Genomic DNA, 57,671 nt, shown 5'->3' with positions numbered 1-57,671 from the left:
GGGCGTTCCACGAGGATTGCACGGTTTCGATCGCGCGCCGCCTGCAAGAGTTCCTGGAGCCCCGGTGGTTGCGCATCGGCGGATACTGGTATCCGCGCGGCGGCATTCCGATCGACGTGTTCTGGCAAACCGGTCCAATGCCCGAAGGCGTCTGGATTCCCGATCAAGGCGTGCCCCCATACCGCGGGCGCGGTTAAGACGGTAAGAGTTGGGCGGTGGGCGAAACCCACAAGCCGGGAGTTTAGACTCTGGCTTTTTCGAACGCTGCCCAAGCCGCCTGAAACGTTTCGAAGTCAAAGCCCGGCTGACTGGCCGCGTCCAGAACAATGCGCTCGGTCGTCAGCAGTTTCTGGATTGCCCCTTCCAGCTGGGTGACCACATCCTCGGGCACAACCAGCGCGCCGTGACGGTCAGCGTGTATCAGATCACCCGGATTGACCGTCAGGCCAAAGATCGAAACGGGCGTGTCGATCTCGCGCACATGAACAAAACCATGGCTTGGCCCCACCGACCCGGCGACCACGGGGAATCCTTCGGGCACGTCGCCGAGATCGCGCATAACGCCATTTGTCAGGGCTCCGGACATACCGAACCCCTTGTGGACCGTCGTGTTGATCTCGCCCCAATAGGCACCAATACAATCCGGATAATCCACGTCCTCGATCACGGCGACTGAGGGGCCGGGCGCTTCGGCCATGTATTTGTAATAGGCCATGCGGCGGGTCTTAATGACGTCCGCCGCCTCGGTTGGTGGATTGACCGCCGCGATTTTTGCTGTCCGGGCATACCCGACTATAGCGGGTTCATCAGGTGCCGAGCACAGCATGGTGCCTCGGGTGAAGCTGTCGAACCCACGCTTGCCCTGCGCCACTTCGATGGCGTTGCAAACGGTGGGGGTGTCGACCTCGCGGAGCAAAGTCAAAAGGGACGGCGTCATGTGTCCTCCAACCAGCGGATCAGAGCCGCTGTCGTTTCATTTGGTTTTTCCAATGTGGGCAGGTGACCTGCCCCGTCGATGACTTCGAGACTGCTGTTTGGCAGCAGGTCATGCATCAATTCATGGCGTTCAACCGGGCAAAGTCCATCTTCCCGCCCACACAGAACCAACGTTTTACCGGGATAGGCCGACAACGTCATTCGCTGGTCCGGGCGATCCATCAGCGCCTGCGACTGACGCAGAAAAACATCCGGCCCCAGATCAGTGGCCATCGCCATGCACAAATCCAGAATGGCCCCTTGGCGCGGGCCGTCGGCCAAGTAATTCGGCTTCATCTCGTCGCGCATGACGTGCCACAACCGACCTTCGCCCACCGCCGCCATCTGGGAGCCGCGGCGGGATTTGACCTCGGGCTTTTCGGCTAGTGGATTGGTATCCAGCAGCGCCAGCCTTTCCACACGTTCAGGAGCCTGCCGCAGCACTTCCATCGCTACGATACCGCCCATCGAAAGGCCAGCCAGCGCAAAGACTGATGGCGCGCGTCGCAACAGATCAGCCGCCATGTCCTGAACGCTATCGTGACCGCACAACGGAAAAGTCATTACGGGCATCCGGCTGGACAATGCCTCGATCTGCGGGCCAAAGAGGCGGGCATCACACATCATGCCCGGCAAAAGGATCAAGGGTGTCATGCCGAAGTCAGCTTTGCCCCCTCGGACAGCGCGGCCAGCTTGGCATAGGCGATCTGAGGGTCGACCGCGCCAAACCCCGCAAAAGTTCCGAAACCGCAATCACTGCCAGCGATCACCCGATCCACACCGACGATGGCGGTGAACCGTTCGATCCGTTGGGCTACAAGTTCAGGGTGTTCCACAAAGTTGGTAGTTGTGTCGACAACACCGGGAACGAGAACTTTGTCATCAGGTATCTCGGTTTTGCGATCACGGAACACCGTCCATTCATGCGCGTGACGCGGGTTTGAGGTTTCGAACAGCACATAGCGCGACTTGGTCGCCATCAGCGTACTGAACACCTTGTCCATCGCGATGTCGCAGCAATGCGGCCCCTCGTAATTGCCCCAGCAGATGTGAACGCGAACGCGATCCTGCGGAACGTTCTCAAGCGCGTGGTTCAGCGCCTCGACATGCATGTCGGCTATCTTGACGAATTCGTCGTCCGAGAGGTCTGTGAACAACATATGGCGCGAAAGGGCCAGGTCAGGGCAATCCAGTTGCAAATCCAGACCGGCTGCCACGATAGTTTCGTATTCCTCTTTCATGGCGTCGGCAAGCGCTGCCAGATAGGCCTCACGCGTGGGGTAGAAATCGTTCTGCAGGAAAAGGGAAACAACGCCTGGCGATGCGGCGTTCATGAACCCATGCTCGGCACCATGCTGCGCCATCGCCGCCTTCAGATTGGCGATGTCCTTTTCAAGCTCGCCCTGCCCTTTCGAGCGCACATCTCCGGTACACATCGGACGCGCGTATTGCGGCGTACCGCCATCATTGGCCAACCGTTGCAAAAAGCTGGGAAACATTTTCAGATCGGCCGGCGCGTTACGCGGGCTGTCACCCGAGAAGCCTGTATAGCGATCCTTCACATACGTCGCATACGAGATCTTCGAGGTCTCGCCGTCACTGACGATGTCGACCCCGGCCTCGACCTGTTTGCGCACGGTTTCCGAGACCGCGTCGGTCATGCAGGCATCAAAGGCGTCAGTGCCGTAAGGTTTTTCATTTTCGCGGGCGAAGATGAAGTCCACCACTTCCTGCGTACGTGGCAGAGACCCAACATGTGTGGTTTTGACGGTCATCAGAGCCTCCTCAGATTTTTCGCGCCATCAGAACAGTATGGCTTTGGGTTTCGGGATCCTCGGCCAGAAACCCGGTCATCAGCAGCCCGTTTTCTTCCAGACACACGGCATAGTCAGCGGGCGACAAAGAGGCGTGATAGACAAGCTCTTCGCCTACCGTGCCGCTAACTTCGCCCGCACGCGGACCGACGGTCAGCATCAGCATGCCACCAGATCGCAAGTGGTCGGACATACGGGCAATACAGGCTTTTTGTTCTTCCGCTGTCAGGTGGAAGAAGCTGTTCCATGCGATGATACCGTCGAATTTCTGACCCAATTCGAACTCCCGCATATCGGCCAACCGCCAATCGCCATCGGGCCAACGGTCGCGGGCAATGGCAAGCATCGCTTCGGAAAAATCGACACCCGTGACATCAAAGCCTTCGGCCTTGAACCAGCGCGCAATCGGATCGCCGGCCCCACAGCCCAGATCCAGCACGTGATCTCCAGGCTTGAGGCTGGCTGTGAAGCGCGCCAACCAGCGCGCTTCGAACAAGGCCTTTGAACGGCGCTTATCGTATTCCGTTGCTTGCCGTTCATAGACGGCATGGGTGTCTTGCGGGTCTGCATTCATCCTGTCCAGGTCGCTCCTGCCGGGTCATCGGTTGCGGTGATCCGGTACAGGCCTGCCTGCCCGGTCATTGAGGGTTGAACGCTATAGGATTCGCCGGGAAGAACCAAAGCTGTATCACCAGCGGACAAGGTAACCTCATATCCGTCGATCGAAAGACGCCAATGGCCGCTGGCCGGCATCAGAACAACTGGTTTATCTGCAGCCACTGGCTCGGTCATACAGGACCCACGCCCAAGGAAGTCGACCTCGAAACCGGGCTTGTCCTTGATCAGGCTATTCTCACCGATCACCGGCGCGGGCTTGTTGGCCGACAACGCCATCAAATCCCAATAGCGCGCGACGTACTTTCCGACGACCTCTTCGACCGGAACCTCGGGGTAGTTTTTCAACTCCTCCTCGGACAGCAGCGGCATTGGGCGGACATTGTGAGGCAGTTCCTGACCCTTTTTGCTGTCATAAAGAACGCCGTTGTCGCCCAGCATCAGACCATGCGCCTGCGCGTCTTCGATCACTTGCGGAGCCCAGGTTACACCGCCGCCCGCATCGTCACCCCCAAGGATTGACATGATCATGCCATAGTCCTGACCAACGTTTTCGAAACCACGGAAGATACCGGTCGGGATGTCGAAGATATCGCCCTCCTCGGCAATGAACTCACCCGCCGTTCCATAACGCCCCCAGAAAAACCGCCAACGACCTTTGGCCACAAAGAACACCTCGGCCGTCGTGTGGCTATGCAGAGAGTTTCGGCACTTCGGCGGCTGGCCCGCAGCGCCTATATTGAAGCCGATCTTGTCGGTGATGTGCACGTGCTGATCCGGGGATTCCGAGACACCGCCGCCAATGATCGTGAAGTTCTCCTTCTGATCGCTGCCCGGCGTGTGGGCGTCGATGAATGCGGTTTTGCACGGTTGGAGTTCACCATAGCGAACAATGCGGGAAGAGATGGTTGATTTCGACATTTTGTAAGTTCCGATGCTACGTTTTCAGGAAAGATGGTTCGCGTGCTTGTGCAGCGCGCACGCTCACTCTCCCGGCGGACGCAGGTTCAAACGCCGGGCACGTAGGCTTTGGCGGTGCATATGGTAGCGCCGAAGGGTCCCGGTCTCACGCAGGCCATCCACAAGTATGCGATATGCGACCGGGCGGGCCACTCAGGCTTCCTCACTCTGCACCAGGATCTGTTTCCAGACCGAAGTTTCGTCGAACAAAGTGTATTCGCGGCGCAATTGCGGTTGGCCGCCAATCAGGGCGCCGAATTCCGCATGGCTGATACCGAGGACATAGACCTGCGCGCCGGTTGGCGCACCAAAAACGCCCCAACCGTCGTGCTTGCCCCAAAGGCTCCAGCGTATCGCGGCGCGGGGTGGCATATCCGGGTCGTCGCGGCCGATCTGGTGCTCGATCTTGAATTTGGCATTCGGGAAGCTCGCCCGCAAACCCATCCAGAAACGGTCGACTGCATCCCAGCCATGTCCGGTCACGCCGCCCACATATTCTGACTGAACGGCCCGGTCATACTCGGACTCGATCGCGCCCATGTCGGCATTCATGATCCGGGTCAGAATGTCGGCGTAGCGATGGCCCCACTCGTTGTCATTTCCGCGGCCCTTGTACGGACCCGGCTGATCGATTTCGGGGGTCAGGGGTTTGACGCAGTTGTCCGGGCCGCCCTCGCGGACGATCAGATCGGCGGCATATTCCTTGGGGTCCCAGCCCATTTGGCGCACGATGGCGCCTTGGTCACGGATCAGCCACTCGTCATTGATCTGATTGTCGATGGCGTGGCAGTCGGCCAAAATCCGATAACGCAGCTTTGTTCCGGTTGGCTTGCCATAAACGCCCTCGGCCAGATGCGTGGCCGTTGAGATGATACGATGAGAACTCAGCATCCCTTCTTCGGGGGTGCCGGACCAGATCACGTCCTCGCCCAGCAATTGCCGGTCCGGAAACTCGGCCAGTGTCGCCATGGTCGCACCGATTACGTTCTGATTGCCCAGCACCACTGAACCGGGCGATCGCACGACAATGTCTTCGCTGTAATAGTCGTGCAGGGTCGCAATACCCCGGTCTTCCCAAATCTCTTTGGTGATGCCGATGATATAGTCGGGAAAATCCCGGAATTTGGGATCAAAGCCTTTCATGATTTCATCCTTTGCGGAGTCCAGCCTTTGGGCAACCGTGCTGATGTGCGCACGATCAGTGGCCCATCAATCGCGACTTTTCGTGCTGTGGCGGCTGTCGGGTTTCCAATATGATCCATCAAAGCGTCGACAGTCTCGGCAACCATCAGATTGGCCCGTTGACGAATGGTGGTGAGGTTATAGGCAAGCCAAGCTGCCTGTGGGACGTCGTCGTATCCAACTACGGACACATCCTCGGGTACCCGCATTCCCAATTCGAAACGGATGACGTCCATGACGGCGAGCGCCATATGGTCATTGGCGACGAACACTGCATCCGGTCGTTTTTGCGGCTCGACATCGAACATCCGACGCGCAGCCAAACGCGCCTTCTCGGTGTGAAAATCTCCGATTTCATGGGCGTACAGGTCTTGATCCGCATCGCTGAGCGCTGCGCGGAAGCCGGCCTCGCGGTCTCGCTGGGTTGAGGCACCCTGCCAACCGGCGATATAGGCGATACGACTGTGCCCGGCCGCGATCATAAATTCCGCGACTTTGCGACCACCGGCATAGTTGTCAGACGTGACCGACGTGATCCCGTCAAGGTCCTGGCTGCGGTTGAACAAAACCACGGGCACGCCTGCCTGCTGGCACCGGGTGGCAATATCGGAAGACATCGCAACAGATGCCAGAACGACGCCATCGACCTGATAGTCGAGGATTTCCTCCATCACGTCATCAATGTTTCCGGCGGTTCTGGAGGCCATGAAGATCAGAACGTGATAGCCCTGTTCCTGCAAGGCATTGGACAGCTTCTCAAGCGCTTCGGGATAGAAATAGTTGTCCAGATAGGCGACCACCAACCCGATGATGCGACTTTTGCCCGACACCATCGCACGCGCCAAAACGTTGGGACGATAGCCAAGTTCAGATGCAGCCTTACGAACTTTCTCTTCGGTCTTCTTGCTGACCGACGCCCCGGGCGTAAAAACCCGGCTGACTGCGGATTGGCTGACACCGGCAAGCTGGGCGACCTGAAGGGATGTTACTTTTTCAGCCATCAGTCTGCCGTCCAACCTCCGTCAATCAACATCGAGGTGCCTGTGACCAAGGCTGAGGCGTCTGAGGCGAGGTAGCGGACAGCGCCCATGATGTCTTCGACCTCCCCCACGCGATCCAGCTTGATCTTTTCCATGATCCATGCGGCGCGTTCAGGGTTGTCGAACGTTGATTGGGTCAACGGTGTTCGGATGAAGGTCGGGCAGACCGTGTTAATCCGGATACCCTGCTTTCCCCATTCGATGGCCATAGATTTGACCATGCCTTCGAGCCCGTGCTTGGTCGCGCAGTAGAGTGCGCGGTCGACCCCCCCGACATGCCCCATCTGGCTGGAAATGTGGATGATGGACCCCCGCTTCCCGGCATCTATCAAAGCGCGCGCGGCGTAGGCCGAAAGGAAGTAGGCCGAACGCAGGTTTACTCCTGTGACAATATCGAAATCCTCTGGCGTTGTTTCAACAGCAGGGCCGTGGCGCGCAACACCTGCCGAATTGACCACGACGTCGAAGGAGCGCGTTTCGAATTGTCGCTTTACCGCCGCAAGGTCACCTTGATCCAACACACACGCTTCGGCGGACCAACCCTGTTCTTGCAGGGCGGCCACGGTATCGTTCAACCGACCCTCGCCTCGGGCTGCGCAAACCACATGTGCCCCTGCCTCGGCCAAAGCCACCGCGCAGCCCTGCCCGATGCCCGAGGAGGCTCCGGTCACAAGGGCAGATTTTCCGCTCAGGGAAAACGACGGGGTGCGCGGTAGTTCAGTCATCAGTTCATTCCATCCGGTATTTCAATCCGCCCGATATTTCGGGCCTTATTGAATTCTCGCAGACGGGCAAAGACGTCAACGCCAAGCTGTCGGTACGCGTCCAACAGATCGACCAGAACCCAGTTTTCCCGGATCTTACCGTCTTCAAGACGCCAGAAATCGAGGCTGCGCATGGTGATCTTCTTGCCCGACGGCGCAATGCCCAGCCAACCGTCGTCGGTGACGGTCTGGATCATGTTGGGCCAGCCGGTTACCGCCGCGTATTCGCCATCCCCGAAAAAGTGATACGTGATGTCTTCCACGTATTTCCCGCGATCCGGCATCCCGTTCAGAAACGGAATTTGATGCCAATTGCGGAAGCCCGCGATCCCGCGCCCGGTTCCGATCCCGGAAGGCCCATACCAGTTCATGCGGGGGTGCCAGAAACGCTGCATCTCCATCACTTCAGGTCCGCCTTCCGACGGATGCTTTTTCAGATGATTGAGCATGTCGATGATGTGCTGGCAGGTTTGCTTGCCCTTCGCCGCGTCATAGGGCCCGGGAACAAACCCATCCTGGGTGGCCGGTCCGGGTACGTGCCATTCACGCCCCAGACTTGGTGCCAGAGGCCAGGCATTTGCCTGCATCATCACTTCGGGAATGTCCCACAGCGCCTGCATCTCGACAATTTTGTCGTTTTCGAAGCGGTAGAATTCATGGAACCGCATCGTGACCTGATGACCGGTCGGTGGGATATCGAGCCAGGGGCCCGTGAAAACGCCGGTGTAGTAACCACCGCATCCGACCCAGTCTGCCCCGAATTCATCCGGCCCGGCCATGACGATGTAATCCCGCCGTTCAAGATCGGGCCAAGCGTCCAGCAACGCCTTGTAAGCGGAGTCGTAGAACACGTCGCTACCGATGCTGTCGCCAAAGGGATGGCACAAACGGAACACAGCGCCCGGCGATGTGATGCTAGCTAAGGCCGAATGAACGCCTGCCTCGCTAAAATCGTACATCGCAGCCCTGAGCGGTTCGATCAGGGCTTTGTGGTGCGTGTGTTTGTCGCTCATTCGGCGGCATCCCGGTAGGGCGCGGGTTCGCCGTAGGGGACATTGATACCGCCATAACGACGTACCCGAATGTTGCATTGTTCGGCGTGGCCAACGAATCCTTCAAGCATGCACAAGCGCGAACCGTATTCGCCGATCAGCGTTGCCGCCTCATCGGTCAGGATTTTCTGATAGCTGTGGGTCTTGAGAAATTTTCCGACCCACAGACCACCGGTATAGCGCCCGGCCTTCTTCGTCGGCAAAGTGTGGTTTGTCCCGATCACCTTGTCCCCGTTCGAGACATTGGTGCGCGGACCCAGAAACAGCGCGCCATAACAGCTCATATTTTCGAGGAACCAGTCGTCCCGGTCGGTCATCACCTGCACATGTTCCGAAGCGATATCGTCGGCGACGGCCAGCATCTCATCATAGGTATCGCAGACGATGACCTCGCCATAATCTTCCCATGACACTTGCGCGGTCCCTGCGGTCGGCAGGATGCCCAGCAGGCGATCAACCTCGGCCAGGGTGCCTTCGGCCAGTTTGCGCGAGTTGGTGAGCAGAACACAGGGGCTGTTGTAACCGTGCTCGGCCTGACCCAGCAGATCTGTCGCGCAGATTTCAGCATCCACAGTGTCATCGGCGATGACCATGGTTTCCGTTGGTCCCGCGAAAAGGTCGATTCCCACGCGGCCGAACAATTGGCGCTTGGCCTCGGCGACAAAGGCGTTGCCGGGACCGACAAGCATATGCACTGGATCGATGGTCTCGGTACCTAGCGCCATTGCACCAATAGCCTGAATGCCGCCCATAACGTAAATCTCATGCGCGCCGCCCAAATGCATCGCGGCAATCACAGCCGGATTGGGCTTGCCATTGAATGGAGGCGTACAGGCGATAATTCGGGGAACACCAGCAACCGAAGCTGTGGCCACCGACATATGCGCCGACGCAACCATCGGAAACTTGCCCCCGGGGACGTAGCAGCCGACCGACTGAACCGGGATATTCTTGTGGCCAAGGATGACACCCGGCAGCGTTTCAACCTCGATATCCGTCATCGAAGCGCGTTGCGCGCGGGCAAAATTCATCACCTGCTGCTGCGCGAACTTGATGTCGGCCAATTCACGATCCGTCAGTTGACCGATCAGGTCATCAATCTCTTGCTGCGACAGGCGGAAAGACGGCGGAGAATAATTGTCGAACTTTTCGCTCAGTTCGCGCACGGCGGCATCGCCGCGAGTTTCGATGTCTTTCAACGTTGTCTCGACCACAGCACGGGTTTTGGCGTCGTCTTCGGCCCGGTCAGCATCAGACTTGCCGCGTTTGAGATATTCGATAGGCATTTTCATCAATCCTCAGTTTTCGGGCCGGGGCGGAGTCTTCTCTCCCCGGTCAAATGCTTCCCAGCCTTCGCCTTTGAACAGGTCAACGCCCAGTTGTGCCGCGACATGCGCAAAATCGACGTTCACCCAGTTGTCGACGATCTTGCCATCGACCACTTTCCAGAAATCCATGTAGCGGATCTCGACCCGCTTGCCGGTTGGTGCGATGCCCAGAAACTCACCCGAATGGGTCGCTTCCTGTCGGCCGAAGGCAGCCGCCCATTCACCCATGTAAAGGCGCGCCTCATCAATGCAGGTCTTGTCCGAGAACGCGGCCTGAAACGGGCGCTGCCAGTTATCCTGAAACTCTTTCAGGCCGGTTTTGGTGCCGCAGCCCTGATTGCCCATCCAGCGGAATCCCTGGGAAAAGAACTCTCCGATGTCGTCAATGCGGTGGTCGTTGAGGCCATCCACCATGGTTTCGATCACGCGGCGCGTGTCTTCGGTTTTGCTGAGGTCCGTGTCGCGGCTCAGGACTGCTTGTTCGGGGCGGGAACCTTTCATTTTACTATCCTTTCAGGTTGCCAAGGGGGAGAGATTGGGGAGTGAGGCCCCAATGCTCAGAAAATCCCTGGGCATCCTGTTCAGCGCCGGGTGGCGCGAGATGGCGTTATGTCGGGCGTTTTTACTCATTAGCCTTTGACCGCTCCGGCGGTCAGACCACTTACGATCTGGCGCTGGAAGATCAGAACAAGGAAGATCAGTGGTGCCGTGATCGACACTGCGGCAGCCACGGCGACAACCTGATCGGTCGTGGTGGTTTCGCGGTTGAACATCCCCACGATGGCCGGAACCATCGTCTGGTTCTGCGCATCCAGCAACAGTGAGGTTACCAAAAAGTCATTATACGCCAGCAGGAAGCTGAACAGCCCGGTGGTGATCACACCCGGCCACATCACCGGCATAATGACACGGCGGAACGCCTGGAAGTGGCTGCAGCCGTCCACCCGGGCGGCCTCGTCCAGTTCGGCCGGGATGTTCTGGAAGAACGACCGCAGCATCCAGATGGTAAAGGGCTGGTTGATCGCGACCAGCACGGCAATCACCGCGAAAGGTTTACCGTAAAGTGTCGGGGCATTGTCCCCAAGTATAGGGGCCAGCCATTCAGCCGAAGAGATAAACACTGGCAGATAGCCCGAAACCAAGACCGAAGGCGGCAATGCGCGGAAGATCAGCGCGATGAGCAGGATCCAGAAGGCCAGCGTCGACCCTGAGCGCGCAAGCCCGTATCCGGCCAGCGTCCCAACCGTAAGGGACAAAGTGACCACCCCGGTGGTCACGATCAGCGAGTTTTTGAAGTTGTTGGAGAACCCGCGATCAACCCAAACTGTTTTGTAATGCTCGGTCGTCAGGCCCATCACGTCGCGCCCGAGCGGACCGAAAACCGGATTAAGAATGCTCAGAACAGCTGGCATGATGACAAAGAACACCAGCAGAAAGCCGACGATAACAACCAGCACACCGATGATCCATCCGAACCATGCCTGTCCGGGTTTGGTGTAAGACTTTACAATCGTCGGCAGGGTTTTTGTCGACACGAGGATTGTGCCCCAAAACACAGCGATGCCCACAATGATGTCGAGTATCGATATCCCGTTTCCTTTGGCCAAAGTCGCAGGGCCAAAGATCACGTTCAGCGCGTTGCTGTCGAAGGCATCGACCGGTGACTTGAAGCTCATGACCGTGATCCAAAGGATCGGAAAGACCGCCACGATGCACCAGAAGGCGAGGAAGATATTCGAGGTCAGTCGCAGGCTGAACGGTTGGCGAAGCGCGCGTGAAGACATCTTAGTGACCTCCTTTATGATCACGCCATGTCCGGCGCAGCGGGAAGATAAGCAGGATGACGACCCCGATCATGGTCAGCATGGCGCTTGCCGAGGCTCTGCTGATAGACCGATTGCCGGCCTGATCGGGCACAAGGAAATCATAGGTCAGCCACTGCAGCGAGATGACGTAGCCCTGGCTCGAGAAACCGACGATTTCTTCGAACACCCGGTAGCTGTCCATCAGGTGGATCATCGACACGAAAATGATCAGGGGCATCAGGTGTGGAATGACGATGTATTTCATCCGCTGCCAGCGCGTCGCTCCGTCGATCACAGCGCTTTCCAGGCTGTCTTGGTTGACCGTCTGCAGACCGGCGTAGAACACGATGGCGGCGAAGGGCGCAACGTGCCAGACACGATAGAGCATCATGAGCACCTCGATCGTCCAGGCCTGGGCAAACAAGGCAATGTCCCGGTTCAACCACGTCTCAAGCAAGGCGGTCAGGATACCGTCTCCGCGAAACAGCCAGTTGATTGACAACACACCGATGACGGGCGTGATGATGAAGGGCAGCAGCGAGACGAAAATCACTGGCCCGCGTATGGCCCTGGCGGCGTTGTTGATCAGAACTGCAATGCCCAATCCGCACCCGATAACCAACGGTAAGGTGATCAGAGTGAATGTCAGGGTAAAGCGCAGCGCCTTCCAGAAGTTGATGGTTGACAGCACGTTCCAATTGCCGTCGCTGATCGCGCGCCATGCCCGTTCCGGTTCCAGCACGTTTCGATAGCTTTGCAGCCCGACATATTGCGTCTGAGTGATGACTTGCCCATGCTCGTCCAGTTTGGGCTGTGAGACCGTCTCTGTCACACAGGTCTGCGTCAGGAAACCCGGCGTGCAGGTCTCGATCTCGACCGTCTCGTAAATCGGCTGAGTGATGTAAAAGCTTTGCATGAACACGCTGATCAGCGGGTACGCAATAAAGAGAAGCATCATAAAGACAGACGGGCCGACAAAGGCGGCAAATGTCCGGAAGTTCATGGCTCTGCCTTTCTCATGTTTCTCGAGGGATCAGGCGAGGATGGGAGGGCCGGAGCCCTCCCCCGGGAGGATCAGTTGTTGACCAGACCCGCTTCTTTGGCAGCGGTCAGGTACGAAGCCTCGATATCGGCCAGTGTTGTTTGTGCGTCCTTGGCACCGGTCATATAGTCGGCCAGCCCGTTGCCAAGCGCACTGTGCAGAACGCCCATCGGGGCCGACGCGGGATACGCCTTGGCGCCATTTTCCGCCGAGGCTGCTGCACCGGCTGCCAGATCACCCGGCTTGTAAGCTGGGCTCAACCAAACGGCGACATCGTTGTTGGCACTGACCATGTCGCTATCAATGCCTTCCATAACAAGCTGGAATGCGGCTTCCGCTTCTTCGTCACTCATGTTCGCGGCCAGGACCACACCATCCCACCAAATGGTGGTCGACGGGGCGGCTGCGCCCATCGGTGCAGATGCCATGGTAACCTTGCCAACGACCTGGCTTTCAGCTTCGTCATTCATGGCCGCGGCACGGCTGGCCCACAGGTTCGCCATGGCGATTTTGCCCTGCTGGAACTGCTGCTGAACATAGGTCGAGTCAGAAACCAGGAATTCCGGATCCATGTACTCGGTCATCGCTTTCATGGTCTCAAGCGCTTTGACACCCTTTTCATTGTTGATCGCGGGCATGTTGCCATCGCCAAAGAACTCACCACCTTCGCCGATGTACATGTTGACGAATTCCTGAGCCAGGTTCCAACCAGTCTTGAAGGTGCCACCGATCGGGTATTCCATGACGCCTGCTTCCTTGATCTTGGCAGCAGCGGCCAGAACGTCGTCATAGGTCCTGGGCTCTTCGATCCCCAGATCAGCCAGAACGTCATTGCGGTACATCAGGTGCTGTGCGTTCACCATCATGGCAATCGCCATAACCTTGCCGTCCACCTTGATCAGCTGGTTCGGCAGCAAGTCCTGACCGTATTTTGCGACCAGATCATCCAGTGGACGCAGCGAACCTGCGTTCAGCAACGGGATCATCGTCTCGTTGGCAACGCCACCGATCTGATACAGCGAGGGGTTTGCCGCAAAGGCTTCGGGCTGCTTCTCGCGGAATTCCTGGTCCAGCGAGGCGCTGAAGTTGCCACATTCAGCCATTGCGTCAGTGACGGCTTTCCAGGCTTCAAAACCGGCGGAAAGCGATTTTAGCGGTACGGTGTTTTCGTATTCGCAAGCCGCCCATGCGCCGCTTGCTGCCAGCGACATGGCGCCTGCCATAAGAATCGTCTTGAGTTTCATGCGTTTCTCCCTGTCAGGATCGGTCCGTCGTCGACGTCCGGACCGCTGTTATGCCCGTGCGGGCTGCTTTTGGGGTTGCTCCCCAATCCGCGCACCACTTTCAGCTTCAAAGAGGTGACAGATATCTGTTGGCACCGAGAACGAGACCGTCTCGCCAATCTCGGCGCGGAATGACTTGTCCGCCTTAACGGAAACCAGAGCACCGCCCACGCGAACCGAAATCATGGTGGCGTCACCAAGCAGTTCCAGCGTGTAGATTGGTGCAGTAATCTGACCTTGGCCTTCGGCAATGCTGGCGTCTTCAGCACGGAACCCCAATGTCATGGGGCCGTCAGACGCGTCGACCGGGATGGCGACGTTCTCGGCACGGAACACCCCGCCCAAAACCTCACCCTCCATCAGGTTCATCGCGGGTGAGCCGATAAAGCTGGCTACAAACGTATTCGCCGGCCGGTCGTAAATCTCGGTCGGGCTGCCAACCTGCTGAACCACGCCCTGCTTCATGACGACGACACGGTCGGCCAATGTCATGGCTTCGATCTGGTCATGGGTTACGTAGATTGTGGTGACGGCCAGTTCGTGGCTCAGGTTCTTGATCTGCGCACGGGTCGACACGCGCAGTTTCGCATCAAGGTTTGAAAGCGGTTCGTCCATCAGGAACACATTCGGTTCACGTACGATGGCGCGGGCCAAAGCCACACGTTGCCGCTGCCCTCCCGACAACTCAGCAGGTTTGCGATGCAAAAAGTCGTCCAGCTCGACCATCGCACTGGCACGGCGCACTTTCTCGTCATGCGTCGACGGGTCGATGCCGCGCACCTTCAGCGGAAATCGGATGTTCTCGTAGACGTTCATGTTCGGATAGAGGGCGTAGCTTTGGAATACCATCGCCACATCCCGATCTTTGGGCTCAAGATCGTTCACCACATTGCCGTCGATCAGGATATCGCCTTCTGTGACATCCTCGAGCCCGGCAATCATGCGCATTGTCGTAGTCTTGCCGCAACCGGACGGCCCCAAAAGAACCAGAAACTCGCGGTCGGCGATTGTCAGGTCGAAATTGTGGACCCCAACAAATGAACCCCATCGCTTGCCGACATTACGCAGTTGAATTTCCGCCATGGTCCCCCCCGGAAAGGATTCGCTTTGCATACGTTTGCAAAACTGTAATCGGCACTCATCAATTCTGGCAAGACATTTTTGCATACGTATGCAAAAATACGCCAAAGCAGTGATTCATTTCTGGGCAAAGGCGAGCATAACATGCTGCAACAACAAGATAATTCAGCGGGTTTTCAAAAAGAAAAAATGCTGATCACTTCGTTCTACGAGGCGCTTGCAAGCGCGGATAGCGCAGAATTGCCCACAGTGATGGAGCAATTTTGCGCCGAAAACCTGCTGTGGCGCGGCTTTCACCCGTTCAATGAAATCAGCGGTGGCAACCAGGTGGCGCGCGCATTCTGGCAGCCGTTGAAACACAGCCTGAAGCGCCTTCAGCGCCGTCAGGATATCTTTTTCGCCGGTCAGAACTCACTGAACGACGATGCTGGCATTTGGGTGGTCTCGATGGGGCACCTGATGGGCCTGTTTGACGAACCCTGGCTGGGCATACAACCCACCGGAAAACTGGCCTTTCTTCGGTATTGCGAATTCAACAAAGTATCTGATGGAAAGATCACCGAAACAGCCATGTACTTCGACATCCCACATCTTATGGTGCAGGCAGGCCAGAACCCCTTCCCTCCACAGACGGCGGCTCACCTCGTCCAGCCCGGACCTCTGACCCACGACGGAATTCTGACAGAGGACGCGCCGCAGGAAGAAAGCCAGCGCACCCTCGCTGCCATCAACGCAATGATTTCGGACCTGGGTCAGTGGGACAGCGGCCTTTCTCTGACCGAAGAATTGGCGCGAACATGGCAGGACGACATGATTTGGTGGGGCCCGGAAGGGATTGGCGCAACCTACACGATCGAGCGTTATGCGCAGCAACATTCGGGGCCTTTCAGGGCCACCTTCTCGGACAGGACGAAAACAAAACACATCTGTCGTCTGGCCGAAGGCCATTACGGCGGGTTTTTCGGCTGGCCAAATTTCACTGCCGTTCCGACGGGCGGCTTCATGGGGATGCCTGCGACCGGGACAGCTGGCGAGTTTCGTGTCATCGATATCTACCGCCGGGCCGGTGACAAGCTGGCAGAGAACTGGATCTTCATCGACCTTCTCCACTTCTGGAAACAGCAGGGCGTTGATATTCTGGCCCGCACAACGGGAATCGAAACTCCATGATGATCGACGCACATCACCACCTGTGGGATTTGCAGGCCGTGCACTACCCATGGCTGATGGAAAAGGGCGCCAAGCGTTTCTTTGGCGACCCGACACCAATTCAGCGCAATTACCTGCTGCCCGAGTTTCGTGGGAATTCCGAACCTCATGGCTTTTCCGCATCGGTCCACATTCAAGTGGGTGCCGCCGATCCGTGGGCCGAAGCACAATGGGTGCAAACCGTTGCCGATCAGAATCGGGACTGGCCTTTGGTGCAAGTTGCGTTTTGTGACCTCACCTCGGGCGACCTGATGATCCAGCTGGATCGGCTGCAAACCTTGCCGTCAGTGCGGGGTGTACGGCAGATCGTCGGTCGGTCACCTGGCGAAGATGCTGAGACGGGGACTAACACTTTACTCGCGAACCCAAAATTTCTTGCTGGTCTGCGCGAACTGGGCGAGCGCGGTCTGTCCTTTGATCTCCAATTGCTGCCTGAACTGATGGAGCAGACGGCCTTGGTATTGAAACAAGTACCGAATACACAAGTCGCCTTGTGCCACGCCGGGTCACCCCATGACCGTTCCGAAAGCGGGTTGCACGAGTGGGCCGCCGCTCTGGAGACGCTGTCTAGTTTGCCGAACGTCTATTGCAAGCTCTCGGGCCTCGGCATGTTTGACCATGATTGGACCGCACAGAACGCCAAGCCGATTGTGGAAACTTGTTTGACCCAATTTGGCGCTGAGCGCTGCATGTTCGGATCTAATTTTCCAGTCGACAGCCTCAGCTCCACCTACGGTGAGCTCATTTCCAGATACCAGTACCTCATTCCCGGCGAAAAACAGTCAGCTGTGTTCTACGAGACCGCCAATCGTTTCTATCGTTTTGGCCAACGTACGATTTTGATGCCAAGTCTTCCGAAAGCAAACAGCGTCAGGCCCTGAGTGCTCGTTCCTTGCGGAATGACGGCCGTCCTACGAACCGGTTCCACAGATGTAATTTTGTTTCTTTCCTGCCTCTGATTTTGAAACATCATGACAACTCTGCGCCGATGGTCTAATTGTTCTTTTTACGAAAGAACAAATTCCCGGTGACGTTTGTGGAACAGGTGGCCTTCAATTTTGAGATGGGCGTCGTTTGCGCCCTCCTGGCTTTCACCGTTTTCCTCTTTGTATCCGAAATCGTCAGAATTGACCTGTCTGCCATAATTGTTTTGGTTGTCATTGGTCTACTCAGCTATGCACCGGGCCTCGAAAACCTCGCAAATGTTCCGCACCTGTTTGATGGTTTTGCATCCAATGCGGTAATATCGATAATCGCAGTGATGATCGTCGGCGCCGGCTTAGACAAGACGGGCATAATGAACCGGGTCGCGGCCGTAATTCTGAAATACGGTGGTACGTCCGAGAACCGAGTTTTGCCAATCGTTTCGGGTACCGTCGGTGTCATTTCATCGTTCATGCAAAACGTCGGGGCTGCTGCGCTGTTTCTTCCTGTCGTCAGCAGAATATCGTCCAGATCGGGTATCCCGCTATCTCGTCTGCTGATGCCGATGGGATTCTGTGCCATCCTGGGCGGCACGATGACGATGGTTGGCTCGTCCCCGCTAATCCTGCTGAACGATCTGATCCAGACGGCAAATAGAGGCCTTCCAGACGGTCAAAAAATAGAGCAGTTTGGCCTGTTCTCGGTCACTCCGATTGGTATTGCCCTGATCCTGACAGGGATCATGTACTTCCTGGTTCTGGGTCGTTGGGTTCTGCCGGGCGATGTGGGGTCCGACAACACGGGAACAGGACAAGGGACCCAGGAATATCTGCAACGCGTCTACGGATTAAAAGCGGATGTTTTTGAGGTCATCGTGCCGGCGGAGAGCCCATTGGTGGGACAAATTCTGGCTGACATTAACCACGAAAATCATCTGTACATTATTTCGACGTTCTATCGCGGCAAGACCTCGATGGTTCAGGTTTTAACGGCTGAGATTGCAGCGCCGTGCAGGCTTGCAATCATCGGTCGGCGCTGGGTTGTCGAGGAGTTTGCCCAGAAATTCGGACTAACAGTTCTGCCAGATCTGGACATCTTCGTGGAGGAGTTTGCGCCGACCAATGCCGGTATTGCCGAAGTTGTCGTAACGCCCGACAGCAAACTGATTGGCAAATGCCCGCGCGAACTGCTTTTCCGCAAAACCTACGGAATGTCCCTTCTGGCCATCCATCGCGGCGAGGAGACGCTTAGTCACGTTGAGACTGAAACGCATGAGTCCACTCAAATCGGACTTGAGAAGTTCCAGGCGGGCGACATGCTTGTTGCGCATACGAGGTGGGACAACCTCATGCGGATCAAGCGAGACCCGGATTTTGTTGTCGTCACAACGGATTTCCCTCAGGATGAGTTGAGACCGCAGAAAGTCGGATGGGCTTTGGCGTTTTTTGCTATTTCCTTGTCCCTGATATTGTTCACCGACGTCCGACTATCGCTATGCCTTTTGACCGGGGCCGCAGGAATGATGCTGACGCGAGTGCTGAGCGTCGATGAGGCTTATCGGGCAGTTGGCTGGAACACCGTCTTTTTGCTCGCGTGCCTTATTCCTTTGGGCCAAGCCGTGCAAAACACTGGCACGGCTGCGTGGATCGCCCAACAGATCATGACAATTCTGGACGGTTGGCCGATCTGGTCGCTTCAGGCTGGAGTTGCAATTCTGGCCACGGCGTTTTCGCTTGTGATGTCTAACGTCGGGGCCACCGTCTTGCTTGTGCCACTGGCCGTATCAATTGCAGTGGCGGCCGGTGGAAACCCGGCCGTGTTTGCGCTGACCGTAGCAATATCAACTTCGAACAGTTTTATCATTCCGACCCACCAGGTTAACGCGCTTATCATGGGCCCTGCCGGGTACAAGGTCATGGATTTCGTACGTTCGGGTGGAGTCATGACGATCCTGTTCCTCGTTGTTTCCCTGCTCATGCTCAACTTGTTGTACTGAGGTCGCCTTTCTTACGCACGGTTCTTCATAGCTTCCTGCGGTGATTCACAAGGCGCGGGATTGCCGCTGTTTGCGACGTCAATTTCCGTTTGACTGAGAGCACAACTACCGTTCACTGAACGCGCGTTCCATTGTCAGTTGCACTGGCTTCAACAGATACGCCAACAGCGTCTGGTCACCCGTGGTCATTTCCGCGACAACGGTCATTCCGGCCTGAAGGGGGCGTTCCCACGGGCCAGCACCCACCTTGGCTTCGGCCAACACGAACAACGCGCGGAAATAGGTTTCTCCGGTTTTTTCATCAGTCAAAGGCACCGGGTAGATGGTTTGCAAACGCCCCTCGACCTTTCCGAACCGCCGCGCATCAAATGTATCAATGCTGACCAAAACCGGATGATTGGCGTCAACATGACCGACCTCGGAATTGGCGATGCGTGCTTCAACGACCAAGGCTTGGCGAGTCGGCAAAATCTCAAAAATCACTTCCCCGGGCGCGATGACTTCTCCAGGGTTAGGATAGGTGACGGCCTGCACGATCCCACGCGCCGGGGCACTAATGTTAAGGGCCGCCAACTTAGTGGTGGCAACCTCCAGAGATACATCCAGCTCCGCCCGTTTCCGATCAAGCTCGGTCTTTCGTGTCAGCATCTCATCCCGAAGCGTCAAGACCTCCTCAGCCTTAGTCGCTTTGGCCAACATCAATGCACTTTGAGCCTCAGCAAGGCGCACGCGGGCATCCGAAGCAGCGGCGCGTACAGCGTCAACTTCATCCTCTTCTTCAAGAAAATCGCTCAGCGACTTCAATCCTTGCACGCGTAACTGGGCATACCGTTCCAGAATCTCCTCCTTTTTCTGGACGCGGTCCTGGGCAAACTGCGCTGCCTGTTTCAGGATGCTTAGCGTTTCACCCTGTTGCGTGATCGTGGCATCTTGAATGCGCTGGCTCCCCGCATAAAGTTCCAACCTCGCCGCGGCGACGGTCAGGCCTTTGTCATTGAGGTCATCAATATCCGTTACGTCCGGCAAGCTGCCGCGATCCAACATTTCGAGCACAACCGACGCTGTGGCCAAGTCACGTTGCACGGCTGCAAGCTGCCCTGTCATCACGTCCCGCTCCTTTATCAGGTCCGGGTGATGGAGTTCGACCAGCAGGTCTCCCGCCTCAACATATTGACCGTCCCGGACGTGGACAGCCCGAACGATACCGCCCTGCATCGTTTCAATTTCCGGATACTCTCCGACCGGCAGGATCGTTCCTGGGGCACGCGTGATCTGGGGCACGGAAGTTTTCCCGGCCAAAATGGTAAGACTCCCAATCATCGCAAATGCTGCCAATGAGAGGAATGCGGCGAACCGAGGTCGTTTCATCCGACGCTTCCAACTGGCGCGTTCCATCGGACCAGCGGTGCGACTTTCATTGAAATTGTAATTCACTATCCCCTCCCAAGCGCTTTCAACGCGGCCTGAAGTTTTTTCCGTCCCGCGTCACCTTTCCCGTTCACAACGACCCGGTCGCTATTTAAAAAGATGAACCGGTCGGCGATCTGCATAAAGGATCGATCCGCCGTAGCGATGACGACAGTGCGGCGCCCTTGCTGTGATTGAACCCACTCTCTGAAACTGTGCCGGCGATGATCCGAAAGGCCGTTGGTGGGTTCTGCGAATAGGTAAATTGAGGATCGACGGGCCATGCAGCGCGCAAGCACTACGGACTTCAAGGCTTCCGCAGGCAGGCGCGCCAGATCGCAATCTGTCAACCGTGTATCGATTCCGTCGGGCAATAGACCTAGATCAAGCAAAACGTCCATATCACTCAGCGCAGCCTTGATTTCCGCGTCAGAAACCGTCGACGAGGCCAATCGGAAGTTCTGAGCGACCGTTCCGTAGAACAAGGAAAGGTCGTAAGTCGCGTAAGTGATGGACTTGCGTAACTCGTCTTTGGCTACCTGCCGAATGTCGATGCCATCATGTTCGATCGTTCCGGCCAGAGGGGGGTACAGCCCGTCGATCAAATCCAACACCGCTGTGCGACCGGCAGCGTCGCTGCCCATGACCAAAACCACTTCGCCCGGTTCGCAGTTGAAACTGGCCTGGGACAAGATAGGTGCGTTCAATGGATCAGGTCGGAACGTGACTGAGGAAAACACGATGGCCCCACTTAGGGTCTTTTGGTGCGTTTGCTCCAGCCCCACCTCCATTTCTTCAGCGAGGGAGAGAACGCGGTCAGCCTGATTTCGACTGCTTCGGAAAGACAGTATCTGCGGAAAGCTGGTGTAAAGCGACTGGATTGGCGCCAGAATTTTGGACACCAGCGCGATGGAGGCAATTAAGGTGCCAAAGCTGATTTCTCCGGTCAGAGCGCCATGAGCACACAATATGACGGCGCCCATTGAGGCCAATGCTGTGACCGACTGTGCCAGCGACTGCGAGAGAGCCTGAAACTGACGCGCGCGGCGTGTTCTTGATTCAGCATTGTCCGCCAAAGGCACGCAGCGTTTCAGCCATTGATTTTGCATGCCGAGATTGGCAATGGCTCGCTGATGACGGATCGCATCCAGCATCGCGGACTGGCTTGCTGCAGCTGCTTCTGCGGCGTCCCGATCCAGCCTCTTTTGACGCGGAATGGTGATCAACCCAAGCGCGATCAAAATAGTGGCCAACCCGAGTGTGAGCAGCCCGACCTGCGGCGCTAGGTGGACCAGAACCGCAAAGAATATCAACACAAACGGCAGGTCCAATAGAGTCGTCATAACCTGCCCGGTGAAAATATCTCGCAGGGATTCAAACTGACGGAAACGCGAAAGTTGCTGATCAACGTCAGACTTTTGAATCTGACTGAGGGGCAGCGACATTAGTTTACGAAACAGTGCGATCATCAACTGGCGTTCCGCGCGCCAACCTACATAGGCCAAAGCCTTGGTGCGTGCGTGACGAAAACACAGATCCGACATGGCAATGATGGCAACGCCGATGGTCAGAGAAATCAGCAAGTCAACAGATCCCGATGGGATTACCCGCTCGTAGATTCCCATGATCAGCAGAGGCACCATCAGCCCCAGGATGTTGGACAGCAACGATGCAGCCACCAACCAGGGCATCATCGGGCCCAACTCTCCGAACGCCTCGCGGACCGATGTGAATCGCTTTACGGCCTGATGTTCCGTAGATTGGTCGATCCGGATGACTGTACACCAATGGTGACCAGGTTTTAGGTGCCTCAGATCCGGATTTTGATCGTCGCTAACCTGCAAATCACCACCGTCACGGCTCAACGCCAGATAACAGGCGCCATTCTCTGGAACGATCAACGCAGGACACTCTTGTGCCGTGATATCGCGTTCACGGCATCTGATTTGAGTGTAGGGGATTTTAAGAATATCCAAAGTCTCTGAAAGGTCTTCCGGTCGAAGCTTTTCAGACATATGCGGAAAGGCCTCCAGCAGCCTGTCCTCATTGTTCCGCCAGCCACCTGCCGACAGTAACAGATACAATAGTCGGCTGGCAGTCTGAGCGCTCATCCCAGTCATGCGGCACCTCTGCTCAGAGAATTCGCCGCCGCAACCTCAAGACCCGCATCAATTACCCACGCAGCCAAGTCTTCCGACTCAGACAGGGCTAACCGGACAGTCTGATCTGAGAACCGCTTCATCCGTGGATCGGGACTGGCCAAAATCATAGTGGGCCGAGGCGACAGAGATTTGAGATAGTCAGCCAAAGCCTCACGTTCAGGTGTATCGAGAACAGCGGTTGGCTCGTTCATCAACAGCACCCGCGGGCGCAATGCCAAAGCACGCGTCAGCGCAATCAATTGCCGATTCACGGGGTCCGATTCAAATCCTGTCCCGGTATTGAGCCGGGTGGCATAGCCCATGGGCAGTCGGTGAATTCTTTTTTCCAACCCAAGTGCCAAGGCAACTTTCTTGGCCCGCGCTGCCATCGCTGCATCACCGAATGCGCTGATATTATCGAGTATTGTTCCGGAAAGGATCGCGGACTTGGATTCAAGCGCAACCAGTGCATCTTGTCCCCTTCGCCCAACCTGTTGCGATGCAGGGAGGTGATCGATCAGCACTTCGCCCTCATCAGGCGTTCGTTGGCCCGTCAGCGCATCAAACACGGCATCAATCATCCAGCTGTCAGTTGCCTCAATCAAAACGACAGCGCCTTGATCCGCTTGAAACGTAATTGGGGAAAAAATTTCACCTTCACCACTCGACCTACTCATGGACAAGCATGAAACGTCGACCTTACCGACCAAAGTGTTGCCTGGGGAAATCGCGCTTTGACGAATTTCAATTCTTTCCATTTCCTCCAACCGCGCCTTTGAAATGGCCGTGTTTTCCGATTGAACCCACAGCGCCATAAGCTTGGTCAGAGGCTGAACAATTCGGCCATTTAACAGCATACAGGCTGCCAATTCCGCGATGCCGATTTGGTTTGAAATCACGAGGTATGCCCCAAGCAAGCCCATTGCTGCCACGGTCATCTGGGAAAAAATCGCGCCAAAGCTTTGCGAAATCCCCGAGAACTGGATCAGAGTCTTGCTGAGGCTGACGGTCTGGTCCTCCAGCATCTCAAATCGGCGGGCCATTTGCGGCTCCATCCGATTTGCCTTGACCGTGGGCATGCTGGACAAAATCTCGGACAGAAAGGCATAGCGGCGCGTATCCAGCGCCTTGCGCTGCCTGAATAAGGCCCATTGCGCGCGTTTCATAAAGCCCGCAAAGACGGCCACTACGCAGAACGCACTAAGCGGCACAAGAATAAGCCATCCGCCTATCAACCCGATCAAAACCGCGAACAGAAACGTGAATGGCAGATCTATCGATAGCGCCTGCCCTTGACCGGAATGATAGTCCCTGAGCTGGCCGATTGCCGCGTAACGCTCGGCAAATGTGCTGGCAGGTTCCCGTGAAAAAGCCAGGGTATTCGCGCCAAGGACTTTGGTCATGAAACGACGGTAGTTCAAAATCGCAGCGCCCTCGGCAGCGGTTGTCAAAAGGACGGTTCGACACTGTCTCAGTACTAACTCCACCCCGGCACCTATCAATAAAGCGAAAGTCAGAACCCGCAGAGTCTCTGTCGACTGGAATGGGATGACGCGATCAAAAATGAGCAAGATAGAAATTGGCATCAACAGGGACAGGATATTCATTGACAACGACGCAACCCAAAGCGGGATGTCAAATTGCGGTGCCGAGATGCGGCCAACAAATTCACGCGGTTCCATATCGCCCTTCACCCCACTGGTATCTTGGGCAGGAGTGACTGGTTCCTGTTTAAAATCAGTAAACTTGCGACAAATGAAGTGGCGAGAATTTCCCTTAAAATTTATATGTTTAGTTGAACCTTACTGACCGACAGCATGCTACCCAGAAAGATGAATCAGGACGCATTTCGGGGTTTGGCATTATGGGTAAATTGGAAGACGGCCTTAATTACCTCGCTCGGTCTGCCATGGCCGAAATGGACGAGAGGCAGGAAATCATCTCTCACGCATCACGCAGCCTACCCGGAGCAAGCGACGATCCCACGCGTAGTACCCTGCACACTGGCCAACAGTTTTCCGGTAGGCTTGAGGTCCAAGTTCGAAACGATGGTGCCCCGGACGACTACAATAATTCTACCGCGCCAGAGCACCCGCAAAGTGGGCCAACACGAGCAGAATCTGAGACCCGCACCCCCGCTCCAAACGCCACCCCGACCAACACGAAGTCATCAGATTCCGAAAGGGACATCCAGGAAACGTATGACAACAGCGTTCCTAGCGAGCACTTCAAAGTCGCGAATGAGCCGCGCAATCCGACTTTGCAAGTCGAAATGACCCAGGCAAGCGACTCTGCTGAGATTCTAAGAGCGCCAGACTTATTTGACACAGAACCAACACTCGCCGCGCCATTCGCAAAGCAGGACGTCAACCATGTACCCGAAGACATCTCACTGGACAACGCAATGGTGGCCGAGAACACCCAAGGGGCTGTGATCGGCAACATCACAATTGTCGACCCGGATGCATCAGACACCCACAGGTTCGACATTTCTGACGACCGGTTTGAAATTGTCGACGGCCAGTTGAAACTCAAGCCCGGCATCGCGCTGAACCACGAAGACACCGCACAGATAGAGGTCGACGTCACCGTTACTGACGCCGAGGGTGCCAGCCTGACCGAGCGCTTTACGGTGAACGTTCAGGATGTGAACGATGCACCCGAGGCCATCTCACTGGACAGCCCTTCCGTGCCCGAGAACACCCAAGGAGCCGTGATCGGCAACATCACAATTGTCGACCCGGATACATCAGACACCCACAGGTTCGACATTTCTGACGACCGGTTTGAAATTGTCGACGGCCAGCTGAAACTCCAGCCCGGCATCGCGCTGAACCACGAAGACGCCGCACAGATAGAGGTCGACGTCACCGTCACTGACGCCGAGGGTGCCAGCCTGACCGAGCGCTTTACCCTGGACGTTCAGGATGTGAACGAGGGACCATCGCGGCTCGCCATGTTCCACGACGCCGAAAACCTGGTAAAAAATGGAAGTTTCGAAGACTTCGATCTCGAAAAAGGAAAGTGGAAGGGCTTTGACGCTGATAAAACCGGATCCTGGAAAGACACCAATGGTATGGAAATCTGGGACCAATTGGGCGGCACAAAAGCGTCCGATGGGGACCAACTGCTTGAGATGGACCACGGCCGGGGCATCGACAGTATTTCTCAGGTCATCAATACAGAAACCGGTCAGCTTTATGACCTAAGTGTCGATCTCCGCGAACGTCTTGCCGGAGGAACCGATACGGTCGAAGTTTATTGGAACGGCAATCTGATTGCTGAGCTGGATCCACAATCTGCCGATTGGGAAACGTTCCAGCTTAGGGTCGTTGGGACAGGTCAGGATACGCTGGAACTACGGGAAGCCGATGGCGAGAACGACACCTACGGAGCGCTGGTCGACAACATCACTCTGACCGCTGCCGAACAGACTGTGGCCGAAAATGTCGAAGGTGCCATTGTGGGCCAGATCAGTTTTGATGACCCGGATCTGAGCGACTCGCACCGGTTCGAAGTATCCGATGATCGGTTCGAGGTCGTCGGCAACCAACTGCGCCTGAAACCGGGGGTCGCACTGGATTACGAGGAAGATTCTTCGATCGCGGTCGATGTAACGGTAGTTGACGAGGGCGGGCTTAGCCTGACTGCGAACTTTACCGTCAACGTCGCGGACATGGATGAAATTACCTTTTCTTCTGGATTTCATGCAAAGTTCTTCGACGTTGATCATCGGCTGTTCAAGCTGGATGATATCGATTGGAACGCGGAGCCAAGCCACCAGGAGGTAACGTCCGACATCGACTTCTCAAACGGCCATGAGTCCTTTTGGGAAGGAGGCTCCAAAGATACGTTTGGAGTGCAGATCACCGGCAATGTCGACGTTGAGGAAGGCGGAACATTCACGTTCTTTCTTGGTGCCGATGACGGCGCGATGCTAGTCGTCAACGGCGAGCCAGTTGTTGAAAATGACGGGTTGCACGGGTTTCGAACCCGTTCCGGTGAAATTTACCTGGAGCCGGGCACTCATTCGATTGAGATCCGGTATTTCGAAAACTATGGCCGGGCCGGTTTAAAGCTTGAGTGGGAAGGACCGGGTCTGGACGGGCGAGAGCTTGTCACAGCCCCGGATGCGTCCGAGGCCCAGACTGTCGCTGGAATGCCGCTAGCCTTCGAGGTCGACATGGGGGCACTCAACCTGACGGACGAAACAAGTTTTGAGCTGGGCGATTTGCCGGAGGGAACGATTGTCGATACTGGTGGCGCTTCTTACGTGACGGACCCAGATGGTGCCATCGAACTGTCGGGATGGCGCGGTGAAATGCTAACCATAACGCCACCTTTGGACTTTTCTGGTACGGTGGAGGCATCGCTGCGCCATTCCACGCCCACCGGCGAAGGCAACAGTCACGACGCAGTGCAGAAGGTGACATTCGAAGTGAATGAGGCGGCTCTGAGCGCACCTGACGCCAAAATGGTGGGGGGCTTTCATGTCAGCTATTTTGACGTCGATAGCAGGCTGTCCAAACTGGGTGACGTAAATTGGGACAGTGAGCCGGCGCACCAGGAATTCGTACCCGAGATCAACTACAAAAACAGCAGCGACTCGTTCTGGGAAGGCGGATCAAAGGACACTTTCGGTGCAAAGCTTGAAGGCAAAGTCACAATAGAAGAAGGCGGGTCCTACACGTTTTTTGCAGGCGGGGACGATGGCGTCGCGGTTTTCATAAACGGCGTAGAAGTTATCGACAATGACGGGCTGCACGGGTTCCGAACACGAACGGGCCAAATCGAGCTTGAGCCCGGCTCCTATAACATCGAGGTTCGGTATTTCGAGAATTACGGCCACGCAGGGCTGAAACTGGAATGGGATGGCCCCGACACCAACCGACGCGAACTTCTGCAAGCCGATCCCGGAACCGCAATTGGTAAAAACGGCACTTTCGAAGTCGGGCTTGAACTGGATAATGCCAGCGACCAAGCTGTCGTGTCGCTGGACGGGTTACCGGCGGGCACCTTGTTGGTCAGCGGTGAGGATTCTGTGATTACAGATGGCGGGACCGCTGATCTGTCGGGCTGGTCCGTCGACTTTCTCGAGATTTCGCCGCCCCCCGGCTTCGAAGGATCGATTGAGGGTGAAATCATTGTCACCGACACCGGCTTCAATGGCGCGCAAATTACTTCTGAAAACCCATTTGTTTTGGAGGTCGGACAGCCCGAATACGGCGCGACCGATTTTGCCCACAAGTTGGCCGAAACCCTTTCGGCGACCGCTGGGTCAGAAACGCCCGCGCCATGGCACATGGATCATCCGCAAAGCGAAAACGAGGATTCAGACGTTATGGCCGAGGCGGTTTCGACCAATTCAAGGGCCGAGATTTCGTGCATTGAGACAGACGCCTACGAACGTATCGACTGGTGACCGCACCTCAAGAACCCCACCTGTCGCTCTCCCCCGGCCTTGGCAACGCCTTCAACCACGTTTGCGGGCAACAATCCACGTTGGGTGATATGTCAGCGACACGCCAGCTTCGCTGCCGAAGTATCTGACATACCGATCCGTGAATTGACCGAGGCTGGTCTTTGTCCAGACTTTTTGCGCACGCCCGTTAACCCCTGTTCGCCGCAGATGTTCGAGGACTTTCCTGGGTGTGTCGAAGTGCATTTCCCGAATGGTTTCGCCAGTGCTTATGATCTCGAGCTCACCCTGCACCGCGGCAGCCAGATCTTTGGATCGGCACAGACCCGGTGCTTTGGCCGTTGATCCAACTGCCACCAGCTCACGATACTGTTCGGGTCCAAAACCGGAAACCGCCAACCACCCCCCGGGCGCAAGCGCAACAGCCGCCCTGCGCAGGAATGCGGCAGGGTCACGCAACCATTGGATCATGGACGCGGACGTGATGAGGTTTGGCTGGTGAGGCCAGTTCAATGTTTCGGCATCACCGCACAGAAAATCAGCACCAACAGCATAGGCCGTCTGCTCGGCTTCAGGCGAAAGGTCATTGATCGTCAGCAACCGAAATTCAAATGTCTTGCAAAGCTTTTGCGTCAAGTGACCGGTGCCACAGCCAAACTCCAACCCCGACGCAAAACGTTGCGGAGCGCCACTGCTGCGCATTTCTTGCACCAGGTGGTCCGCGATTTGGGCTTGTTGGCTTGCGGCCCCGTGGTAACTGCGAAAACTGCGGCTAAAGCTGCGCTGAACGCGCTCGGCCAATTGGGCGTTCATGCGATCCACTCCTCCCAGCTTTGACCACTGCGAAACGGGATATGCGGGGCGGGGATACTGCGAACTGCGGATTGTTGGGTTGCCCAGGCAATTTCCTGCGCGCGCGTTGGAATGACCCGGTCGCGCTGAGGGATCCATATCCGGTCAAAAGCCGTTTCCGGGGCATCGCCGCGTTCGATCACGGCATGAAGTTCAGCTCGCGCTGCGCCCGCATCGATCGCAGGGGCCAGCCCTTCCAACCCGGCCCGGCGACAGAACTTGGTGAAGCTGTTTTCGGTCAATTGGTCGGCCGTAGCACGGATCATGTCCGGCGCGATGCCACGCTCAGCATTGGCAGGGCACAGAGTCCCACTGACGGCAATCAGCCGATGGGGGCGGAAACCGGTCTGAGTCAGCCAATGGGCGACGGACGCCACACCAAACGAAAAGGCGATCAGGTTGACACGGTCATATTGCGCAAGGTCATCTATCGGACCGTCAAGCCAGGTATAATCATCGACCAGCAGCACATCCCCGCCCCCACTGAGGTCGGCGAACGGGGCAGCGCCAAGGGCCCATCCCCCAAAGACCAATATCAGGTCATCCGTGCCAGAACGCGACAACCATCGCTGTCTCATGACACACTCCGAACCAGTGAAACCATTGCCGACGTCACCCGGCTCAGCTCTTCCGGAGTGATGATGTAAGGCGGCATACAGTAGATGTTGCGCGCAAACGGTCGCAGCCACACTCCGGTCTCTGGCGCCAAAGCATGCGCGACGGAGGGATCAACCCACTGCTCCATTTCGATGACGCCAATAGCGCCCAGAACGCGGACATCGGCAACACCGGGCAAATCCCGCGCTGGGGCAAGCTCGTGCTTCATCTGGTCGGCAATTGCATGCACTTCGGTACGCCAATCTCTGACCGACAGCTGATCCAAACTGGCGATAGCCGCCGCGCAGGCAAGCGGATTGGCCATGTAAGTCGGGCCATGCATCAGGACGCTTGCTTCGCTTTCACCAATCCTGCGCGCAACGTTTTCGCTGGTGATCGTTGCAGCCAACGTTATGTGACCACCAGTCAGGGCTTTGCCCAGGCATACGATGTCTGGCACGACACCGGCATGGTGCATCGCAAACAGCTCCCCGCTGCGGCCAAACCCGGTTGCGATTTCGTCGAAAATGACAAGCACATCGTGTGCCCTGCACATCTCCTGCGCCCGCTGCAGCCATTTGGGGTGATAGAAATACATGCCACCGGCACCCTGAACGACGGGTTCAAGAATCAGCGCTGCAATCTGGTCGGATTTGGTTTCCAGAAGCTCTTCCAAAGCGTCCAGCCCATTCAGTGTCGTATCATCCGTCCATTCCTGATCGAACGAGATCGGCGGGCGCGGTAGGAAATGCTGGATCGACAAGGCTCCGCTGAACAAACCATGCATCCCGTTCACGGGATCGCAGACACTCATCGCTTTCCATGTGTCACCATGGTAACCGCCACGGATTGTGGCGAATTGAGTGCGGCCAGTGTTCCCGAGGGCCATCTGATATTGAACGGCCATCTTCAATGCGACTTCAATCGCAACCGACCCACTGTCACTGTAGAAAATGCGATCCAGCCCGGCTGGCAACAGCTCAACCAACTTGCGGCCAAGGTCAATCGCGGGATGGTGTGTCAGGCCGCCGAACATCACATGCGGCATCCGCTGCAGCTGCGCCTGCATTGCGTTTGTAATGGCAGGGTGACGATGTCCGTGTGCCGCACACCACCATGACGACATCGCGTCGATCATCCGGATCCCGTCTTCGCGGGTCAACCAGACACCCTCGGCATCGGTAATCAAATGCATCGGGCCGGGGTTCAGCACGTTTGTGTAGGGGTGCCACAGATGGCGGGCATCAAAATCCAGCGGGTTCACAGGGCGCTCCGGATCATATCGACGTCAATGGCCCCAAAAGCATCGCACAGGGTATCGCGAGACAGGGGGTCGAGTTGCGGCAAACGCCCCAGATGCGCGACATTGCACATCTCGGAAATTGTCTGTTCCACATCTGGTTCGGCGTCTCCGACGAACGCCACTCCGACAACATTGCACCCCGCATTCCGCAGGGCCATCAGGGACAAGCTTGTGTGGTTGATCGTGCCGAGTGCTGTGCGCGCCACCAGAACAACGGGCGCTTTCCACTGTGCGATCACATCAAGGAAGAAGCTTTTGCGGTTCAACGGCACCATGACCCCGCCAGCGCCTTCCACAACCAGTGGTCCAGTGACCTTTGGCAACACAAGCTGGTCCAGCTCAATCTCAACGCCCATGTCTTCGGCCGACAAATGAGGCGAGGCTGGCATATTCAGCCGATAGGCCTCGGGCAGGACCCTGGCACCGGACAGAGTTTCAACAGTTTCTGTGTCAGTTGCGTCCTCAAGCCCGGATTGCACAGGCTTCCAATAGCATGCGCCCAGCGCCGCCGTCAGGCCAGAGGCAAAAACCGTTTTACCCACACCTGTGTCGGTGCCTGTAATGACTACGGCGCTCATGCAGCCTCCGCCTGTTGATGGGCTAGTGTTTCGAACAGCGCGGTAATGTCATCCTCGTCGACATTACCGGTGATCGACACCCGCAGTCGCGACGTGCCACGCGGCACTGTTGGCGGCCGGATACCACGAACGTCGAACCCCTTGGCTTGTAACGTTGCGGCCATTTCCATTGTCTTGGCGTCATCCCCAAGAATGACCGGAATAATCTGGCTGTTAAGCGCCTCTGCAGGAACACCATGTTGCAGAGCAACGGCATGCGCATGCCCTATGCGCGCGTTCGCAGCGCGGATCGCGGTGTTGTCCGATTGTAGATGCTGCAAAACAGCCCGCACGAGAGCTGCGTTGAAAGGCGACGGGGCAGTTGCAAAGATAAACGGCCGCGCGCGGTTGATCAGGGTGTCGACCATCACCTTGGGGCCGCAGATCAAACCGCCTGAAACTCCCAACCCTTTGCCGCATGTATGCAGGGTCAACAGATCAGCATCCAACCCATGGGCCAGACCCCGCCCGTTCGGGCCGAAAACCCCGGTCGCGTGTGCTTCGTCCACAACCAGAATCGCACCATGTTCGCGGGCCAGTTCAGAAAGCTCTTTCAAGGGTGCGATATCACCCTCCATCGAGTAGATGCTTTCCACTGCAATCCAGATTTGACCAGATCCACCGCCTGCCTGCCAGTCGGCAACGGCGCGCCGCGCATCGGCTGCTTGATTATGGGCAAAGGAACGGGTCTGGGCGCGTCCCGTGCGCATACCCTCATGCGCGCTTGCATGCACCAGAGCATCATAAAGGATCAGATCTTCCGCCGCTGGAAGGGTCGAAAAGATCGCCTGGTTCGCCTGAAACCCTCCGCCCATGAACAACGCAGCTTCGGCACCAAAAAACGCGGCGGCCTCCTCTTCAAGGGCTTCATGTTCCGGGTGATTTCCACGCAACAGGCGGGACCCGCCAGAGCCCAGCGGCACGCCCTGCTCTAGCGCGTTCTGTGCCGCGTCACGCAACAAAGGTGACTGCGCCAATCCCAGATAATCGTTGGACGCGAAATCCAGTCCGCGCCTGGGTGCCAACACCCGGCGGCGATGCCGGGTGTCCAGCATTTCAAGCATCGAGTTCAAACGACTCAATGCCTTCATTCAGCAGCATCCAGACAGGATTTTTCAGCAGGTGTTTCAGCCTGCAACCCAAGTTTGGCAAAAAGCACCGCGTCAGTGTCTTCTTCCGGATTCTCTGCAGTCAGAAGAGTTTCACCAACGAACATCGAGTTCGCGCCGGCAAAGAAGCACATGGCCTGCAGTTCATCGCTCATTTCGCTGCGGCCTGCGGACAGACGAACGTAGGATTTCGGCATCATGATGCGGGCAACGGCAATCACCCGAACAAAATCGATCGGGTCAATCGGTTTGGCATCGGCCAAAGGCGTGTCTTCCTGAGGCATCAGCATGTTGATCGGAACAGAGTCCGGCGCGGGGTTCATATTGGCCAGCGTCACCAGCATATCGACCCGGTCCTGAACCTCTTCTCCCATCCCCAGGATACCGCCCGAACACACTTTGATCCCTGCTTCCTGCACCCGATTCATCGTGTCGATCCGGTCCGCAAAGGTACGCGTCGTGATCACTTCGGAATAGTACCGTTCGGACGTGTCGATGTTATGGTTGTAGTAGTCCAACCCGGCATCGCGTAGGCGGACCACCTGATTGTCGTCCAGCATGCCCAGCGTCATGCAGGTCTCCATGCCCAGCTCGCGCACACCTTCAACCATGGCGACCAGCGCATCCATGTCCCGATCTTTGGGTTTGCGCCAGGCAGCACCCATGCAAAAGCGTGTCGCACCACCGTCACGGGCCTGGCGGGCCTGGCTCAGAACACGTTCGACTTCGATCAGCTTGGACGCTGAGAGTTTCGATCCGTTGCGGGCCGACTGCGAGCAATAGGCACAGTCCTCGGCACATCCGCCAGTTTTGATTGATAGCAGCTTGGATGTCTGGACCTTGTTGGGATCAAAATTTTCGCGATGCACCGTTTGCGCGCGAAACAGCAAATCCATCAACGGAAGGTCATACAGAGCTTGCGCAGCCTCACGGGACCATGGCGTGGCGGTGTTTTCCATTTTATCGATACTTTTCAAAAGACATCATGATTGGCTGATCTTTTATAGATAAAGAAGAGAATCACAACTGGAATCTGCCACTCGTGCCTAACAGGCGGATCCTCGCACCAATCTGGAAAATCCCAAGCTATTTGCCCGGCAGGCAGATACGTTGCGCCCAAGTCCCAAGATCTGCGCATCCGACCGGGTGAATCGCCGACGCATTCGCTTAACGATTTTCGGATTTAATGATATCTGCGGCTTTCTCGGCAATCATGATGACTGGCGAGGCCGTGTTGCCCGACACGATTTTTGGCATGATTGACGCATCCACAATGCGCAGCCCGTACAGCCCGCGAACCTTTAGCTGAGGATCAACCACAGCCCGGTCATCCGTTCCCATCTTGCAAGTCCCCACCGGATGGAAAATCGTCGTGGCAATATCTCCGACCGCCTTAACCAAGTCAGAGTTATCCCGGATCGAAGGCCCTGGCAGGATCTCTTGCGGCTCGTATCGCGACAGCGCTTTTGCGGACATGATCCGGCGGGCTTGGCGAACAGACTCCACGGCAACAGCTCTGTCCCGCGGCGCGGACAAGTAGTTGAGCCGAATATCGGGTTGCTGATCGAGATCACGAGAGCTTACATGGCTGCTACCGATGCTTTCCGGTCGAAGATTACAGACCGAAACCGTGATCGCCGGAAAGGGATGCAAAGGATCGCCCAGCTTGTCCGTGGACAATGGCTGTATATGGTACTCCAGATCTGGCGTCGCGAGTGCAGGGTCGGACTTCGTGAACATCCCGAACTGACTTGGTGCCATGGACATGGGTCCCGACTGCGTCAGCCCGTATTGCAACGCTATCTGAGCCTTGCCGAACAACGAGTTTGCCAGCGTGTTCAGTGTTTTGGCGTTGCTGACCTTGAACACAGTTCTGATTTGCAGATGGTCCTGCAGGTTCTCACCCACCCCGGCGCATTCATGCTGCATTTTAATGCCGAGATCACTCAGCAAGTCTCCGCGACCTATGCCCGATAGTTCCAGAATCTTCGGAGAGTTGATGGACCCGGCGGCCAGCAAAACCTCGTTCTGCGCAGAAGCGTCCACGACCCGACCTTTGTGGCGAAACCGGATTCCACGAACGGCTTTGCCATCCAAGATCAGTTGGTCCGTCGTGGCTTCCGTCAGGATTCTGAGATTTGGGCGTCTCATTGCAGGCTTCAGGAAGCCCTTCGCCGTGTTCCATCTGACGCCATTGCTCTGATTGACCTCGAAAAACCCAGAGCCTTCATTATTGCCGTCATTGAAATCATCACGCGGATAAATACCAAATTCTTCCGCACCCTCCTGCACCGCTCTCAGGATGTCCCAGGTCAGCTTTTGTTTCTGCACTTTCCATTCACCGCCACCGCGATGGTGTTCACTGTCACCGCCATGGTGATCTTCGGACTTGAGGAAGTAAGGCAGAACGTCGTCCCAACCCCAGCCAGTGTTTCCCATCTGCCGCCAATGATCATAATCCGCTGCCTGCCCGCGCATGTAGATCATGCCATTGACCGACGTGCAGCCGCCCAGAACCTTGCCACGCGGATAGACCAGAGATCGGCCGTTTAATCCAGGCTCGGGCGCGGTCTTCATCATCCAGTCGGTGCGCGGATTGCCGATGCAATAAAGATAGCCAACGGGGATATGCACCCAATGATAATTGTCGGACTTGCCGGCCTCCAACAGCAGGACGCGTGTTTTCGGATCTTCGCTCAGACGGTTCGCCAGTACGCATCCCGCAGTGCCGGCACCCACGATGATATAGTCATAGTCGCCATCAAGGCGGGTCGTATCGCTCATAGTCACTCTCAATCAGACCGGCTCAGCCACAATTTTCAGAGAGTTTATAGATATTTGAGCCAGTTTCCACAGGCCAGAACTCGTCATTTGATCGCAGGCATTAAGACTGAGCTAGCCAAGGGCCTCAGTCGCCCTTGGGGTCACAGTGGATGTTCTTGCTTCAGCGCAATTCCGAGATGGACTTTTGCAGTGCAACGATCAGGGCATCGCGTTGTTGCGAGAGTTCGGCGGGCGGCCGCCCCTGTGCTTCGGCCTCAACGCCTTCGACCAGTTGCCGGGTGACGTCGTCCGACAAATAGACATCGCCCAGATCTTCCCACCAGCCGTTAAACGTTTGTGAAAAATGATCGCAAAAGGCTTGCAGCCCGCCCTCTCCGGCACCGAGATTGAACAACATGGTCGGACCCATCGCGGCCCATCTGAGCCCGGGACCTGCCCAGACCGCCTTGTCGACATCTTCGACAGTCGCGACACCAGATGTGACCAGATGAATGGCCTCTCGCCAGATTGCAGCCTGCAGGCGGTTCGCGACGTGCCCGGGCACCTCTTTGTTGACGCGAATCGTGGTCTTGCCCAGGCTTTCATAAAAGCCCTGCGCCGCCTCAACCACGCCATCGGCTGTCTTTTCGTTTCCCAGAACTTCGACAAGCGGGATCAGATGCGGCGGATTGAACGGGTGTCCCAGAACAAAGCGCGCAGGATCCTTCCAGCCCGGCTGCATCTGGCCAAGGGTTAAACCGGAGGCCGAGCTTGCGACGATGGCGTCCGGCGCGAGTGCAGGTTCGATTTCAGCAAAGGTCGCATGTTTGATTTCCAGCCGTTCCGGCACGTTCTCTTGCACAAACGCGGCGTCGGCCACGGCGCTGGCGGCGTCTCGGTGGAAGGTGATCGCATCCGGGTTTCCGTGTTCCGCAAGCCCCAGTTCCGCCAGCGCTGGCCACGCGGTTTCAATATATGCGCGCACCTTGTTTTCAACTTCAGGATCAGGGTCAAACATTGCGACCGAACGCCCCGAAGCAAGAAACAACGCGGACCAGCTGGCACCGATAACACCGCCACCCAAACAAGCTGTGTGTCGCCTGTCCATTAAAACAATCCTGGATTAAGGGGTGAAGCTGCGGTCATGCCACCGTCCACCGTGAACAACTGGCCGGTTGCGAACGCGGCCTCATCCGAAGCCAGCCAGACCGCCATGCTGGCAATGTCCTCCGGCCGGCCAAAACGGCGCATGGCATGTCGAGCCAAGGCATCCTGACGAGCCTTCACGGGGTCCGAGGCGAGATCAAACCCTGCATCCAGCATCCCCGTTTCAATCCAGCCCGGGCAAATCGCGTTGCACCGGATACCCGGGCCGTGATCTACCGCTATCGACCGGGTCAGCCCATGCACAAAGGCCTTCGACGCGTTGTAGAGCGCCATAGAAGGGTCTGCGACGCGCCCCGAAATTGAGCCGATATTGATGATCGAACTTCCCTCGGGCATGCGCGGAATGTAGGCGCGACAGAGGTTGAAAACGCCACGACAATTGGTGCCGATCACGGCCTGCCAATCGGCGTCCGTGCTATCGGCTACGGTCTTTTCAACCTGAACGCCTGCGTTGTTGACAAGGATGTCCGTTCCGCCCGTCGTATCGGCCAGTTCTTCCACTGCCGCAGCATCGGTGACATCCAGCGGATACCAGATAATGTCATCCGTCAGACCGTCCGGTCTGGGCCCGCGGCCACAGGTCGTAACCGCCGCGCCTTCTCGCCGAAACGCCTCGACAATTCCACGCCCAATGCCTTGCCGGCCACCGGTGATCAGTGCTCTTTTCCCAGCCAACCGCATCAGTGGGCCACCATCACATGGCGCACCGAGGTGTAGGCATCCAGCGCGTAGACCGACATATCGCAACCGGTGCCCGAGCCCTTCATAGCCGCCCACGGCATTTCGGCGGCGGGCATACCGTGGGTGTTGACCCAGGTCATTCCGTAACGCAGCTGCGCGGTCATTTTCATCGCCATCGAGACATCTTTCGTCCAAACCGATGACGCCAACCCATACCGCCCTGCATTGGCGGTTCGAAGGGCATCTTCGGCGTCGTTGAAACGCGACAGGGTAACAACGGGCCCAAACACCTCGCTGCAGGCAATTTCGGCATCGTTGTCCACGTTGGCGACCACCGTTGGTTGATAGAAGAACCCGGCACCATCACCAGTTATACCGCCCACTGCAATTTCGGCGCTGCTTCGGGCGCGTTCGACGAAGCCCGAAACGCGCTCTCTTTGGACCGCCGAGACGATAGGGCCCATTTCGGTGCCGCCTGCCTTGGGCGCCCCAATCTGTATTTGGCTGACCTGATCCGCAACCGCGGCAACAACCTTATCGTACACACTGTCCTGAACCATCACGCGGCACGGCTGCGCACAATCCTGACCGGCATTGAAGAACGACCCATAGCGGATCGTTTCAGCCACAGCCTCAATATCGGCATCGTCAAACACGATGACCGGTGCCTTACCCCCAAGCTCCAGATGCACATGGCGGATCTGGTTCGAAGCCGCGCGCATCGCCGCCATGCCAGTGGCCGGAGAGCCGGTGATTGAAATCCCTTCGATCCTTGGATCGTTGATCAGGCTGTCTCCGATCGAAGCCCCTCTTCCATGGATCACGTTCAGAACGCCCTTGGGCAGGACATCCGCAAGCAGTTCGGCCAGCCGCAGCGTAGCCAGCGGCGTGATCTCAGAAGGTTTCAGTACAATGGTGCATCCTGCGGCCAATGGGGCCGCGATCTTCCAGGCTGCCATCATCAAGGGATAGTTCCAGGGCGCAATAGAAGCGACCGGGCCGATCGGATCCTTGCGGATCATCGACGTGTGGCCGGCCACGAATTCGCCAGCAGCAGATCCAGCCATCGTGCGCGCCGCCCCGGCCATAAACCTAAACGTGTCAATGGTCAGTGGCATTTCCTCGTCGCGGGCCATTGGCCACGGCTTGCCAACGTCCAGAGTTTCCAGTTCCGCCAGTTCTTCAATGTTGTCTTCAATCACCTCGGCAATCGCCAAAAGATGACCTGCGCGTTCAGCCCGTGTTGTGAGGCGATACGTCTCGAAGGCTTCCTCGGCTGCGCGGGTCGCGGCTTCGATCTGATCCACGGATGCTTCGGGAACTTGGGCAACTTCCTCACCGGTCGCGGGGTTCAGCACCGGCAATGCGTCACCGCCTCCTTCGACCAACTCGCCGTTAATCAACATCTTCGTCTGCATGCATACCCCCGTCAGAATGCGGTCTGGTCGTTACCTTTGAGGTCCAGCCGTTGCCGGGCCTCGTCAGGTGTCGCGACCGTCAGGCCAAGGTTTTCGATGATTGAACGGATTTTGCGGACCTGATCCGCATTCGATTTCGCCTTTTCGCCCGGTCCAATGTACAGGCTGTCTTCCAACCCCACCCGCACGTTACCGCCAAGAATTGCGGCTTGTGTTGTGAAAGCCATCTGGTGACGACCCGCCGCCAGAACCGACCATTCGTAGCTGCCGCCAAACAGTTTCTCGGCGATTGTGTGCATATGCATCAGGTTGTCGGGGTCCGCGCCGACGCCGCCCAGGATCCCAAACACCATCTGGATGAAAAAGGGCGGTTTGACCCAGCCTTGATCGACCACCCAGGCCAGGTTGTAGAGATGGCCAAGATCGTAGCATTCAAATTCAAACTTGGTACCATGCCCTTCACCTAGCTCTTTCATAGCATATTCGATATCGGCGAAGGTATTGCGGAAGATGAAGTCCCGGGTCATGCCTAGAAACTCGGGCTCCCACTCGTGCTTCCAGTCCGAGTATTTCTGCATCATCGGGAAGATGCCGAAATTCATCGACCCCATGTTCATACTGGCCATTTCCGGGCTGGCTCGCAGCGCAGCGCGCAGTCGGTCTTCTCGCGTCATGCCAAGCCCGCCGCCTGTCGAGACATTCATGACCGCACCGGTTGCCTGCTTGATGCGCGGAAGGAACTGCATGAACAATTCCGGGTCGGCATCGGGTCGGCCATTCTCCGGGTTGCGGGCGTGCAAGTGGATGATTGAGGCCCCGGCCTCTACTGCACCAATGCTGGCCTCGGTGATTTCGTTCGGCGTGATTGGCAGATGCTCGGACATTGTTGGAGTGTGAATACCACCGGTCGGAGCGCAAGTAATGATGACAGGCTTGCTCATGCAATTGCGCCCCACGCGCCGCGGGCGTCCTGATCGACGATCTCGATAACATCGCCCGGTCTAGCCACGGTGATATGAGAGAAATTACTATCAGCCGTTGCGCCGTGCCAGTGTGGGTGCCCGGCAGGGATGGTTACAACGTCTCCGGGTTCCATGATCTGTTCGCCATTCTCGTCGGCAATGATGCCCCGCCCTACCGTCGCTATCAGGATCTGATCGACTTTGTGGATGTGCACGCGGTTGCGCTCTCCTACGCCGAAGTTGACGATGTAGAGCTCGACATCTTTGGTTTCCGGCAGGCCCACCAGCGGAGCAAGAGTAATGTTATCGCCCAAAAACAGGTCACCGATCGCTGGCTTGGTGTTGGTTTGGGTCGGTTTTATTACCTTCATAGCTTCATCTGCTGAACTTGCGCGCTCAGCCCTCCGTCAAGAACCCATAACTGGCCGCTGGCATATCGCGCCTCGTCCGAAGCCAGCCAGTTGACAAGATTGGCGATGTCCTCCGGCGTGCCGTAAGTGCGCATCGGGTGCACATCACGCACAGCCTGTTGCACTTGATCGATCGTTTTACCCCCTGCACCTGAACCGTCGCCGGTGAAAAAACTTTGCAGCATCGGCGTGTCGACGTAACCGGGGCAAATCGCATTGACCCTGATGCCTTCAGGGCCGTGGTCGCAGGCCATGGCCTTGGTCAAAGCGTGCACCGCGCCCTTGGTTGCGCAATAGGCGGCCAGACCGGGGTCGGCGATGAAACCATCATAGCTGCCGAAGTTGATGATCGAGGCCGATGTGCCGGACGCAGCAGCCTTGCGCATAAGCGGCAGAGCATGTTTCGAGGTCAGGAACGTCCCGGTGACATTGACCGCAAAGGACAGGTTCCATTCCTCCAGTGACGTCTCTTCGATGGTTTTTTCGATTTCGATCCCGGCGGCATTTACCAGGATGTCGAGCTGACCCGTTTCCGCCCCTACCTGTTCCATCGCCGCGACGGCATCCGCTTCCTGCGTGACGTCGAGTTGCAGGAAAATGCTGCCATCGTCGTCATGGGCTGCCAAGGACCCCTCGGGCGTCAGGTCCGCAGCATAGACCCGCGCGCCTTCGCGCAGGAAACGCGCCACGATGGCGCGTCCGATCCCACCGCGACCACCTGTAACCAGCGCTGTTTTGCCTTCCAGCATCATTCGTTGTTCTCCTTCAACGGCGGATAGCGATAACGTGAGGCCGCAACCGTCCAGTCCATGTGATTGCGGACGTATTCCTGCGATGCGTCGCGCGGCGGGTTATAATCCCATGCCTCACCAGCGCCTGCTTCCATCGCGGCATGCAACGCGCGACGGGATTTCTGCGTTGCGATCACGTCGGCGCGGAGCTTTTCGCTGTCCCAACGCTGCGCGACTTCGGCAGCAAATGCAGCGGCCTGATCCGCATAAGCCGGATCGTTTGCGAGATTGTTTTTTTCCAGCGGATCGGCGGCCAGATCGTACAGTTGCGGCGGATCGGGATCACAATGGATGTATTTTAACGGCCCGCGTCGGATCATGAACACCGGATAAGGCGTCATCTCGGCGCAGTATTCGCCGATGGCTTCGTCCGCAGGGTCATGCTCTCCACGCGCCAGTGGCATCAGGGAACGGCCGTCGACCGGCTCGCCATACAAACCAGCCCTGCCGTCGGCGATTTCAACAAAAGTCGGCAACAGATCGAGCAGCGAACAGGCATTGGAAACATTGCCGTGAACAACACCCGGACCTGCCATGATCAAAGGCACGCGGGCAGAGTGTTCGAAGAAGTTCATCTTGTACCAAAGACCCCGCTCGCCCAGCATGTCGCCGTGGTCTGCAGTGATAACGAAGATAGTGTTGTCCAGCTCTCCGATATCTTCCAACGCCCTGACCATCGCGCCGACCTTGCTGTCGAAATAGCTGACATTGGCCAAATAGGCGCGGCGCGCGCGCAGGACCTCTTCATCCGTCAAGGGTACATAGCTCGCCTCGATCCCGTCCATCACCCGACGCGAGAACGGATCTTGTTCCTCGGGCGCCAAAGTAAACTCCGGCATTGGGATGTCCGCGTCCGAATAGAGGTTCCACCACTCCGGCTTGGCCACGTAGGGATCATGAGGATGAATGAAACTGGCCACCAGACAGAAGGGCGCGTCGTCCCCGCCGGCCCGGTCACGTCCACGGTCGATTAGCCATCGACGGGCGGCGAACTCGACTTCGTCGTCGTAATCAGTTTGGAAGGTCGCGACAGCCTCTCCGCTTTCCTTTACCGTCTGCATGTTGTGATACCACTTGTCGATCCGCTCATCCGGGGCCTCCCAGTCCGGAGTCCATGCGAAATCGGCAGGGTAGATGTCGGTGGTCACGCGATCCTGAAAACCGTGCTTCTGATCCGGACCGACAAAATGCATCTTGCCCGACAGGCATGTTCTGTAGCCCAGCGCCTTGAGGTAATGCGCGAAAGTCGGGATCGAGGCCCGGAACTCGCTTGCGTTGTCATAGGCGGCAATCCGGCTGATCAGTTGTCCGGACATGAAGGCAAAGCGCGACGGAGCGCAGAGCGGCGAGTTGCAATAAGCCGCATCAAATCGCATCCCGCGTGCCGCCAACGCATCAATGTTCGGCGTCTGCACCGTAGGGTGGCCATAGGCACCACAGAAATGTGGTGCAAGCTGGTCGGCCATGACCACGACGATGTTGGGCCGTGTCACGGAGCAGCCTTTGCGTAAGCGTCCAAAACCAACCCGTGGAAGTGATGCACCGCATGTTCGGATTTTCCCGAGCCGTTCGGATCATGCACAATCCGGCCTTGGGTAAATGCGGGCGTGCTCATCCCGCGTTGCACACTTTCGACGATATCGATGTCCTCACGTTGCAGGACCTCGTCGAGATAGCGAATGGCCTCTAGCTCGGCCTCATCCGGTTCCGGGGTTTCAAGAAAGAAGTCGTAGGTTTCCAGCGTCCGGTCCGGGCCAATCGGGATGATGTTCAGGACGATCATCGAGGATCGGCCGGGATAGCGCATCAGACATGTCGTCGGCCACAACCACCAGACCGCATGGGTGCGCACGGTCGCGTTCGAGACATCGTAGGCAGTGTTAGCACTTTTTCCGGCCTCGGCCATATGGCTGGAATAGATGCCGTAAGTGGTCACCTTGTAGGTGTCCATGTCGACCAGATCGCAGAAGTCCTTATGCGCAGTCGGACAATGATAGCATTCTAGGAAGTTATCGACGACATTCTTCCAATTCGATTTGATGTCATACGTCAAACGATGACCGAAAGTCAGCTGCTCGATATCCGGCGCCCAGTGACGTATTTCGGTTTCCAGGTTGCCGGAAACGTCACGTAGTTGGGCCGCCAAAGGGTCGAGATTTACGTAGATGAATCCTGCAAACTCCTCGACCTGCACCTGATCGAGGCAGATGTCCTTGGTGTTGAAGCCGGTGAGGTTTTCGGTCTCCGGTGCGCGCACCAATTGCCCGTCCAGTTTATAAACCCAGGCATGATAGGGGCACATGATGCGCGTTGTTTCACCCTCACCCGAAAGCAGGTGGTGCGCGCGATGTTTGCAGACATTGTAAAATGCGCGCAGCATGCCCTCACGGTCGCGAACAATGGCGATTGGGCGGCCTGCAATGTCGATGGTTACATAAGAACCGGGCGTCCGAAGTTTCTCAACGTGACACACCCATTGCCATGTCTTGGCCAATATCTCATTCTGATCAACCTGATACCACGCGGGGTCAACATAGGCTTCGGCTTTCAGAGAATTCGTATTGAAAGGGTCCGGGCTGAAACCATCGGATATCCGTTCGAATTGTTCTTTGGACGGCAGCTCGCTCATCGGAAACTCCACAATTCGGGGTCAGGCAACGACCCGCTGGCTGGCTAATGGAGGGTATGATCTGCCGAAAATGGCCCCACGTCATAACTTTTTCCGCCGCCAGTTGGACTTTTTTCGCCAATCGGCAAAAGCGAAACTTCAACCTGCGGGTTTCCTGTGCATCGGCCATGCCCGAAACTCAAACGGTACACGGCCTTCAACGCGGTCGCGACTTGGCGGCAATCCAAACCGTTCTCTATACGCCCGGCTGAAATGCACTTGACTGGCAAAACCAGACGCCATTGCAACTTCGGCAATCGGCAACTCGGTCTGCGTTACCAGGCCACGCGCCCGATCCAAACGGATATCCCGGTAGTAAAGCGCGGGAGTTTTCTTGATGTAAGTTGCAAAGAGGCGATCCAGTTGGCGATGCGATATTCCGGCTTTTCTGCAGATCTCCGGCACCGGCACCGGGTCTTCCAGATTGGCTTCCATCACTTGAATGGCCACCCGTAGCTTGGCGGGAACCGTCGCGCCCAATGGCTCGCTCCCTTCCGGCTGTTGCATGTCGGACGGTCCTCTGAGGTGATCGTGAAAGATGTATCGGGCTGCAGCGTTCGCTAGGGCGCTGCCATAGATTCCCTGCAAAACTTGCAATCCAAAATCTACAGAAGCGCTGCCGCCACAACATGTGATCCGGTTGCCATCCAGCACAAACAGATTCTCGACTACATCGACATCCGGGTAAAGCTCCTGAAAAGCGTCGATGTGTTCATAATGGACTGTCGCCCGCCGCCCGCTTAAAAGCCCGGCTTGCGCAAGGATGAACGCACCCGTATCCAGCGACCCCAGCGTTGAACCGGCGCGCGCCCAGTGTCGCAGGGCATTGCCCGTCTTCGCTGTCAGGTGTTTTTCAGGCGTCCAGCTCGTGGAAACGACGACAATGTCCGCCGCAGCAGCGGCAACTTCACCAAGCGCAACTGTGTTAATCTCCGCGCCGTTACTGGCGACGCAACAACCGCCTGTCTCGGACACGAAGTTCCACGAGAAATAGGGGCGGCCATCCAGATAGTTGGCGGCACGAAACGGATCGATGAACCCCATTGTCGCGGCCAGATTGAAACTTGGGGCAACCACCACCAAAACCCGAGTAACGGCCTCAGAGCTATTCACCATGTGGCTTCTACCTCATTTGCGCTACTTGAGCGTCAAGAAAATAGATTTTACAATCATCGCCAAGTCAGATGCCAAACAATGGACCACGACTGAGTCTTTATCAACAAGCGGTACGAGCGGACGTTTGCCTGCTGCGAAGCGAACGGGATGGCGATGGCTATTGTCAATCGACGAGTAGATTGTCGTCAAAATTCCGCCCTCCCAATATCTCTTTATTGTTGTTGGGAAAAACGGGCTGAATCCATTATCCATTGCTTCGGTAGGCGGCTTATGGACAATCTGGTAGGATGTGCATTCCCACTCAAGGAACAAAAGTTTAGGATGCGCCGCGAAATAACACCATCCGAGCCAAAAGCGGCAAAAACGAGAGTCTTCGTTCGTGAAAATTGACAATCGCATGGCCACACAGCCACGACATGAAATGCAAACTGCGCGAAATCAGGGTATTACATTCCTGGCGTTGGCGTTTCTGTTCAGCATCTTCGTCAACTTGCTAATGCTGACCGGGCCTTTGTTCATGTTGCAGGTCTATGACCGCGTACTCGGGTCCCGCGCGGTTGAAACCCTGGCGGCGCTGTTCTTGCTGGTTGCGCTGTTGTACGGTCTGATGGCGATGCTCGATTTTGCGCGAGGTCGGATCGTGGCGCGTTTTGGTGCCCGGTTTCAGTCTCAATTGGATGAGCGCGTGTTTGACGCAACCTTGCGGCGATCGCTGCATCCGCGTGCCCGTGCTGCGCCGGCAACGGCGTTGCGCGATCTGGAGTCTATTCAAAAGCTGTGTTCTTCACCAGTTCTTCTGGCCGTTATGGACATCCCATGGACGCCGATTTTTGTGGCTGCGATCTTTCTGTTCCACCCTCTTTTGGGCTGGCTGGCCGTAGGTGGCGGCTCTCTATTGATCATCATTGCCCTGCTGAATCAGGCGCTTACCCGACGCAAAGTCGCCATGGCGCAATCCGCTTCCGCCAAGGCCAATATTTTCTCCGAGCATGCAAGACAGGCGGCCGAAGTTGTGCGCTCGCAAGGCATGCAAGAGGACATCACCCGGCGGTGGCAACGGCAGCGTATAAATGCCCTGCAACAGACGATTGCGGCCAGCGACTGGACCGGTAGCTTTTCGTCCGTCACCAAATCGCTGCGTTTGTTCTTGCAATCCGCCATGTTGGCGCTTGGGGCATTGTTGGTTCTACGCAATGAACTGACGCCCGGGGCAATGATCGCAGGATCAATCCTGTTGGGTCGCGCATTGGCACCCGTCGAACAGGTGGTAGGTCAATGGGCGATTGTCGAGCAGGCTCGAACCGCATGGAAGTCTCTGAACCAGTTTCTGGAAGGAACCCCCCCAGAGGCCCCGCGTACCAAGCTGCCTGTGCCAGAAGGACGGCTGACAGCAAAAAGACTGACCGTCATTCCACCCGGTGCGGACACCCCGACGTTGCGCAATGTGTCACTTAACCTCGAGCCAGGGCGGGCGCTTGGCGTGATCGGGAAAAGCGGGTCGGGCAAGTCAACGTTGGCCAAGGCTCTTTTGGGCATATGGCGGCCCGCGACCGGGGAAATCCGCTTGGGCGGCGCGACGCTGGATCAGTATGATCCGACCGATCTGGGTCAGCACATTGGATACCTGCCGCAGGAAGTCACGTTGTTCAACGGCACGGTTACTGAAAACATCGCACGTATGTCTGAAAGCCCGGACCCTGACGCCGTTGTCGAAGCGGCCAAGAAAGCCAATGCGCATGAGCTGATTCTGACCTTGGAAAAGGGGTACGACACCGTTTTGGAGGGCAATGACAGTCAACTGTCTGGCGGGCAGAAACAACGGATCGCCCTGTCGCGCGCCTTGTACGGGGATCCGGTTCTGTTGATTTTGGATGAACCGAACTCGGCCCTAGATGCCGATGGAACCGAGGCTTTGAACGCGGCCATCCGCGAGCTCAAAGCCGCTGGAAAGTCGGCGATTATCATGACGCACCGGCCTCAGGCGATTTCGGAATGTGATGATCTTGTGGTCGTCGAACGCGGGCAAGTGGTGAAAGCCGGCCAGCGGGATGAAGTTTTAGGCGCAGTTGTTCAGAACGCCGGATCGATAAAGCGTAACCTCAGCAAAGCGAGTAACTGATGCAGGGCACAGCGGCAAAAAATGCTACCCCGGTGTGGCGCATTACGATCCCGGCTCTGGTGGGATTTACCGCTTTGGGCATCCTTGTCGGCGGATTGGGCCTTTGGGCTGTGAAAACACGGTTGGCAGGCGCGATCATATCTCAGGGGATCATCGAGGTTGAAAGCAATCGGCAGGTGATCCAACACCCCGATGGCGGCGTTGTCGGCGAGATTTTTGTACGCGACGGCGATGCCGTCGCCGCCGGCGATTTTCTTCTGCGTCTGGACGATACTTTTCTGTCGTCTGAGAAAACTATTGTCGAAGCTCAACTTTTCGAACTGCTGGCCCGTCGGGCCCGTTTGGAGGCCGAGCGCGATGGCGCCGACGCCGATGCATTGGCCGCCCGTTTGGCCGAGATTCAACAGGCGGAGCGCATCGATTCCGACCTGATCGCTGGTCAGCAACGCCTTTTCGAGGCGCGACTGAATACGCTGACCCAGAAAACCGAGCAATTGAGCAAACAAACCGTCCAAATTGAAAGCGAAATTGAAGGCACCGAAGCACAGTTGGTTTCACTGCGCCGTCAGGTCGAATTGATACAGGAGGAGCTGGATGATCAGGAAAGTCTGCTCCAGCGTGGCCTCACCCAGGCCAGCCGAGTTTCGGCACTGCTGCGCGAAGAGGCCAGCCTGACCGGTGATATCGGTCGGTTGGAGGCTGCGGTGGCACGGCTGAAAGGTCAGATTTCCGCGACCGAGATTTCGATTGTTGAACTGGAGGCGACGCGGCGGGAAGAAGCCATCTCGACCCTGCGCGACATTCAATCCCAAATTTCTGAGCTTGCCGAGCGCCGCCTGTCACTGGACACACGCCTGTCGCGGCTGGACATTCGCGCCCCGGTGTCCGGAACGGTCTATGACAGCCAGGTCTTTGCGCTGCAATCGGTGGTCCAACCGGCAGAGCCAATGATGTATCTGGTGCCGCAGGATACTCCGTTGCTGGTTGCAGCCCGCGTTGACGCGATTCACGTTGATCAGCTGCACGTCGGCCAGTCCGTTCTGTTGCGATTTCCCGCCTTCAACCAGCGCGAAACCCCTGAAATCGAAGGGCAGGTTATCACGGTTTCAGCGGACACCTTCACGGACGACAAAACGGGCCAAACGTTTTACCGCGCCGAAGTTGTTCCCGATGACGGACAGGTCGAACGGCTGAAAGGGCAGGAACTGCTGCCCGGCATGCCAGTGGAGACGCTGATCAAGACAGATGAACGTACGCCTTTGTCCTATCTCGTCAAACCGCTGGCAGACTACTTCAACCGGGCGTTCCGCGAATGATCGCCCGGTTCCCTCAGGGGGCTTCAACGTTTCCCAGCAGGATTGACGTCATGTCGGTCACGATCATCCCATCCACCGCCACGACTTCGACGCCGGTTTCATAAGAAACGTTGTGGCGCGTGATGCCCGATAGGTCCGCGTCATCGTCAAGAAAGACCCATTCCGGCCGCTTTGTTGTAGGCAGGCCGACCGCCACCCGTAGAATCTCCAATGCGTCCAGCGCATTCACTGAACCATCGCGGTTGAAGTCGGCCGCAATCAGGTTCTCGGGCGAGGCGAGTCCGAAAGTCGGGTCCAACCCGACCGAAATCCGCAAGACCTGCAGGGCGTCCAGCGCGTTGATCTCCTTGCTCGCCGTTGAATAGGTTTTGATTACGTCAAACTCACCCTCAAATGCACCCGACGGCAAGTTCAAATCAAACCGCCCATCGCTGTTAGCACGAACACTCACGGTGCCACCACCATTGGGAGCGAACCTGATTTCGGCGTCGCTGAGGCTGGGGTTCGAAGACCCGGAATTGATCGAAACGTTCCCCAGCACGCCATCGGAACTACCCGGATCGAGTCCTCCGAAATCCCCAAAGTCTACAGGAATATGATCCGGGCCGCCGAAACCTGCCCCAAACACCTGCGCACTGGTCAACGGTCCGCCGGACGCCGAAATCAAGTTGATCGTCTCATTGTGGTATTCGATGCGCGCGCCCTGCATCGTTGTCGTGAATGTGAGCTGTTCCGGGGTTCTCATCAACGGGTAGTCGAACAGGTCCAATCGGTCGACACCGGCCTGAAAATCCGTGATCGTGGTGAGGTCCGTGCGGTACTGCATAACAAAGATGTCCGCACCCGCCCCACCTGTCATAGTCGTGGCGCCGGTGCCTGCAATCAATATGTCATCCCCGGCCCCGCCCACGAGAGACGTCGGAAGGATATTGCCGCTCAGCATATCGTGCCCAGAAGTGCCATTTACCTCCCCGAACCCACTGCGCGTGACGCCTAGGTCTGCCACATTTAACGTAAGCTGTGTCAGGCCCGCATCTTGCTGCGAAGCGACCAGAATCTGCAATTCACCCCCGATATGCGCGACGCTGAAGGTCTCGACGTTTTGCAGCCCGCTGTGAATGGTATCGGCAAAGCTGTCCAGATACACCAATTGACCGGCAGGTGTCATAGTGAACAAGGTGATACCGTCATCGCCACCACCGGCCACCACGAAAACGCGCCCATCGACTTCGATCACCGAAAGGTCCTGAACCGACTCAAACCGGGTGTGCAGGGAATCCAAGACGTGATCGGTCGGGATCAGACGGCCATCGCCGGCCAGTTCCATGACACTGAGCGAGTTACTCTGGGCGCCAGCAACCACAACCCATGACCTTCCATAGGCTTGTACAACTTCGACCGCTGTCGGTGTTGCGATCCCCAGAGTCGCCAGAGATTCGGTGTTGTCCACCGCACTAATAGCGCCAGAATCCCCGTCGACGCGATAAGTCGAGACGGTGTTGTCGGCCGCATCCGCAGCAATCACAAAATTATCCGCGCCGATCCGAACTGCCTGCAACGAATCGACCCGCGCGGTGATTGAGCCCGAAGCGGTCAGCGTGCCGTCTCCATTAACGGCATAAGTGCCGATTTGCCCGGTGTCTTCATGCGCCATCATCAGCAGATCACGAGACCCGGTCGAAAGCTGAACCAATGCGGAAATGTCTCCGCCGCCATTCAGCGATCCTGTTTCACGTAGGGCACCGACGGTTCCATCAGGGTTCAGCTCATAACCGACAAGGCCTGTTGCAGTGTCGATATCCAAGACAAGCTGATCCCCACCGCCCAGCGAAACAGGTTCTCCGCTAGGTCCGACCTGAAACGTGATCGTACCGCTGAAATACTCTGTATCCATCATCTGAGGGACCGCACCATCGACCAGTTTCCAGACGGCGATACCGCCTCCTGGGCCGGTCAAACTGTACAGATACGTAACGCCGTTAAGCGTTTTTAAAGCCGTATCACGGATACCTGAATCGAGCGCTGCGCTCCCCGTCGCAATCACTCCTTCGAACTGAAGCATCATACCAAATCACCCAACGCCAAAACTTGGCAACGACTGCAGGATGATCTGATGCTCGGCCCGAAACCAAAGCGGAAATGTGGTGAAAACGAGGAGTTCGGTTTCAGTTTAACACAATTTTTCCTGGTTAGGGCGCATGAGTCACGGAAGGGAAAGACAGATGAACGGAACCCGGCCCACCCGGCCAAACGTGGACACCACATGTGAGGGTAAGATGACCAAAGAACATGAACCCAAGAACAAAACTGCGGAGCCCGGATCAGGCACCGGTCGCAAGGAACAAATTCGCCGGTGGATTGATGGCAAAATGCGCCGCTGGGCCGGGCGCGGGATCGTCGGGGGGCTGAGTTCGACGCTCATGGCCCTGCCTGCGTTGGCCCAAGCAACGATAGAAGAGCTGTACGCATATCAGTTTGCAGAGACGATCCCCGGCGTCCGATCGGTCAAGCTCCTGAAGAACGGTGACGTTCTGATCAAAATGGCCAATGGCAGCACCATGGTCGTGGCCTCTGAGAACGTTCAGGTTCTGGACAGCGGCGCTATCATGATCGCCGAAAACATCGTGGCAGAGATTGCTCAATTCAGCGTGGCCGAAGCCGGAGGTGCAGCTGCGGCCGGTGGTGGCATCAGCGGGGTCGGTGCCGCATTGGGCGGACTAGGTCTGGCCGGTGCAGCCGCTGCGGGCGCGGGTGGAGGCGGCGATGACGCTGAGCCGGTACAGCCAACGCCGACCTACCCGTTCCTTAACCTCGCGCAAGCGCAAGCCAGCGCGCTGAGTAGCACGGGTACGAACATCGCCATTCCGGAAGGAACCGAGACGGTAGAAGTCACCATAGGCTCGCTTGTTAAAACGGTGCTCTTGAATTCGGATGGCGGCTGGAGCATTTCCCTGACGCCTGCCGAAGCTGCAGGGCTGCCACAGGGTGTTCAAAATGTGACCGTTCGGCACCTTAGTGGCGACGGCCAAGAATTGTCGGTCGAAACCACCACTTACAACGTCGACACGATACCTCCTACCCTGACAATTTCCGGTCTCTCTGACGGTTCGGTCATGAACGCTGCGGAAAAGGCGACGGACCTTACTGTCTCCGGTACGACAAACGCCGAAAACGGGCAGACCGTTACTGTCACACTGAACGGGCAAACCTACACAGGTACGGTTGCCGATGGGCAATGGACCATTACAGTTCCTGCCGCCGATCTTGCAAATCTACCAGATGCGGCGGCGGTCAACGTGACCGCAGATGTCACTGATCAGGCAGGAAACCCGGCGGCACAGGCAAGCGATAGCTTTGACACCGACTTTACAGCTCCCACGATAACGCTGAACCAGATTTCCGACGGGTCCATCGAGCTGGTCGACGTTCAGAGTGACATGGTGCTGAGCGGGTCGACAACGGCCGCGGATGGCCAGACCGTGACAGTGGAGTTTGCCGGACATACCTATACGGGAGCTGCATCCGACGGGAATTGGAGCGTAACGGTTCCTGCTGCTGATCTAGCGAGTTTGCCTTCGGGAACTCCGGCTTCTGTGCGTGTTGTTGTCAGTGATGCTGCAGGAAATACATCGGTTCCGGCAACCGCATCGGTTCCCGTGGATCTGGCCGGGCCGTCAATCGCCATTTCTCCGCTTTCTGTCGGTGCCGTCCTGAACGGGGTCGAAGTCGGGTCGGACCTGATGGTCTCGGGCATTACCGGGAACGTTGAGGACGGCCAGCAGGTTACGGTCACGCTGGACGGTGAAAGCTACACAGGCGTGGTGTCTGGCAACAGCTGGTCTGTCACAATCCCGGCTGCGGATCTTGCGGTTTTGGCAGACGGCGGCGCGTTTATTATCACGGCAGATGTATCGGATTCAGACGGTCTCGCGGCGAACCAGGTCAGTGTGCCCGTATCCAAGGACGTGACCGCTCCTACCCTCACCATCGACAGCTTTTCGGACGGGGCTGTCATGAATGCAGCCGAACAAGGCACGGACCTGACGATCAATGGATCGACAAATGCGGAAGATGGGCAAACTGTGACTGTTTCCCTGAATGGCCAAAACTATACCGGCACGGCCTCTGGCGGGACCTGGAGTACCACCGTTCCCGCATCAGATTTGGCGGCATTGACAGACGGCGCGACGATTGTGGTCACAGCAGATGTCGCGGACGCCGCTGGAAACCCAGCCGCTCAGGCAAGTGCAAGTTTTGACACCGATTTCTCAGCCCCAGCTATCGCCGTAACGGGTCTTTCCGATGGCGCCGCCATGAACGCGGCGGAACAAGGAACGGACCTGACTGTCTCGGGCACGTCTGACGCTCCGAATGGCACAACCATCACTGTTGAGCTTGTCAGGGCAGACGGTTCGGTGGTCCAGAGCAACACTACAGCCGTCAACGGCGGAACATGGACATTTGTTGCGCCAGCAGCCAGCCTCAGCAGCCTGCAGGACGGCGAAACTTACAACATAAACGCGTCGGTGTCTGACGCCGCCGGAAATAGCGCCAGCGCCAGCGCGGGGTTTAACACGGATTTCACTGCCCCTGCCCTGACTATAAACCCTCTGCACGTAGGATCAGTCCTGGACCTTGCAGAGCGGGGTAGCGATCTGACTATCTCTGGAACCACCACGGCAGAGGACGGACAGACCGTTACCGTCACCCTGGATGGCCAACCCTATACCGGTGTCGCCTCAGGTGGGGCCTGGACAGCTACAGTTCCCGCGTCGGATCTTGCCGGATTGGCGGATGGGACCAACTTTACTGTTTCGGCCGCGGTGGACGATTTGGCCGGAAACAGCGCCGCACCGACAACCACGACTCTCGCCACAGATTTCCGACCGCTTCTGAATTTGAACTCTGTAGGTACCAACAATGCTGTTTCGCTCAGCGATGCTCAGAGCTCCGGTGTGGTTGTTTCAGGAACATCAACCGGGCTGAACGCCGGCCAAACTGTAAACGTGACACTTAACAGTTCCACTGTCGGCACCACGACTGTAGCTGCGGACGGCACTTGGTCATTAACTGTTCCCTCTTCCGAGTTTTCCAGCATCAATGCCGGCGACGATCTGACCTTCGAGGCTCAGGCACCAGTCTCCGGTGGTCCGAATCCCTTGCCTGCCACCGATGAGGCCACTGCCCATACACCGGCGGCTTACGTCCTCACCCAGGCCAGCCGGGCCGGCTCGACAATCACATTCGAGGTTTTTGCAGACTCTGACCGAGACATATCCAGCGGGTTGGCTATGACGCTGGAGATGGGTTTTGATCCAACCGTTGTGACATTTGACAGCGGATCAGATATCGGCAACGGCGCTTTCGGGTATTATCTTTCAAATCCCGTCGGAAGCTCCATAGTCAATTTCGCCGGGATCTCGCCGACCTTTACAGACCTGAGTCAGCCATTGGTGACATTCACCATGACCGTTCAGGATCCCAGCAAACCTATTGAATTGACCATAACCACACCGGATGGCGGCCCCTCGACCATTATTCTTGGCACCGACGGAGACGACACGTTGGTCGCAACCGACGTAGACAATTTCATCCGCGGTCAAGATGGAAACGACGCCATCAATGTCTCGGACGCAGGCCGCGACGTTGTCGTATTCGAAGCGGATCCGGCGGCAAACGGTATCGATACGATTACGGGTTTCTCTCTGGGCGCTGCGTCAGACGTGGCCGACGCGTTGATGTTCAGCGGTCTCGATCTGACAAGTTTGCGAGGCAACGGCACAGGCGTGGAAACGCTGAACGCCGGCGGCTCGGTCGCCGCGAATACAGGCATCGTCGGATTGACCACAGTCTTGGCGGACCTGACTACGGGCACAATCGAAGCAGCCGTCGAAAGCCTGGCCGGAATTCAGGCGGGCGATGAGCTCTACGTGTTCGCGACAGACGGCGATGACAGTGTTCTGGTCAAGGTCGACTACTCAGCCCCGAGCTCGGCCGCCGTTCATACCGTAGCTCATTTCAACGGACTGAATGACCTGAGCGGGTTGAGTACGGACAACATCCTGCACACCGACCCAACAGGTGCGACGGCCTGATTGAAACCTGCGCTGCCGGTTCCCGCAACCGGCAGTTCCACCAGACATCAAGGGGTCAAACATGGCACAGAATGGCCTGTTTCCAGTAACATATGCGCGACACAGGGGTCGGTATTGGAAGCGCTTTTCGTCTTTTCACTTTGTGAATGGCCGATCGGAATGTCCGATTGTCGAAAAAGAGGTTCTTCACGTAGCGGCAGCCTATCCGATCGTGTTCCGTAGAAGCGAAACAACCGTCGAGCCTGTGGCCGTGTTATCGCTGTTACCCGATGCACCAACGCCATTTGTTGCCCAGGACGGCCGTTGGTTGGCCGGTTACATCCCGTCCGATCTGCGGTGCCCACCTTTTCAGGCGAGCTTGCCTGATCGGCAATTCGGCACCGAAGAAAACCGTTTGCAACTCATGGTCGATGAAACACTTGGGCTGGTAACGGACGTTCCCGGAGACGAGCCCTTTTTTACCGAGGCCGGCGACCTGACCGCGGAACTTCATAGAGTTCACACGTTTCTACAAGCACGCGCAGCTTCTGCCCATCAAACGCAGTCTATGTGCGGCGTATTGGACAAGTTGGAACTGTTCGAACCGATGAAGCGCTACGAGGGTGTCAATTTACCAGCCGGATGCCTTGGGATTGCGGCACCACGTTCAAACGCTCTGTCTCAGACCGAAAAACTGACTCTACTGGAAATCGGGGCTTTTCGACTAATCCACGCACACCAAGTATCGCTTTCGCACTTGACCTGGCTATCGCGCGCGCATGAGCAGTCGGGCTGGTCGAGAAAACCAAAGCACTATACCGAAGATTCAGACATTTCGCGTTTTCTCAGAGCCATGGCGCACGCGCAGAGAGAAGAGCTTTTGGAAATTGGTGAAGTGTGATGACGCTCAGGCTTTACCCCACCCATCTCCGAAAGTTCCTTGCCTTGATTTTGGTCCCTTTGATAGCGGCCTGCGCACCTCCACGTGACCTTGCGGGTGTCGAAGCATCGCTTTCCATTGGCTCGGTCGGGGCCGGTGCCCAAGCACCGGTGAAGCGCCTGACTCAAAGCGAATTCGGGCAACGGGTTCGAGAAGCCGTCGAAACAAATCCGAATCTGGCGCAAAGCGCGACAAGGCTCGAAATTGCAAATGCCAACCAAAGGGCGGCAGAGGGAGCTTTCCTTCCGCGAGTCTCAATGGGCGTCAATGGGCGATCCGAGCGCGCGGATTCTGACATTGCGGATGTAACACCTTTTTTGCGAGTGTCGCAGCTGGTCTACGATGGGGGTGCCGCGTCCGGTGAACTGGCGGCCGCAAAGGCACGGGTTCTCGAAAATCGGGGGGGGCAGCTGCAAACCGCTGCGGCACTAACCCTTGCCGCGATAGAAACTTATGTCGTCGTCCTTGATCAGCGCAAGATCCGCGAGATCTCGGCCCAGAACGTTGACGTGCACGAAGAGATCGTGCGTCAGATCACAGAGCGAACCGAGCAGGGTGCGGGGTCGAATGCCGACGTGTTGACCGCACGATCACGCATGGCGGACGCACGAACACAGCTTGCAGACGCTGAGGCCCGAACGGACAGAGCAGAAGCGCAGTTCCGCGAAGTTTTTGGTCAGGCTCCAGGTCCGCTTGCCGCTCCGGTGGCTGCACCCAGGCTGACCCGCACCGATACGCAAATTGTTTTGGACAGCCCGCAGGTGCGCCGCGCGAATGCAGCATTGATGGCAGCGCGGGCCGAACAAACCGCAGCAATCGCACGGCGGCAGCCGGGCGTGGAAATTACGGCGTTTGCCAATCGGGATGACAGCGATGACGCCAATTTCGGGCTCGATCTGTCCTTTAATTATGAACTGGACAGCACCGGTCAACGCCGAGCTTCCATCGCTGCCGCCGAGGCCCAGGTGAGAGAAGCCGAGTTCGCCCGTGAAACCCTGATCCGCGAAATCCGTCGCGAGCTGGAGTTCATCCGCTCAGATCAGGAAGCGGGCGCCGTTCGCTTGCAAGCAGCGCGCCTGGCAGTTCAGGCCAACGCCGAAAGCGTGGATGCTGCGCGCGCTCAGTTCTCAATCGGTCGGCGCAGCCTCATCGAGATACTGGACGCTCAGCGGGACTATGTGCACGCACAGCAAAGGCTGATTTTAGCAGAGCAAAGCTTTTTTCTGACGAACTACGCCGCTCTCAGTCTGACCGGGGACATCCTGGATTTCCTCAATATTTCAATCACTAGCCAGGGTGGTGAATTATGACCGCACTAAAACCGCTGTCTCGTACTCAAGAGCTGACGCCGTTAGAAACCTGCCTGCTGCACGTGGCCTCGCACCTGGATCGCTCGCTTACAGTGGCCGCACTTCAGGCAGCCCATTCTAACGCGTCGGGTAGGTTGAGCATTCGGGACGCAATCGAAGTCGCACATCACGCCGGGCTGCAGGCCGGTTTCGGTGCGAGGAAGCTTGCGGGTTTCGACGACACTCTGGTTCCGGCGCTTCTTCTTTTGGAAAACGACAAGGCCGTTGTCTTCCGCGGACGCGCTAAAAACGGTCTTCTTCTGATTTTTGACCCCGCCATGGGTGAAAGTATCGGTGAAGTCGCGGAATCGGTTATTGCCAAGCACTATACCGGATACGCGATTTTGTTTCGTCGCAGCCACAAAGAAGAATCTGCGAAACGCAACAAGCCTGCGTCCGGCCATTGGTTTTGGTCTGCTATGTTGGCGAACCGCTGGTCCTATGCCCAAGTGGCCCTTGCCGCAGCAGTGGCGAACTTGCTTGGTCTATCAACATCCGTGTTCATCATGGTCGTCTACGACAGGGTGCTTCCGAACGAGGCAACAGAGTCCCTGATCGCCCTAACGCTCGGCGTGAGTCTTGCGCTTGCGTTTGACTTCGCTCTGAAACTCTTGCGCGCAGGATTCATCGACCGAGCTGGTCAAAAAGCCGATATGTTCATGGGGCGGCGCGTTTTCGATCAGGTGTTGAACATCAAGATGAAATCCCGCACCGGTTCGACTGGCGCCATTGCCAGCACCATCCGCGAATTTGAAACTCTGCGCGAGTTTTTCACCTCTGCAACTTTGGTCGCACTGGTCGATCTACCCTTCATCGCCCTGTTTATAATGGTCATTTACGTCGTGGGCGGGCCACTTGCGCTCATCCCGGCGCTCGCTGTTCCTGTTGTTTTACTTGCCGGTATGGCGGTTCAGCCCTTGTTATCGAGGTTGGCCGAAAAGAGCTTCGCTGACGGTCAGTCAAAACAATCCGTTCTGGTCGAAACCGTATCAGGTCTTGAGACCATCAAAACCACGGCTGCGGCGCGTCAGATGCGTGCGCGATGGGATGACGCGATTGAACGACAGTCCTCACACGGCATTCGCAGCAGAACGGTGACACAATTTGCCCTAAACCTAACCGGTTTCACGCAACAGGCGGCACAGGTTCTGATCGTTTTTTATGGTGTGTTTCTGATCACGGACGGCCAGGCAAGTATGGGTGCCCTGATTGCCTCGGTGATGCTGACAGGACGTGCACTGGCCCCATTGGGACAACTTGCGCAGACACTGACTCGCGTCAATCAAGCGCGCAGCGCATACCGAAATCTGAACGCATTGATGCAGGCGGAAAGTGAGCGGCCCGAAGGTCGAAATTGGATCAGCCGCCCGCATATAGACGGTC

The 57,671-nt window shown here is 57.0% G+C and carries 46 protein-coding genes (2 of these 46 cut by a window edge); 11 read left to right on the top strand and 35 right to left on the bottom strand.

The features are described 5' to 3' along the window. On the top strand, positions 1-197 hold the 3' end of the coding sequence (gene queF, locus ACR0AA_RS14315) for a preQ(1) synthase (protein WP_480664754.1). The gene continues 268 nt to the left of window position 1, outside the view; 197 of the gene's 465 nt are visible here — the last part of the coding sequence; the start codon falls outside the window, past its left edge; it ends in the stop codon at positions 195-197. 44 nt (positions 198-241) lie between these two features. Here the strand turns inward: queF and ACR0AA_RS14310 are convergent, their stop codons facing one another. From ACR0AA_RS14310 to ACR0AA_RS14240, 15 genes are all read right to left on the bottom strand, one after another. Then, a complete protein-coding gene (locus tag ACR0AA_RS14310) occupies positions 242-937 on the bottom strand; it encodes an RraA family protein (protein ID WP_480664755.1) in 696 nt (231 codons plus the stop codon). Beyond that, positions 934-1,629 (bottom strand): alpha/beta fold hydrolase, encoded by a 696-nt coding sequence (locus tag ACR0AA_RS14305; RefSeq protein WP_480664756.1) that lies wholly within the window; start codon positions 1,627-1,629, stop codon positions 934-936. The genes ACR0AA_RS14310 and ACR0AA_RS14305 overlap by 4 nt, the downstream gene beginning before the upstream one ends. Continuing rightward, positions 1,626-2,750 carry a cobalamin-independent methionine synthase II family protein gene (locus ACR0AA_RS14300; protein ID WP_480664757.1) on the bottom strand — a complete coding sequence of 375 codons (1,125 nt, stop codon included), beginning with the start codon at positions 2,748-2,750 and terminating at the stop codon, positions 1,626-1,628. Before ACR0AA_RS14300 ends, ACR0AA_RS14305 begins: the two co-directional genes overlap by 4 nt. A 10-nt stretch (positions 2,751-2,760) precedes the next feature. After that, positions 2,761-3,363, bottom strand: coding sequence for a class I SAM-dependent methyltransferase (locus ACR0AA_RS14295; RefSeq protein ID WP_480664758.1), 603 nt, complete (start codon positions 3,361-3,363; stop codon positions 2,761-2,763). After that, the gene (locus ACR0AA_RS14290) at positions 3,360-4,325 is read right to left on the bottom strand and encodes a cupin domain-containing protein (protein WP_480664759.1); all 966 of its coding nucleotides are present in this window, start codon (positions 4,323-4,325) and stop codon (positions 3,360-3,362) included. The genes ACR0AA_RS14295 and ACR0AA_RS14290 overlap by 4 nt, the downstream gene beginning before the upstream one ends. A 192-nt stretch (positions 4,326-4,517) precedes the next feature. Next, positions 4,518-5,507 carry a nuclear transport factor 2 family protein gene (locus tag ACR0AA_RS14285; protein ID WP_480664760.1) on the bottom strand — a complete coding sequence of 330 codons (990 nt, stop codon included), beginning with the start codon at positions 5,505-5,507 and terminating at the stop codon, positions 4,518-4,520. Further along, a complete protein-coding gene (locus ACR0AA_RS14280) occupies positions 5,504-6,547 on the bottom strand; it encodes a LacI family DNA-binding transcriptional regulator (protein ID WP_480664761.1) in 1,044 nt (347 codons plus the stop codon). The genes ACR0AA_RS14285 and ACR0AA_RS14280 overlap by 4 nt, the downstream gene beginning before the upstream one ends. Continuing rightward, positions 6,547-7,311: an SDR family NAD(P)-dependent oxidoreductase gene (locus ACR0AA_RS14275; protein WP_480664762.1), complete on the bottom strand. Its 765-nt coding sequence runs from the start codon at positions 7,309-7,311 to the stop codon at positions 6,547-6,549. The genes ACR0AA_RS14280 and ACR0AA_RS14275 overlap by 1 nt, the downstream gene beginning before the upstream one ends. Beyond that, entirely contained in the window at positions 7,311-8,363 is a 1,053-nt protein-coding gene (locus ACR0AA_RS14270; protein ID WP_480756292.1) for an ester cyclase, read from the bottom strand. The genes ACR0AA_RS14275 and ACR0AA_RS14270 overlap by 1 nt, the downstream gene beginning before the upstream one ends. Beyond that, positions 8,360-9,688 (bottom strand): histidinol dehydrogenase, encoded by a 1,329-nt coding sequence (gene hisD / locus ACR0AA_RS14265; RefSeq protein WP_480756291.1) that lies wholly within the window; start codon positions 9,686-9,688, stop codon positions 8,360-8,362. Before hisD ends, ACR0AA_RS14270 begins: the two co-directional genes overlap by 4 nt. A 12-nt stretch (positions 9,689-9,700) precedes the next feature. After that, the gene (locus ACR0AA_RS14260; RefSeq protein WP_480664765.1) at positions 9,701-10,231 is read right to left on the bottom strand and encodes an ester cyclase; all 531 of its coding nucleotides are present in this window, start codon (positions 10,229-10,231) and stop codon (positions 9,701-9,703) included. A gap of 128 nt (positions 10,232-10,359) precedes the next feature. Beyond that, the gene (locus tag ACR0AA_RS14255) at positions 10,360-11,514 is read right to left on the bottom strand and encodes a carbohydrate ABC transporter permease (RefSeq protein ID WP_480664766.1); all 1,155 of its coding nucleotides are present in this window, start codon (positions 11,512-11,514) and stop codon (positions 10,360-10,362) included. Position 11,515: 1 nt separating this feature from the next. Beyond that, the gene (locus tag ACR0AA_RS14250; RefSeq protein WP_480664767.1) at positions 11,516-12,538 is read right to left on the bottom strand and encodes a carbohydrate ABC transporter permease; all 1,023 of its coding nucleotides are present in this window, start codon (positions 12,536-12,538) and stop codon (positions 11,516-11,518) included. Positions 12,539-12,609: 71 nt separating this feature from the next. Beyond that, positions 12,610-13,821, bottom strand: a complete 1,212-nt coding sequence (locus ACR0AA_RS14245; RefSeq protein WP_480664768.1) for an ABC transporter substrate-binding protein — start codon at positions 13,819-13,821, stop codon at positions 12,610-12,612. Positions 13,822-13,869: 48 nt separating this feature from the next. Then, positions 13,870-14,943: an ABC transporter ATP-binding protein gene (locus tag ACR0AA_RS14240; RefSeq protein ID WP_480664769.1), complete on the bottom strand. Its 1,074-nt coding sequence runs from the start codon at positions 14,941-14,943 to the stop codon at positions 13,870-13,872. Between the two features lie 186 nt (positions 14,944-15,129). Here ACR0AA_RS14240 and ACR0AA_RS14235 point away from each other — a divergent pair, with 186 nt between their 5' ends. The 3 genes from ACR0AA_RS14235 (at position 15,130) to ACR0AA_RS14225 (ending at position 19,069) form a co-directional block, all read left to right on the top strand. Next, positions 15,130-16,110, top strand: coding sequence for an ester cyclase (locus tag ACR0AA_RS14235; RefSeq protein ID WP_480664770.1), 981 nt, complete (start codon positions 15,130-15,132; stop codon positions 16,108-16,110). Further along, positions 16,107-17,030 (top strand): amidohydrolase family protein, encoded by a 924-nt coding sequence (locus ACR0AA_RS14230; protein ID WP_480664771.1) that lies wholly within the window; start codon positions 16,107-16,109, stop codon positions 17,028-17,030. The genes ACR0AA_RS14235 and ACR0AA_RS14230 overlap by 4 nt, the downstream gene beginning before the upstream one ends. 182 nt (positions 17,031-17,212) lie before the next feature. After that, a complete protein-coding gene (locus ACR0AA_RS14225) occupies positions 17,213-19,069 on the top strand; it encodes an SLC13 family permease (RefSeq protein WP_480664846.1) in 1,857 nt (618 codons plus the stop codon). A 105-nt stretch (positions 19,070-19,174) separates the two neighbouring features. Here ACR0AA_RS14225 and ACR0AA_RS14220 read toward each other — a convergent pair whose 3' ends face one another. From ACR0AA_RS14220 to ACR0AA_RS14210, 3 genes are all read right to left on the bottom strand, one after another. Next, positions 19,175-20,437: an HlyD family type I secretion periplasmic adaptor subunit gene (locus tag ACR0AA_RS14220; RefSeq protein ID WP_480756333.1), complete on the bottom strand. Its 1,263-nt coding sequence runs from the start codon at positions 20,435-20,437 to the stop codon at positions 19,175-19,177. A 65-nt stretch (positions 20,438-20,502) separates the two neighbouring features. Beyond that, positions 20,503-22,596 (bottom strand): ABC transporter transmembrane domain-containing protein, encoded by a 2,094-nt coding sequence (locus ACR0AA_RS14215; protein WP_480756290.1) that lies wholly within the window; start codon positions 22,594-22,596, stop codon positions 20,503-20,505. After that, positions 22,593-24,299: an ABC transporter transmembrane domain-containing protein gene (locus tag ACR0AA_RS14210; protein ID WP_480756289.1), complete on the bottom strand. Its 1,707-nt coding sequence runs from the start codon at positions 24,297-24,299 to the stop codon at positions 22,593-22,595. Before ACR0AA_RS14210 ends, ACR0AA_RS14215 begins: the two co-directional genes overlap by 4 nt. Positions 24,300-24,889: 590 nt before the next feature. On the opposite strand from ACR0AA_RS14210, the gene ACR0AA_RS14205 reads away from it, so the two are divergent. Then, a complete protein-coding gene (locus ACR0AA_RS14205; protein ID WP_480756288.1) occupies positions 24,890-28,039 on the top strand; it encodes a PA14 domain-containing protein in 3,150 nt (1,049 codons plus the stop codon). Between the two features lie 51 nt (positions 28,040-28,090). On the opposite strand, the gene ACR0AA_RS14200 is transcribed toward ACR0AA_RS14205, so the two are convergent. The 16 genes from ACR0AA_RS14200 to ACR0AA_RS14125 form a co-directional block, all read right to left on the bottom strand. Further along, the gene (locus ACR0AA_RS14200; RefSeq protein WP_480664775.1) at positions 28,091-28,849 is read right to left on the bottom strand and encodes a methyltransferase domain-containing protein; all 759 of its coding nucleotides are present in this window, start codon (positions 28,847-28,849) and stop codon (positions 28,091-28,093) included. After that, on the bottom strand, positions 28,846-29,466 hold the full coding sequence (locus tag ACR0AA_RS14195) for a pimeloyl-ACP methyl esterase BioG family protein (protein WP_480664776.1): 621 nt from the start codon (positions 29,464-29,466) through the stop codon (positions 28,846-28,848). The genes ACR0AA_RS14200 and ACR0AA_RS14195 overlap by 4 nt, the downstream gene beginning before the upstream one ends. Continuing rightward, the gene (bioA, locus tag ACR0AA_RS14190; protein ID WP_480664777.1) at positions 29,463-30,749 is read right to left on the bottom strand and encodes an adenosylmethionine--8-amino-7-oxononanoate transaminase; all 1,287 of its coding nucleotides are present in this window, start codon (positions 30,747-30,749) and stop codon (positions 29,463-29,465) included. Before bioA ends, ACR0AA_RS14195 begins: the two co-directional genes overlap by 4 nt. Continuing rightward, on the bottom strand, positions 30,746-31,366 hold the full coding sequence (gene bioD / locus ACR0AA_RS14185; protein WP_480664778.1) for a dethiobiotin synthase: 621 nt from the start codon (positions 31,364-31,366) through the stop codon (positions 30,746-30,748). Before bioD ends, bioA begins: the two co-directional genes overlap by 4 nt. Next, positions 31,363-32,496, bottom strand: coding sequence for an 8-amino-7-oxononanoate synthase (locus ACR0AA_RS14180; RefSeq protein ID WP_480756287.1), 1,134 nt, complete (start codon positions 32,494-32,496; stop codon positions 31,363-31,365). The genes bioD and ACR0AA_RS14180 overlap by 4 nt, the downstream gene beginning before the upstream one ends. Continuing rightward, positions 32,493-33,473, bottom strand: a complete 981-nt coding sequence (gene bioB, locus ACR0AA_RS14175) for a biotin synthase BioB (RefSeq protein ID WP_480756286.1) — start codon at positions 33,471-33,473, stop codon at positions 32,493-32,495. Before bioB ends, ACR0AA_RS14180 begins: the two co-directional genes overlap by 4 nt. Positions 33,474-33,681: 208 nt before the next feature. Beyond that, positions 33,682-35,298 carry a GMC family oxidoreductase gene (locus tag ACR0AA_RS14170; protein ID WP_480756285.1) on the bottom strand — a complete coding sequence of 539 codons (1,617 nt, stop codon included), beginning with the start codon at positions 35,296-35,298 and terminating at the stop codon, positions 33,682-33,684. 160 nt (positions 35,299-35,458) lie between these two features. Beyond that, positions 35,459-36,385: a 3-hydroxyacyl-CoA dehydrogenase NAD-binding domain-containing protein gene (locus ACR0AA_RS14165; RefSeq protein WP_480664782.1), complete on the bottom strand. Its 927-nt coding sequence runs from the start codon at positions 36,383-36,385 to the stop codon at positions 35,459-35,461. Next, positions 36,385-37,125: an SDR family NAD(P)-dependent oxidoreductase gene (locus tag ACR0AA_RS14160; RefSeq protein WP_480664783.1), complete on the bottom strand. Its 741-nt coding sequence runs from the start codon at positions 37,123-37,125 to the stop codon at positions 36,385-36,387. The genes ACR0AA_RS14165 and ACR0AA_RS14160 overlap by 1 nt, the downstream gene beginning before the upstream one ends. After that, positions 37,125-38,543, bottom strand: coding sequence for an aminobutyraldehyde dehydrogenase (locus ACR0AA_RS14155; RefSeq protein WP_480664784.1), 1,419 nt, complete (start codon positions 38,541-38,543; stop codon positions 37,125-37,127). Before ACR0AA_RS14155 ends, ACR0AA_RS14160 begins: the two co-directional genes overlap by 1 nt. An 11-nt stretch (positions 38,544-38,554) precedes the next feature. Then, on the bottom strand, positions 38,555-39,484 hold the full coding sequence (gene kce, locus ACR0AA_RS14150; protein ID WP_480664785.1) for a 3,5-dioxohexanoate:acetyl-CoA acetone transferase: 930 nt from the start codon (positions 39,482-39,484) through the stop codon (positions 38,555-38,557). After that, a complete protein-coding gene (locus tag ACR0AA_RS14145) occupies positions 39,481-39,876 on the bottom strand; it encodes a cupin domain-containing protein (protein ID WP_480664786.1) in 396 nt (131 codons plus the stop codon). The genes kce and ACR0AA_RS14145 overlap by 4 nt, the downstream gene beginning before the upstream one ends. Then, complete coding sequence (locus ACR0AA_RS14140; protein ID WP_480664787.1) at positions 39,873-40,667, bottom strand: SDR family NAD(P)-dependent oxidoreductase; 795 nt, start codon at positions 40,665-40,667, stop codon at positions 39,873-39,875. The genes ACR0AA_RS14145 and ACR0AA_RS14140 overlap by 4 nt, the downstream gene beginning before the upstream one ends. After that, positions 40,664-42,199 carry a choline-sulfatase gene (gene betC, locus ACR0AA_RS14135; RefSeq protein WP_480756284.1) on the bottom strand — a complete coding sequence of 512 codons (1,536 nt, stop codon included), beginning with the start codon at positions 42,197-42,199 and terminating at the stop codon, positions 40,664-40,666. The genes ACR0AA_RS14140 and betC overlap by 4 nt, the downstream gene beginning before the upstream one ends. After that, the gene (locus tag ACR0AA_RS14130) at positions 42,196-43,335 is read right to left on the bottom strand and encodes an aromatic ring-hydroxylating oxygenase subunit alpha (RefSeq protein ID WP_480664789.1); all 1,140 of its coding nucleotides are present in this window, start codon (positions 43,333-43,335) and stop codon (positions 42,196-42,198) included. The genes betC and ACR0AA_RS14130 overlap by 4 nt, the downstream gene beginning before the upstream one ends. Before the next feature lie 138 nt (positions 43,336-43,473). After that, positions 43,474-44,490 (bottom strand): GlxA family transcriptional regulator, encoded by a 1,017-nt coding sequence (locus ACR0AA_RS14125; RefSeq protein ID WP_480664790.1) that lies wholly within the window; start codon positions 44,488-44,490, stop codon positions 43,474-43,476. Between the two features lie 421 nt (positions 44,491-44,911). On the opposite strand from ACR0AA_RS14125, the gene ACR0AA_RS14120 reads away from it, so the two are divergent. Continuing rightward, a complete protein-coding gene (locus ACR0AA_RS14120) occupies positions 44,912-46,609 on the top strand; it encodes a type I secretion system permease/ATPase (protein WP_480756283.1) in 1,698 nt (565 codons plus the stop codon). Then, positions 46,609-47,925 carry an HlyD family type I secretion periplasmic adaptor subunit gene (locus ACR0AA_RS14115; protein WP_480664792.1) on the top strand — a complete coding sequence of 439 codons (1,317 nt, stop codon included), beginning with the start codon at positions 46,609-46,611 and terminating at the stop codon, positions 47,923-47,925. Before ACR0AA_RS14120 ends, ACR0AA_RS14115 begins: the two co-directional genes overlap by 1 nt. 13 nt (positions 47,926-47,938) lie before the next feature. Here ACR0AA_RS14115 and ACR0AA_RS14110 read toward each other — a convergent pair whose 3' ends face one another. Further along, positions 47,939-49,990 (bottom strand): dockerin type I domain-containing protein, encoded by a 2,052-nt coding sequence (locus ACR0AA_RS14110; protein ID WP_480756282.1) that lies wholly within the window; start codon positions 49,988-49,990, stop codon positions 47,939-47,941. Positions 49,991-50,147: 157 nt separating this feature from the next. Between ACR0AA_RS14110 and ACR0AA_RS14105 the strand changes: the two genes are divergently transcribed. The 4 genes from ACR0AA_RS14105 to ACR0AA_RS14090 all read left to right on the top strand — a co-directional run. After that, positions 50,148-54,020: an Ig-like domain-containing protein gene (locus ACR0AA_RS14105; protein WP_480756281.1), complete on the top strand. Its 3,873-nt coding sequence runs from the start codon at positions 50,148-50,150 to the stop codon at positions 54,018-54,020. A gap of 61 nt (positions 54,021-54,081) precedes the next feature. Next, positions 54,082-54,900: a SapC family protein gene (locus ACR0AA_RS14100; RefSeq protein WP_480664795.1), complete on the top strand. Its 819-nt coding sequence runs from the start codon at positions 54,082-54,084 to the stop codon at positions 54,898-54,900. Further along, positions 54,900-56,249 (top strand): TolC family protein, encoded by a 1,350-nt coding sequence (locus tag ACR0AA_RS14095; RefSeq protein WP_480664796.1) that lies wholly within the window; start codon positions 54,900-54,902, stop codon positions 56,247-56,249. Before ACR0AA_RS14100 ends, ACR0AA_RS14095 begins: the two co-directional genes overlap by 1 nt. Then, positions 56,246-57,671: the 5' portion of a type I secretion system permease/ATPase gene (locus ACR0AA_RS14090; protein WP_480756280.1), read on the top strand. 722 nt of this gene lie beyond the right edge of the window; only the first 1,426 of its 2,148 coding nucleotides appear in the window; the start codon lies at positions 56,246-56,248; its stop codon lies off the right edge, out of view. Before ACR0AA_RS14095 ends, ACR0AA_RS14090 begins: the two co-directional genes overlap by 4 nt.

This window comes from Ruegeria sp. CE8 (assembly GCF_056537465.1).
Note: the sequence above shows the minus strand (reverse complement) of the source record. Positions and strands in the feature narration are given on the sequence as shown.

Excerpts from the sequence above, each read along its gene's own strand:
- ACR0AA_RS14310 (WP_480664755.1), bottom strand. The coding sequence starts at position 937 with ATGACGCCGTCCCTTTTGACTTTGCTCCGCGAGGTCGACACCCCCACC.
- ACR0AA_RS14305 (WP_480664756.1), bottom strand. The coding sequence starts at position 1,629 with ATGACACCCTTGATCCTTTTGCCGGGCATGATGTGTGATGCCCGCCTC.
- ACR0AA_RS14300 (WP_480664757.1), bottom strand. The coding sequence starts at position 2,750 with ATGACCGTCAAAACCACACATGTTGGGTCTCTGCCACGTACGCAGGAA.
- ACR0AA_RS14295 (WP_480664758.1), bottom strand. The coding sequence starts at position 3,363 with ATGAATGCAGACCCGCAAGACACCCATGCCGTCTATGAACGGCAAGCA.
- ACR0AA_RS14290 (WP_480664759.1), bottom strand. The coding sequence starts at position 4,325 with ATGTCGAAATCAACCATCTCTTCCCGCATTGTTCGCTATGGTGAACTC.
- ACR0AA_RS14285 (WP_480664760.1), bottom strand. The coding sequence starts at position 5,507 with ATGAAAGGCTTTGATCCCAAATTCCGGGATTTTCCCGACTATATCATC.
- ACR0AA_RS14280 (WP_480664761.1), bottom strand. The coding sequence starts at position 6,547 with ATGGCTGAAAAAGTAACATCCCTTCAGGTCGCCCAGCTTGCCGGTGTC.
- ACR0AA_RS14275 (WP_480664762.1), bottom strand. The coding sequence starts at position 7,311 with ATGACTGAACTACCGCGCACCCCGTCGTTTTCCCTGAGCGGAAAATCT.
- ACR0AA_RS14270 (WP_480756292.1), bottom strand. The coding sequence starts at position 8,363 with ATGAGCGACAAACACACGCACCACAAAGCCCTGATCGAACCGCTCAGG.
- hisD (WP_480756291.1), bottom strand. The coding sequence starts at position 9,688 with ATGCCTATCGAATATCTCAAACGCGGCAAGTCTGATGCTGACCGGGCC.
- ACR0AA_RS14260 (WP_480664765.1), bottom strand. The coding sequence starts at position 10,231 with ATGAAAGGTTCCCGCCCCGAACAAGCAGTCCTGAGCCGCGACACGGAC.
- ACR0AA_RS14255 (WP_480664766.1), bottom strand. The coding sequence starts at position 11,514 with ATGTCTTCACGCGCGCTTCGCCAACCGTTCAGCCTGCGACTGACCTCG.
- ACR0AA_RS14250 (WP_480664767.1), bottom strand. The coding sequence starts at position 12,538 with ATGAACTTCCGGACATTTGCCGCCTTTGTCGGCCCGTCTGTCTTTATG.
- ACR0AA_RS14245 (WP_480664768.1), bottom strand. The coding sequence starts at position 13,821 with ATGAAACTCAAGACGATTCTTATGGCAGGCGCCATGTCGCTGGCAGCA.
- ACR0AA_RS14240 (WP_480664769.1), bottom strand. The coding sequence starts at position 14,943 with ATGGCGGAAATTCAACTGCGTAATGTCGGCAAGCGATGGGGTTCATTT.
- ACR0AA_RS14235 (WP_480664770.1), top strand. The coding sequence starts at position 15,130 with ATGCTGATCACTTCGTTCTACGAGGCGCTTGCAAGCGCGGATAGCGCA.
- ACR0AA_RS14230 (WP_480664771.1), top strand. The coding sequence starts at position 16,107 with ATGATGATCGACGCACATCACCACCTGTGGGATTTGCAGGCCGTGCAC.
- ACR0AA_RS14225 (WP_480664846.1), top strand. The coding sequence starts at position 17,213 with ATGGGCGTCGTTTGCGCCCTCCTGGCTTTCACCGTTTTCCTCTTTGTA.
- ACR0AA_RS14220 (WP_480756333.1), bottom strand. The coding sequence starts at position 20,437 with ATGAAACGACCTCGGTTCGCCGCATTCCTCTCATTGGCAGCATTTGCG.
- ACR0AA_RS14215 (WP_480756290.1), bottom strand. The coding sequence starts at position 22,596 with ATGACTGGGATGAGCGCTCAGACTGCCAGCCGACTATTGTATCTGTTA.
- ACR0AA_RS14210 (WP_480756289.1), bottom strand. The coding sequence starts at position 24,299 with ATGGAACCGCGTGAATTTGTTGGCCGCATCTCGGCACCGCAATTTGAC.
- ACR0AA_RS14205 (WP_480756288.1), top strand. The coding sequence starts at position 24,890 with ATGACCCAGGCAAGCGACTCTGCTGAGATTCTAAGAGCGCCAGACTTA.
- ACR0AA_RS14200 (WP_480664775.1), bottom strand. The coding sequence starts at position 28,849 with ATGAACGCCCAATTGGCCGAGCGCGTTCAGCGCAGCTTTAGCCGCAGT.
- ACR0AA_RS14195 (WP_480664776.1), bottom strand. The coding sequence starts at position 29,466 with ATGAGACAGCGATGGTTGTCGCGTTCTGGCACGGATGACCTGATATTG.
- bioD (WP_480664778.1), bottom strand. The coding sequence starts at position 31,366 with ATGAGCGCCGTAGTCATTACAGGCACCGACACAGGTGTGGGTAAAACG.
- ACR0AA_RS14180 (WP_480756287.1), bottom strand. The coding sequence starts at position 32,496 with ATGAAGGCATTGAGTCGTTTGAACTCGATGCTTGAAATGCTGGACACC.
- bioB (WP_480756286.1), bottom strand. The coding sequence starts at position 33,473 with ATGGAAAACACCGCCACGCCATGGTCCCGTGAGGCTGCGCAAGCTCTG.
- ACR0AA_RS14170 (WP_480756285.1), bottom strand. The coding sequence starts at position 35,298 with ATGAGCGATACGACCCGCCTTGATGGCGACTATGACTATATCATCGTG.
- ACR0AA_RS14165 (WP_480664782.1), bottom strand. The coding sequence starts at position 36,385 with ATGGACAGGCGACACACAGCTTGTTTGGGTGGCGGTGTTATCGGTGCC.
- ACR0AA_RS14160 (WP_480664783.1), bottom strand. The coding sequence starts at position 37,125 with ATGCGGTTGGCTGGGAAAAGAGCACTGATCACCGGTGGCCGGCAAGGC.
- ACR0AA_RS14155 (WP_480664784.1), bottom strand. The coding sequence starts at position 38,543 with ATGCAGACGAAGATGTTGATTAACGGCGAGTTGGTCGAAGGAGGCGGT.
- kce (WP_480664785.1), bottom strand. The coding sequence starts at position 39,484 with ATGAGCAAGCCTGTCATCATTACTTGCGCTCCGACCGGTGGTATTCAC.
- ACR0AA_RS14145 (WP_480664786.1), bottom strand. The coding sequence starts at position 39,876 with ATGAAGGTAATAAAACCGACCCAAACCAACACCAAGCCAGCGATCGGT.
- ACR0AA_RS14140 (WP_480664787.1), bottom strand. The coding sequence starts at position 40,667 with ATGATGCTGGAAGGCAAAACAGCGCTGGTTACAGGTGGTCGCGGTGGG.
- ACR0AA_RS14130 (WP_480664789.1), bottom strand. The coding sequence starts at position 43,335 with ATGAGCGAGCTGCCGTCCAAAGAACAATTCGAACGGATATCCGATGGT.
- ACR0AA_RS14125 (WP_480664790.1), bottom strand. The coding sequence starts at position 44,490 with ATGGTGAATAGCTCTGAGGCCGTTACTCGGGTTTTGGTGGTGGTTGCC.
- ACR0AA_RS14120 (WP_480756283.1), top strand. The coding sequence starts at position 44,912 with ATGCAAACTGCGCGAAATCAGGGTATTACATTCCTGGCGTTGGCGTTT.
- ACR0AA_RS14115 (WP_480664792.1), top strand. The coding sequence starts at position 46,609 with ATGCAGGGCACAGCGGCAAAAAATGCTACCCCGGTGTGGCGCATTACG.
- ACR0AA_RS14110 (WP_480756282.1), bottom strand. The coding sequence starts at position 49,990 with ATGATGCTTCAGTTCGAAGGAGTGATTGCGACGGGGAGCGCAGCGCTC.
- ACR0AA_RS14105 (WP_480756281.1), top strand. The coding sequence starts at position 50,148 with ATGAACGGAACCCGGCCCACCCGGCCAAACGTGGACACCACATGTGAG.
- ACR0AA_RS14100 (WP_480664795.1), top strand. The coding sequence starts at position 54,082 with ATGGCACAGAATGGCCTGTTTCCAGTAACATATGCGCGACACAGGGGT.
- ACR0AA_RS14095 (WP_480664796.1), top strand. The coding sequence starts at position 54,900 with ATGACGCTCAGGCTTTACCCCACCCATCTCCGAAAGTTCCTTGCCTTG.